Raw genomic sequence first — 42,675 nt, forward strand, 5'->3', positions numbered from 1 at the left:
CGGGGGCCATCCCGTGAGGATGGCCCGTGATGACCATCCGGTTACTCTGCGGCCTCAGCCATCATGTCCACCGAGACGTACTTGCGACCAAGCTTGCCCGAGTGGAAACGCACTTTGCCTTCGGCGAGCGCGAAGAGGGTGTGATCCTTGCCAATGCCGACATTGGCGCCCGGGTACACCTTCGTGCCGCGCTGGCGGATAATGATGTTGCCGCCGATCACGTGCTGATCGCCGAACTTCTTGACGCCGAGGCGGCGGCCTGCCGAATCGCGACCGTTGCGCGAAGAGCCGCCTGCTTTCTTGTGTGCCATTTCAGATTACTCCGAGAATCTTGAGTCGCGGGTTTTGGGAGCCGCGATCAGGCGACGCTGAGGATGCGCAGCAGGGTCATCTGCTGGCGGTGGCCGTTGCGGCGACGATAGTTGTGCCGACGGCGCTTCTTGAACACGATCACCTTCTCGGACTTCGCCTGCGCGATGATCTCGGCCGAAACGGTCACGCCCTTGGCATCCGCGAGCACGCCTTCGTTCCCCGCGAGGAGGACGTCGGTCAGCGTGATCGTGTCACCGGCTTCACCCGCCAGCTTCTCGACCGCGATCTTGTCTCCGGCGGCAACCCGATACTGCTTGCCGCCCGTGCGCACGATTGCGAACATGGTTCCTGCTATCCGTTTCAAGTGTCTGGCCGCCTGATGATCCCGCGAATCGGATACCATCAGACAGCATGGCCGAATCTCCGCAAGGGATGCAGAGGCCCGGAAAGAGTGGCGCGGTTAATCGAACGGTGGCCGCATGTCAACGCCGCAGGGTGGCGAAAAGCTGCGGCTGCATTCGTCATGGGCCGCTTCCCCGGTCCGGCAAAAGCATCTATGGCGCGGGCATGGCTCTTCTGTCCATCCGCATCGGTGCGCCGCTGGCTGCTCTGCTCGCGCTTTCGGCCTGCAATGCGGACCGCTCGCGCTTTCCCTCGCTGTCGATTCGCCCGGCCGAGCGCACCTACACTACCGGCCAGCAGGCTGCGCCCGCACCGACGCCGAGCGAAGTGGCATCTGCCGATCTGGCAGACCGCGTCGCTGCCTTGCGTAAGAAGGTGGTGGCATCCCATGCCCGCTTCACCGCGCAGCATGCCTCGGCCACAACGCTCATCAATGCTGCCAAGGGCACAGCTCCCGGAACGGAAGCCTGGAGCCGCGCTGCGATCGCGCTTGCCGGGCTGACCTCCGCGCGCGGCGAGGGTCTGGTCGCACTGTCAGACCTCGATCACCTGCTGATCGCCGCGACCGAGACAGCCGCGATCGGACCGGATGCCGATCTCAAGGTGGTTGCCCCGGCGCACCGTGCGGCCGCCGATCTGTTGGCGGAGGAAGACCGCACCATTGCCGATCTTGGCGATCGGCTGGGCGGCTAGCGGCTTACCAGCGCGCCCGATCGCGGTGATCGTCGGGCCGCGGCTCGATCCAGCGCCAGCCGGACGCGGTCTTTTCACGTTTCCAGAACCAGCTCTGGCTCTTGAGGTGATCCATCGCGAAATCGGCCGCAGCGAAAGCATCGCGGCGGTGGCGCGCAGCGGCGGCGACCAGCACAATCGGATCGCCCGCACGCATCACGCCGTAGCGGTGGATGATGAGGAGCCCATCGAGCGCCCAGCGCTTGCGCGTCGCGGCGGCCAGTGCCTCCATGCCGGGGAGGGTCATCGCAGCGTAATGCTTGAGCTCCAGCGCCTCTACCGCATGAGCCCCAGGCTCCGCCCGGACCTGCCCGAGAAAGCTTACGATTCCGCCCGCCTCGGGATGCGCGGCGGTGAAGGTGGCCATTTCCTCCGCAGGCGAGAAACCCTCACCGAGCAGGCGCACAGCGGCCCCGGAATCTGGCATCTCAGCCCCCGCTTACGGGCGGCAGGAAGGCGAGTTCGTCCCCCTCCGCCAGCACGACCGCTTCGTTATCACCCAGCAGTGCGCCGTTGAGCGCCATGCGCACGCGTTCGCCAAGGAGTTCCACCGCCAGCGCCGGATCGAGCGCGGCGAGGATATGTTCGAGCGGCCCCGGAGTTACCGCAAGCTCTCCCATGCCGGCGATATCTTCCAGCCGTCCAAGAAACACCAGTTTTGCGAGACCCGATGTGGACAACGTCAGCCGCCCGTCATCGACATGTGGCGGGCGAGCGCAGGCGCGGCACCGGGCCGGTCGATCACGAAGCCGTGCTTCTCCGGCTTCTCGCCCATCGCGCGGGCGAAGGCTTCTTCCAGCGCGGCTTCGGGGCTTTCGGAGCGCAGTGCGGCGCGCAGGTCCACCTTGCCCTCACCGCCGAGGCACATGAAGAGCTGGCCGGTAGCCGTCACCCGCACGCGGTTGCAGCCTTCGCAGAAGTTGCCGGTCAGCGGGGTGATGAAGCCCAGCCGCCCACCCGTCTCGGCGATATCGACATAGCGCGCGGGGCCGCCGGTGCGCGCATCGCTCGCCGTAAGCGTCCAGCGCGATTCCAGATCGCGGCGAACGGCATCGAGCGGGAGGTAGTGATCGAAGCGGTCGCCTTCCACTTCGCCAAGCGGCATGACCTCGATCAGCGTGACCGAATGGCCTTCGCCGTGCGCCCAGGCGATCAGATCGGGCAGTTCGTGCTCGTTGATGCCCTTGAGCGCCACGGCATTCAGCTTGATCCGGATCCCCGCCGCCTTGGCCGCAGCGATGCCTTCGAGCACCTGCGGCAGGCTGTCGCGCCGGGTCAGCTCGGCAAACTTCGTCCGGTCCATCGTATCGAGCGACACGTTGATGCGCTTCACGCCTGCGGCGGCGAGATCATCGGCAAATTCGGCGAGGCGCGTGCCGTTGGTGGTCAGCGTCAGCTCATCAAGGCTGCCGTCTTCGATCTTGCGGCCCAGCGCACGGACCAGCTGCATCATGTCGCGCCGCACCAGCGGCTCGCCGCCCGTCAGCCGAATCTTGCGCACGCCGCGCGCGATGAAAGCGAGCGCGACCTCGTGGAGTTCCTCCAGCGTGAGCACTTCGGCGCGCGGCAGGAAGGTCATGCGCTCGGGCATGCAATAGGCGCAGCGCAGGTCGCAGCGGTCCGTCAGCGAAAGCCGCAGGTAGGTGATGCGGCGCGCGAAGCGGTCAATCAGCGGAGACGGGGTGCAGCTCATGTTTCGAGGTATACGAAGTCCCGAGCGAAAGATTCAAGGTGCGCGCCACCATCAACAAAAATAGTCTGGCCCGTAACGGCGCGCGCCTGTGCCAGAAACACCACAGCATCGGCGATCTCGCCGGGGCTTGCCAGCCGCTCGAGCGGCATCCGCGCGGTCAGGCGAAGCCACTGCTCCTCCGTATAGTCGGGTGTCGGCAGCGTCAGGCCGGGCGCAACGGCATTGACCCGCACCTGCGGGGCAAGGCTGCGCGCGAGGGTGCGAACGGCGGCGTGAAGCGCCTGTTTCGAGAGCGTGTAGCTCAGCTGATCCGGCACCGGGTTGATGACGCGCTGATCGAGGATATGGACCACCGCCGCCTCGCCCGCTGCCAGTTCGGCCAGCGCGCGTGTCAGCAGCACCGGTGCGGTGAGGTTTACCGCCAGATGCTCATCGAGCATCGCGGCGGTCACCGTTTCTGCCGTATCTTCGCGAAACAGCGCCGCACAATTGACGAGCAGGCTGGGCGCGCGCCCGGCCAGCGCCATGGCATCGGAGGGCAGGCGACTCACCGCCGCCGCATCGGAAAGATCCGCCGCCAGCGGATGGACGGCCGCGCCGAGGCTTGTCAGTTCGTCCGCAAAGCTGTGATCGAAGGTTGCCGCGCTGTGCGCATGAAGCGCCAGATCATACCCCGCATTGGCGAGTGCACGCGCGATTGCCGCGCCGATGCGTCGCCATCCCCCGGTAACCAGCGCAAGCGGACGGGCGGACTGCGCTGCCATGCTCAATCGCGCCGATGCCGGGTGAGCGTCATGCCAATCTCCTCGCCGCGCTCGCTGATCGCGAGCTTGACGATCTTCACCGTCACGCGCTCGATCCGCTTGTCCTGCAGGAACAGCGTTTCGCAGATGTGGTCCGCCACCGATTCGATCAGCTGGAAATGTACGCCCTGCGGCAGGCCTTCGGTCGCCGCGTGCTTGAGATCCATGTAGTTCTTGCTCGCCGTCAGCGGGCAATCGGGGGTGTAGCGGTCCTGCGGCTTGAGCGCCGCCGAAATCGAGATGCGCAGCGGCTGCGGGCGCCCGGTCTCCTCGGAATAGATCCCGGTGAGGACGTCGGTCTCGACGTTGGCGACTTCTAGGATGAGGCTGTCGTTCACGGGGCGGGCCTCTGGCACCCCGCTGCGCCTGTGTCCAGTGCGGCGCCCCTTCAGATTTGCTTATGTTCCGGGATTGGACCAGCGCGCGAAGATCGCGGTAGGGAGGAAGCGGCCACTCTCACCGTCTTCCTTGATGGCCAGATCGCCATGCTCGACCGTGCCCGGCAGGCCCGCGAGCGCCTCGGCCAGCAGCCCGCCAATGGCGAGCGAGGACATGCGCACGGCGTAGACGGTGAGGAACAGGAAGCGGCTGTCCGCATCCAGCAGCCGCGCGCAATCAGCGATCAGCGCGGGGAGGTTCTCCTCCAGCCGCCAGACTTCGCCATCAGGCCCGCGACCGAACTTGGGCGGATCGAGGATGATCCCGTCATAGCGCCGCCCGCGCCGCACTTCGCGCGCGGCGAACTTGGCCGCATCGTCGACGATCCAGCGCACCGGGCGGTCTTCCAGCCCCGCGACTGCGGCATTGGCGCGCGCCTGCGCCACCGCCTTCTTCGAGGCATCGACATGGGTCACCGGCCCGAAGCGCGAGAGCGCCATGGTGCCGACGCCGGTGTAGCCGAACATGTTGAGCGTGGACGCGTCAGGCTTGCCGTCCAGCTGCTCGCCCATCCAGTCCCACACCGGGGCCATGTCCGGGAAGAAGCCGAGGTGGCGGAAGGGCGTGCACTGCGCGGTGAAGCCGATGCCCCGCCACGAGAGCGGCCAGCCTTCGCGCGGGACGGGCTTGGCATAAGTCCAGCGGCCGCCGCCGTCCTCGTCCGAACCCGGCACGAATTCGCCGTGCGCATCCCACACGGCCTGCCGCGGCGCCCACATGGCCTGCGGTTCGGGTCGGATGAAGCGGTAATCGCCGTAGCGCTCGAGCTTGCGCCCGTCGCCGCTGTCGATCAGGCCGAACTGGTCCCAGCCCTGCCCGACCATGAGCTTCGCCTGAAGATCGAGCGCCGCCACCTTAGCGAACTCGGGGAGTCGCGCGCTCGGCAATCCACGCAGCGATGGTGTCGTAGTCACCCGGCAGGCGCGTATAGGCCTCCTCGCGCTCGAACAGGTCGCCCACCCGCGAAGGAAGGCCGGGGCGCACGCCCGTTGCGCGCTCCACCGCATCCCCGAACTTGGCGGGATGCGCTGTCGCCAGCGTCACCACCGGTACGTCGGCGGCAAGGCCTTCGGCAACGCGCGCCGCGTGAAGGCCGATCGCGGTGTGTGGATCGAGCACTTCGGCGCAGGATTCGTAAGCCCAGCGCATCGCCTTGGCCATTTCCGCCGCATCCGCACGCGCGCTGGTGAAGAGCGCCGCCGATGCCTCGCGCTGCGCATTGGTGAGCTGCATCGCCTTTGCGCTCTCGAACTGCTTCATCTGAGCAAGGATAGCCGCGCCATCGCGCCCGCCTGCGTCGTAGAGCAGCCGCTCGAAATTCGAGGACACCTGGATATCCATCGACGGCGCCGCGGTCGGCGTCACCGTGCCGGCGGAGTAATCGCCGGTGGAAAGCGCGCGGTGGAGGATGTCGTTGATGTTGGTGGCGACGATCAGACGCTCGATGGGGAGGCCCATCTGCGCCGCGACATAGCCGGCGAACACGTCGCCGAAATTGCCGGTCGGCACGCTGAAAGCCACCCGGCGCTCGGGCGCGCCCAATTGGAGCGCGGCGGCGAAATAATAGACCACCTGCGCCATCAGCCGCGCCCAGTTGATCGAATTGACCGCGGCGATGCCGAAGCGGCTGGTCATCGCGCCATCGTTGAACATGCGCTTCACCATCGCCTGCGCATCATCGAAGCTGCCATCAATGGCGATGTTGTGGACGTTGGGCGCGAGCACCGTGGTCATCTGCCGCCGCTGCACATCGGAGACGCGGCCATGCGGGTGGAGCATGAAGATGTCGACCTTGGCGCGGCCCGCGACGGCATCGATCGCGGCGGAACCGGTATCGCCCGAGGTTGCGCCGACGATGGTCAGGTGATCGTCGCGCTTCGAAAGGAATTCCTCGAACAGCAGGCCGAGCAGTTGCAGCGCCACGTCCTTGAACGCCAGCGTGGGCCCGTGGAACAGTTCGAGCAGCCACTGCCGCTCATCAAGCTGCACCAGCGGGGTAACGGCGGCGTGGGAGAAGCGGCCATAGGCCTCGCGCGTCAGTTCGAGCAGGCGTTCGGGCGCAATGCAGTCGCCCACGAAGGGCTGCATGATCTTTGCCGCCAGTTCGGCATAGGGCAGGCCCGCCATCGCGGCGATTTCGGCTTTGGTGAAGGTCGGCCAGCGCTCGGGCACATAGAGCCCGCCATCCGAGGCGAGGCCGGCGAGGGTCACGCCCTCGAAATCGAGCGAGGGCGCCTGGCCCCGGGTGCTGACGTACTTCATGGGCACGCCGGTTAGCCGCCGGGGGCGCGGGGCGCAAGGATTTGGGGCGAAGTCCGCAGCGGATGCAGATTTGGCATTGCGCGCCCTGCTCATCCTGAAAGGCTCGTCATCCCCGCGAAGGCGGGGATCCAGAGCGGACGCAGCGCTACATGGCCCTGGATCCCCGCCTGCGCGGGGATGACGAAGGTGGGTGGGTTCGCGGGACGGTCTAGCCCCGCTCGCGCATCCGCTTCCTCAGCGCCAGCGCGTAGATCACCAGCGCGACGCCCGCGAAGAGGAACCACTGCACCGCATAGGCGAGGTGGTTGTTGGGGATGTCCTTGGGATCGGGTTTGGCGTTGGCATCGAGGCCGGCAAGCGGCGGATCGGCGACAAGACGCGGCCCCGGCGCGATCCAGCCAGTTACCACGCCGCCCGTCCAGACCGGCGCGGAAGGATCGCGCGACCAGCCGAGCACCACCTGCCGCTCGCCGCCCCCGACATCCTCGCAGGTTGCCACATGCGCAAGCCCAGCCTCGCCCTTCGCGTTGCGTCCGGATAGGGTCGTCTGGCCAGCAGCGGCGCGGCACTCGATCTGTGTGCGGTGGTAGAGCGAGCGCTCGACCGCCGCTGGGCTATCCGGCCAGCGGACTTGCGCGCCCGATGTTTGCGCCGCTTCATAGCGCGCCAGCATGGCCTGCTTTTCGCCCAACCGCTCAAGCTGCCAGAAGCCGAGGCGGATCATCACCCCGACGGCGACCAGCACCAGCAGCGTCGGCACAATCGGAATACGCTTCACGATAAAACTCCCGCTGCGCGCAGCCGCGCAATCAACAGCGCCGCCTTCACCAGCCGCAAGGCGCCCATAATCACACCCGGCACCGCCACCACGATCACGCCCAGCATCAGCCAGAGTGGCGGACGAACCGCATCATCGAGCTTGAGCGCACCGGCAATCAGCAGCGCCGTCAGCGGCAGCAGCACGAAATAGAGGCCCCGCCCGCGCGGTTCGTAGTCGGTAAAAGCGAGCCCGCAGCTCCGGCATTCCGGCGCAAACCCCGCAGGAGCATCCCACAATGAACGCGCGCCGCAGCGGGGGCACAAACCGAAAAGGGCAGCGCGGATAAGTCCGCGCTGCCCTTTCGAAGCTTCATCCGAAGCGTTCACCGGATCACGAGCCAGATCACTCGATCGGTGCGCCCCAGCCGCCCCACACGTAGATGGCGACGAAGAGGAACAGCCACACCACGTCGACGAAGTGCCAGTACCACGCAGCGGCTTCGAAACCGAAGTGCTGGCGCGGGGTGAAGTGGCCCTTGTAGGCGCGCGCCTGGCAAACGGCGAGGAAGATGGTGCCGACGATCACGTGGAAGCCGTGGAACCCGGTCGCCATGTAGAACGCCGAACCGTAGGTGTTCTCGCCGAAGCCGAACGGAGCGTGCATGTACTCGTAGGCCTGGATCGAGCTGAACAGCAGGCCCAGCGCGATGGTCGCCCAAAGACCGGTCTTGAGGCCTTCGCGGTTGCCGTGGATCAGTTCGTGGTGCGCCCATGTCAGCGTCGTGCCCGAGCAGAGCAGGATCAGCGTGTTGAGCAGCGGCAGATCGAACGGGTTCATCACCGCTTCGATGCCCTTGGGGGGCCACTTGCCACCGATCACGTCAACCAACTGGTTGGGGAACAGCGAGAAATCGAAGAAGGCCCAGAACCAGCCGACGAAGAACATCACTTCCGAAGCGATGAACAGGATCATGCCGTAGCGCTGGTGAAGCTGCACGACCGGGGTGTGATCGCCCGCATGCGCTTCCTTGATCACGTTGCCCCACCACGAGAACATGGTGAGCGCCACGCCGAACACGCCGAGCATGAGCGCGATCTTGCCGCCGGGCATGCCGTGCATGGCAAAGACGCCGCCGCTCGTCATCGTGAGCGCCGAAAACGCGCCGACGATCGGCCAGATGTCAGGCGGCAGAATGTGGTAATCGTGGTTCTTGGTGCCGGCCATGTTCGTCTTCTAACCCCCGTCAGCTTGGGACTTGGCGAAACGCACCGCAGGGGCGCGATTCAGCTTGTTTGCAAACGCCTTTATCGAGGCCGCGCGGTGCGGTCCAGAGGCTTTCCTACTTGTTTTTGGGAGTGCTCTGAGTGCTGTCGGCAGCTTCAAGGAAAGTGTAGGAGAGCGTGATCTCGGACACGTCCTTCGCATTGGGATCGGTGAGTATGTCTGGATCGACATAGTAGAGCACCGGCATGCGCACTTCCTCGCCCGGCTTCAACGTCTGATCATTGAAGCAGAAGCACTGAATCTTGTGAAAATAGGCTCCGGTCTGCTCGGGCGTCACATTGTAGACCGCACGGCCAGTGATCGTACGGTTCGAAATGTTCTTTGCGATAAAGAACGCCATCTTGCGCTCGCCGATCAGGCCGGACTGCGTCACCTGCTCGGGGTGGAACTGCCACGGCATGCCATTCACCACGTTGCCATCAAAACGGATCGTAATCGGGCGCATCGTAGCTTTGACAGCAGCGGCCTGCGCCGCAGTCGAACGTTGGGTCGTGCCGTTGAAGCCGGTTGCCTGGCAGAATATGCGGTAGAGCGGGACCGACGCATAGCCGAGGCCAAGCATGGCAAGCGCGCCACCGGCGGCAATAATTCCGACCCTGATGTTTCGGTTAGAGGAGGGCTTGGTTGCAGTGACCATCAGGAGTGCTCCATCCGCTCGGTGCCTTCGGCGGGCGCGTGCTCGGGCTTGGCGGCGATCTTCACGATGGAAATCGCGAAGAACAGGATGACGAGGAAGCCAAGGATCAGCCCCATCACCTTGTTGCGTTCACGCTGGCGGGCGCGCAGCGCATCCGTCTCGGCGGTGGTGAGCGGACTGTTATCGAAGGGCTGGGTCATGCTTGCAGGCCATAGAACGTGGCGAAGCGGTCGACGACCAGCATCGCGAAGAGGATGAACAGGTAGAAGATCGAATAGGCGAACAGGCGCTTCTCCGGCTTCATGCCATCGCCCGGCTGCCCTTCACGAAGACCAACCTTGATCGACAGCCACAGGAACATCCCGCTGAGCAGGAGCGCGGAGAGGCCGTAAACAACCCCGGTGCCGCCGATGAACCAGGGCGTCATCGAAAGCGGCAGGAGGATCGCGGCGTAAGCCAGAATTTGCCGCCGAGTCGAGCGTTCGCCCGCCACCACCGGCATCATCGGGATGCCCGCTTTGGAGTAGTCGATCTGCACGAACAGGGCGAGTGCCCAGAAGTGCGGCGGCGTCCACATGAAGATGATGAGGAACAGGAGCACCGGCATCCACGTTATGTGGCCGGTCACCGCGATCCAGCCGATCAGCGGCGGAAAGGCCCCCGCCCCGCCGCCGATGACGATGTTCTGCGGCGTGCGCGGCTTGAGCCACACGGTGTAGAGATAGGAATAATAGAAGATCGAAAAGGCGAGGATGCCTGCCGCGAGCCAGCTGATCGCCAGCCCCATCGTCATCACCGAAATGCCCGAGAGCGCGACCCCGAAGTCCCGCGCGGACGTGCGGTCCATGCGTCCGCCGGGGATCGGCCGCTGCGCGGTGCGCTTCATCACGGCGTCGATATCGGCTTCCCACCACTGGTTGAGCGCAGCCGCGCCGCCCGCGCCGACCGCGATGCACAGGATCGCGGTGAAGGCGAGCACGGGATGGATGGTGCCGGGCGCCGCCAGCATGCCGCAGACGGCGGTGAAGATGACGAGCCGCATCACGCCCGGCTTGGTCAGCGCGAAGAAATCGCGCCAATCGGCGGGCATGATCAGGGCCTGAGGGTTCGCGGTGGACATGATGCGCGGCCTATAGGCGCGCTTGACGCATAGGGAAAGCGAAACGGCACCGGGATTTGGGGCTATGCGGTGGGGTGTTGTTTGTGGGGCGTTGCGCTTGGCCGCTGCCCACCCCCAGCCCCTCCCGCAAGCGGGGAGGGGAGTTTCCAGCGCCGACCGGCTCCCCTCCCACTTACGGGAGGGGTTGGGGGGCCTACGCGGCATCACGCCAAAGCAAAAGGGCCCCGGGTTGCTCCGGAGCCCCTCTGTGTTTCAGACCGTAGCCCGATCAGTGCGCGTGCGCTTCCTCGATCACGGGGAGCGTTTCGAACTGGTGGAACGGCGGCGGGCTCGACAGCGTCCACTCGAGCGTGGTCGCGCCTTCACCCCAGTAGTTGCCGACAGCCTTCGGGCCAGCGACCAGCGAGTAGGCGATGTTCACGAAGAAGATCACCATCGAGGCCGCCATGACCATGTAGCCGTTGGTGGCAATCGTGTTCCAGAACTCGAACGCCGGTGCATAGTCAGGGTAACGGCGCGGCATGCCCTGAACCCCGAGGAAGTGCATCGGGAAGAAGATCAGGTTCACGCCGACGAAGAACACCCAGAAGTGCAGGTGGCTGAGGAACTCGCTGTGCATGCGGCCGCTCATCTTCGGGAACCAGTAGTAGAACCCGGCGAAGAGCGAGGTCACCGCACCCAGCGACAGCACGTAGTGGAAGTGCGCCACAACGTAGTAGGTGTCCTGGAGGTTGTCGTCGATGCCGCCGTTGGCGAGCACGACGCCGGTGACGCCGCCGACGGTGAAGAGGAAGATGAAGCCAATTGCCCAGACGAGCGGCGACTTGAACTCGAGGCTGCCGCCCCACATCGTCGCGATCCACGAGAAGATCTTGATGCCGGTGGGCACCGCGATGACCATCGTGGCAGCGGTGAAGTACATCTTCGTGTTAACGTCGAGGCCGGTGGTGTACATGTGGTGCGCCCACACGATGAAGCCCACCGCACCGATCGCGACCATGGCGTAGGCCATGCCGAGGTAGCCGAACACCGGCTTCTTCGAGAAGGTCGAGATGATCTGGCTGATGATGCCGAAGCCCGGCAGGATCATGATGTACACTTCGGGGTGACCGAAGAACCAGAACAGGTGCTGGTAGAGAATCGGGTCACCGCCGCCGGCCGGGTTGAAGAAGGTCGTGCCGAAGTTGCGGTCGGTCAGCAGCATGGTGATCGCAGCGGCGAGAACCGGCAGCGACAGCAGCAGCAGGAATGCGGTGACGAGCATCGACCACACGAACAGCGGCATCTTGTGCAGGGTCATGCCCGGCGCGCGCATGTTGAAGATGGTGGTGATGAAGTTGATCGCACCGAGGATCGAACCCGCGCCCGCAAGGTGCAGCGAGAAGATCGCGAAGTCGACCGCGGGACCGACCGACCCGGAAGTCGAAAGCGGAGCATAAACAGTCCAGCCGGTGCCAGCGCCCATGCCGGTACCACCGGGCATGAAGGCCGAGATCATCAGCGAGCAGAAGCCCGAAACGGTCAGCCAGAACGAGATGTTGTTCATGCGTGGGAAGGCCATGTCCGGCGCGCCGATCATGAGAGGCACGAACCAGTTGCCGAAACCGCCGATCAGCGCCGGCATGACCATGAAGAACACCATGATCAGGCCGTGGGCGGTGATCAGGACGTTCCACAGGTGGAGAGTCGCGTTGAAGTCCTGGTCGTTGCCGCCGAGGAAGTGCGTCCACCAGCCGAGGTACTGAATACCCGGATGCGCGAGTTCAGCGCGCATGATGCCCGAAACGCCGCCACCGATGATGCCCGCGATGATCGCGAAGATCAGGTAGAGCGTACCGATGTCCTTGTGGTTGGTCGACATGAACCAGCGCTGGAAAAACGCGGGCTTGTGGTCGTGATCGTGCGCATCGTCGTGATGGGCATCGAAGCCTTCATGGGCTGGAATGCTGGCCATGGTTCTAACCTTGTCCTTCGAAATCTTTTACGCCGCGGGCGTCGGCTTGGCGGGAGCGGCTGCGGCGGTTGCAGTAGCCGGAGCACCGACGGTACCGCCTTGGGCCTTCACCCACTCTTCAAACTTGGCGCGCGGCAGAGCCTCGACCACGATCGGCATGTAGCCGTGACGGGCGCCGCACAGCTCGGAGCACTGGCCGTAGTAAACGCCCGGCTCCTTGATGAAGAGCACCTTCTCGTTGATGCGGCCCGGCACGGCGTCGAGCTTGAACCACAGCGACGGCACGGCGAAGGCGTGGATCACGTCCGAACCAGTGGTCTGCAGGCGGATCGGCTCACCAGCGGGGACAACCATGCGGTTGTCAGCTGCGAGCTGCGGCTGTTCACCGCGCTTGATGGCTTCGGCATCCGGCAGGATGTTCGAAATCACTTCGAAGCCGCCGTTATCCGGATAGGTGTAGCCCCAGTACCACTGGTAGCCGGTCGCCTTGACCGTCAGCGCGCCCTTGGGGGCCGGAGCATACTGGTGCGCCAGCAGGCGGATCGAAGGAACCGCGACGAACACGAGGATCAGCACCGGGACGACCGTCCAGATGATCTCGATCGTGGTGTTGTGGCTGGTCTTGGAAGCGACCGGGTTCGCACTGCGACGGAAGCGGACCATAACCAGCAGCAGCAGCAGGAGCACGAACAGCGTGATGACGGTAATCACCGGCATCAGGATGTAATCATGCATGCGAAGGGCTTCCTGCCCGTTCGGCGAATACTGATCCTGGAACGTCCAGCCCTTGGCGACCGGCTGACCCTTGCCATCGACCGGCTTCATCGGGCTGTAGGAGCCCTTGTCGACCGGAGCCGCGGCTGCGGCATCAGCCGGAGCGGCGCTACCAGCCGGCGCCGGCGTGGCGGCGACAGGCGCTTCGGGCGCCGGTGCGGCGGCCGCTGCAGGAGCCGGAGCGGCGGCTGCCGCCATGGCCTGGGGCGCAAAAGCAAGCGCAGCCGCAAGGCTCATTGTCCGGAACGCGCCCGTCACGGCGCGGGCAACATGGGATAGACTCATGGTATACCGCTCTCGATTTTTTGCTTCTGCGCCGGGCATTTACCCCGACACTCCACACCCCAATTCCCTTAATTCAAGGGCGCCTATACGCGCGCTCGCCTCAAGCCTCAAGCGCCTGCGACTATATTTTTGGGGCAATGGGGTTTGCCCTAAAGCTCTAAGGCGCAATGCGAATAAGGGGAATCAGGCGAGTCTGCCCCTCGTGAAGCCCTTCAGTCCAGCGTAGCGCGGTGCCCGCGCCTTCGCTATGGACCCACGCCTGACATACCGCCCGCGGGCCCGGAAGCCCGCCCATGATGAGAGAGCCATGCTCGAAGACGAGATCCTTTCCGAATTCCGCGCCAGCGAAGCCCTGCTCGAAGGCCACTTCCTGCTTTCCTCGGGCCGCCACAGCGCACACTATCTGCAGTGCGCGCGCGTGCTGATGGATCCGATGCGCGCCTCCCGGCTTGCCTCGGCACTCGCCGCGACTCTGCCGCGCGATCTGCGCCAGCAGATCGGCAAGGTGATCTCCCCCGCCATGGGCGGCGTCATCATCGGCCACGAAATGGGCCGCGCGCTGGGCGTGGAGGCGATGTTCGTCGAACGCCCGGCCGGCACGTTCGAACTGCGCCGCGGTTTCTCGCTGAAGGAAGGCGAAAAGGTGCTGATGGTCGAAGACGTCGTCACCACAGGCCTCTCCAGCCGCGAGGCGATCGCAGCGATCGAGGCGGCAGGCGGGATCGTGGTAGCGGCAGCAGCGCTGGTCGATCGGTCTGCTGGCGCGGTTGACCTCGGCGTACCGTTCTATCCGCTCGTCAGCCTCAGCTTCCCGACTTACGCGCCGGACGAGCTGCCGCCCGCGCTCGCCGCGACTCAGGCGATCAAGCCCGGGAGCCGCGCCGCCTGATGAGCCTTCACACGGCCCACCGCCTACGCCTCGGCGTCAACATCGATCACGTCGCCACGATCCGCAACGCGCGCGGCGGCGATCATCCCGATCCGGTGCGCGCGGCGGAGATCGTTGCCGAAGTCGGCGGCGACGGGATCACGGCGCATTTGCGCGAAGACCGCCGCCACATCCGCGACGAGGACATCGCCCGCATCCAGGCCGCGACCAACCTGCCGCTCAACTTCGAGATGGCCGCGACGGAGGAAATGGTCGCCATCGCGCTGCGGCATCGCCCGCATGCAGCCTGCATCGTGCCCGAGCGGCGCGAGGAGCGCACCACCGAGGGCGGGCTGGACGCTGCCGGGCAGCACAACCGCCTCGCCCCGATCGTCGCCCGCCTCAACGATGCGGGCATCCGCGTCAGCCTGTTCATCGCGCCCGAACCGCGCCAGATCGAAGCTGCGATCAAGCTCGGCGCGCCGGTGGTTGAACTGCATACCGGCGAATATGCCCATGCCGAAGGCGAAGCACGCGCGGTGGAACTGAAGCGCATCGCCGACATGGCCGCGCTTGCTGCGAAGAACGGGATCGAGCCGCATGCGGGGCATGGGCTTACGTATGAGAATGTGAGCGCCATCGCCGCGATACCGCAGCTGGCTGAGCTCAATATCGGGCACTACCTGATCGGCGAGGCGATCTTTACCGGCCTTGCGCCTGCCGTGCTCAAGATGCGCGAGCTCATGGACGCCGCCCGGTGATCATCGGCATGGGCTCCGACCTCTGCAATATCGAGCGCATCCAGTCCTCGCTCGACCGGTTCGGGGAGCGCTTTGTGCAGCGCGTGTTTACGGCCACGGAACAGGCCAAGGCAGCGCGGAGGCCCTATACCAAGGCGGGCACGCTGGCGAAGCGCTTCGCTGCCAAGGAAGCCTTTTCCAAGGCCGTCGGCACCGGGTTCAAGGCGGGCGTGTTCATGAAGGACATCGGCGTGGTCAACGCGCCCTCCGGCGCCCCCACCCTAGCCCTGACCGGCGGCGCCGCCGCGCGCCTTGCCGCGATCACCCCGCCGGGACACGAGGCGGTGGTTCATCTGACGCTCACCGATGATCACCCATGGGCGCAGGCCTTCGTGGTGATCGAGGCACGCCCCCTTTCCGCAGGTGCTGTTTGAACGACGTTCCCGAGACAATGCCGGCTGCCGAGAACGAGCCGGTCGAATCGAAAGCCGCAGAGCCCGAGGGCACCAACTGGCTGGCCGAAATGCGCGGCCTGCTGCTCATGCTGCTGGCGGTGATCGGCTTCCACAGCTTCGTGGCCAAGCCGTTCTACATCCCCTCGATCTCGATGATGCCCAACCTGCTCGTCGGCGATCAGCTTGTCGTTTCGAAGTATCCCTATGGCTGGTCGTGGGTCTCGGCCTCGATGCACTTCCTGCCGCGTTCGAAGACGCGCATCCTGCCAGCGACTCCGGCCTACGGGGATATCGTGATCGTGGTGCCGCCGGACCGCGACGAGGACTACATCAAGCGTGTCGTCGCGCTGCCGGGGGACCGCATCGCTGTGGTGAACGGCCAGATCATCCTCAATGGCAAACCCGTGCCGCAAGTCGCTGAAGCGCCGCTGGAATTGCCGGTCGATCCCAACCAGCCCTGCGATCCGGATGATTTCCCCGGCCTCAGATACCGCGCTGCGGACGGCAAGCAGGTCTGCGAACTGCCGATCTTCCGCGAGACGCTGCCCAATGGCGCGACATACCGGATCATCGACCACCGCAACCAGCCGCTCGACAATTACCCGGAAACCAAGGTGCCCGCCGGCTACGCCTTCCTGATGGGCGACAACCGCGACCACTCCGCCGACAGCCGCGCGCCGATCATCGAGAAGGGCCTTGGCGGGCCGGTTCCACTGGCGGATATCGGGGGCCGTGCGGAATTCATCACTTATTCGCTCAATGGCACCGAAACGTGGAATCCCCTGTCATGGTACGGCGCCTTGCGAGGAAGCCGCGCTTCGCTCAGACTGCGGCCGATGATCCTTCCTCAAGGAACCGCCGCAAAGCCATGAGCGACGAGCCAAATCCTGCCCCGACCCACAGCGCCGGCCCCACCGATATCCGCGACGATCTCGTCCGGCAGGAAATCAAGCGCGCGGCGGTATGGATCGGCATGGCCGGCCTCGCCGCGCTGGCGGTCTATCTCGCGCATCCGCTGCTGGTGATCTTCGGCGGCTTCGTCTTTGCCATGCTGATCGACGGCGGCCAGCGCCTGCTGGGCCGCGTGCTGCCGATCCGGCGGACATGGCGCATTGCAGTCGTGCTGCTGCTGACCGTCGCCTTCCTCGTCTGGGTGGTCGAATTCGCCGGCAGCCAGATCATGACGCAGGCCGCCGAGATGCCGCCACTGGTCACCGCACAGGCCCAGCGCGCGCTCGATTGGGCCAGCGCGCATGGCCTGACGATGGGCCGCAGCGATGTCAGCGGGCTGCTCAAGGAACTGCTCGGCGGCGTGAGCCAGGTCACGCAGGCGCTGGGCGGCCTGTTCGGCGGCGTCACCACGCTGCTCATCATGGTGATCCTCGGCATCTATTTCGTGCTCGAGCCCGACATGTACCAGCGCGGCCTTGCGTGGATGCTGCCTGCGGAAAGCCGCGAATACTTCCACGGCACCACCCACCGCATGGGCCGCACACTGCGCATGCTGCTGGCGGGGCGAATGCTGGGCATGGTGATCGAAGGCGTGTGCACGTGGATCGCGCTCGCGGTCTACGGCGTGCCGATGGCGGCGCTGCTAGGGCTACTCACCGGACTGCTGGTGTTCCTCCCCAATATCGGCGCACCGATTTCGGGCATCCTGATGATCCTCGTCGGCTTCTCCGGCGGCACCGCGATGGGGATCTACTGCATCATCGTCTATGTCGTGGTGCAGACGGTCGACGGCAACGTGATCGTCCCGATGGTGGCCAAGCGCACCGCCGATCTCGCGCCCGCGCTCGTACTGGGCGCGCAGCTCATCTTCGGCGTATTGTTCGGCATCCTCGGTCTCGCGCTCGCCGATCCGCTGGTGGTCATGCTCAAGATCGCGCTTGAACGGCAGGCCGAACACAACACCCGCCGCGACGAAGCCACAGGATAACCATGGCGCGCAAGTTCCTCTATTTCGTCGCGGTTCTGATCGTGCTGGTGATCGCCGCGCTGCTGGCGCTGCGCATCTGGTCGGCCGAGCTGACCCGATTCGCCTTCGTGCCGCGCGGGGTGTTCGAGGCGCAGGCGCCGATGCGCGCAGGCGCCTATGACAATCCGGCGATGTGGGTCTCGCGCCCGGATACCGCCAATGATCCCGCGCAATATCGTCCCGAAGGCGCCTCTGCCGGGCCGAAGGGCAAGGCCTGGGTCTTCTTCATCCACCCGACCAGCTACCTCGCGCGTGACCACTGGAACGGCCCCATCGCCGACAAGGATTCGCGCTACCGCACCTCGCTGTTCGTGCGCGGCATGGCGAGTGCCTTCAACGGCGAGGCGGCGGTGTTCGTGCCCTATTACCGGCAAGCCGCCTTCGGCAGCTTCCTCGTCAACCAGCCCGAGACGCTGAAGGCCCGCGCGGTGGCCTATGGCGATGTGCGCGAGGCCTTCCGCGCCTTTGTTGCCGCCGTTCCTGCCGATGCGCCGATCGTGCTCGCGGGCCACAGCCAGGGCGCGCTCCATCTGATGCACCTGCTGCAGGACGACGTGAAAGGGACGCCGCTCGCCAGCCGGATCGTCGCTGCCTACATGATCGGCTGGCCGGTTTCCCCCGCGCACGATCTGCCGCAGACGGGCCTGCCGGCCTGCACCGCACAAGAGCAGACAGGCTGCGCGCTGAGCTGGATGAGCTTTGCCGATCCGCCCGATGCGACCTTGATGCTCGCCACCTATCGCGCCGAGCCGGGGCTGGACGGCAAGCCCAAGGGCACCGAGCCTGTGCTCTGCACCAATCCGCTGAACGGCGGCGCGGCGGCAGCAGCACCCGGAACCGCCAACCTCGGCACCATGGTCCCCTCGGTCGATCTGACGATGGGCAAGATCACCAAGCTCGGCATCCCCGCGCGGTGCGATGCCAAGACCGGCCTGCTGATGATCGGGGATCCGCCCGATCTCGGCCCCTATGTGCTGCCGGGGAACAACTACCACGTCTATGACGTGCCGCTGTTCTGGTCGAATGTCCGCGCCGATGTGGCGCGCCGTTCCGCGGCGTGGCTGGCGCACCAAAAGACCGCCAAGTGATAACGACAAGTGCCAGCGAACTCCGCGCGGCTCTCCCCGAGGGCGGCGCGCTGATGGGGCTTGATCCTGGCACCAAGACCATCGGAGTCGCGCTGTGCGACCGGGATTGGCGCTTTGCCACCGCCGGGCAGACGATCCGCCGCCGCAAGTTCAGCCAGGACAAGGCCGAACTTGCCGCGCTGGTCGCTTCGCGCAGCGTGAAGGGCCTCGTCATCGGCCTCCCGCTCCACATGGATGGCAGCGAAAGCCCCCGCAGCCAGGCCGCCCGCGCGATGGCGCGCAATCTTGCCGATCTTGGCCTTCCCATCTTGCTGTGGGACGAACGCTGGACCACGCAGGCCGCCGAGCGCGCGATGATCGAGCAGGATTTCAGCCGCGCCCGCCGCGCCGAACGCATCGATTCGCACGCTGCCGCGCTGATCCTGCAGGGCGCGATCGACGCGATGGTCGGCGCGGCGTTCTGACCTTGCCCGACAAATGATGGTTGTCAGCAAGGCGCCGCACCGGCAGGACATCCGCCATGAGCAAGGATGACAAGGCCGCCGGCCTCATGAAGACCATCATGCCCGAAGGCTTCGTGTTCGATCCCGAACGCGGCGCGCGCTGGTTCACGCGCGCGGGCCACACAGGCTTCCTCGGCATGGAATACCACGATCACGGCTCGGACTGGATCGAACTCGCCCTGCCCTGGCGCGAGGATCTCGTCGGCGTCGAGGAAACCGGCGTGCTGGCTTCCGGCCCGATCATCAGCCTGCTCGACAACGCGACCTCGATGTCGGTCTGGACGCGGCAGGGCACATTCAATCCGCAGGTCACGCTCGATCTGCGCATCGACTACGTGCGCGCCGCAACGCCGGGCAAGACGGTGATCGCGCGCGCCGAATGTTATCAGGTGCGCCGTTCGATGGCGTTCGTGCGCGGCATTGCGCATGAAGGCGATCTCACCGATCCGATCGCCCACACCGCCGGCATCTTCATGCTGGTCAGCAGCGAAGGGTGGTCGAAGCCATGAGCGAGTATCACCTGCCGCCCTATGCCCGCACGATGGGCATGGAAATCGACCACGTGGAGGACGGCGCGCCCGTCATCGCGATGGACTATGCCGAACGCGTGCAGGGCCGCCCCGGCTTCCTGCACGGCGGCGCCATCGGCGGCTTGCTCGAAATGGCTGCTCACGCCGCCCTGCGTGCCGAGCTGCAGCGCCAAGGCAGCGATTCCCGCATCAAGCCGGTCAACATCAGCATCGAATACCTGCGCGGCGGCGTGCAGGAACGCACTTTTGCGCGCGGCGAAGTCATTCGCGCTGGCCGCCGTGTGGCAAATGTGCGGGTCGAGGCATGGCAAGGCGATCGCACCAAGTTGGTCGCCAGCAGCTGGATGAACTTCCTGCTGGCCCCGCCGAAGGACTGAGGCAGACGGCCCCCGCCGTCATACAACCGGCGCATTGACGAGGTGGGTCTGGGCCGCAGTGGCCCCCGATTGACCTTGCAATTTTTTTACAATCGTTTATTAGAAAATTGCCTCTCGTCGATTGCGACTGATCTGGCTGCCGCGCTGCCGGCGCCTCTTCCCTCACATGATGCATGGCTTTTTGCCGGTCTTTGCCGGTCTACCAATGCTGCTCTCGTTGAAGTGAGACGGGCATCGACGTTTACTCCCAGGCACGGGAACGCTGTTTCCGCGCCTTCGACTCCTTCGATTTCCTTTCAAGTGACGACCTGACGCACGACCCCGTCGGCATCCGCCGGCGGTCCAACCGTTTCTTGAAAGGAAGCGCACATGACTATCGGAACCGTAAAATTCTTCAACGAAGACAAGGGCTATGGCTTCATCCAGCCGGATGACGGCGGCAAGGACAGCTTCGTCCACATCTCCGCCGTGCAGGCCGCCGGCCTTGCCACGCTGAGCAAGGACCAGCGCGTTTCCTACGAAGTCGAGACCGGCCGCAATGGCAAGGAATCGGCGGTCAATCTCGCCAGCGCGAACTGATCGCGGCGCATCCCGGCGGCCTCGATGGGGCCGCCGGGAGCACCTTTACCCCCTTCTTTTCCTGCGGAGTCGCACCCGATGGCACTTTCCTACGAATTTCTCGTCGAGCGCGCAGAGCAGGCAGCCAAGGAAGCGGCGGGCGCCCTTCTGGACAACGTGCGCGACCGTGCGCTGCGCTCGGAAAAGGCATGGCGGGCGATGGCCGACCAGCTCCGCGAAGTGGCCGAAGGCCGCGAACGCACACGGCTCGAGCGCCTTTCCGCCGCGCTTGATACCGTCTGAATGGCCGAGCTTCCGGATCTCAACCTGCCCCAGCTGTTCGCGGCGCTCGAAGTCTCCGATATTTCTGCGATCAACGGGATCGCCAGCCTTGCCAATATCCTGCGCCGGAACGGTCTCATCAGCGTTCCCGACGTTTCAGCGCTGCTCCAGAGCATGAGCCTGCCGCTCAGCCTGCCGCGCCATGCGGACAATCCCGCCGTGCAGGAAATCCAGCTCCATCTGGATCAGCTTTTCGCCCAGATCATCGCCGCCGATTAGGCGCGCTCGATTACCACAACGATGCCGCCGCCGGGCTCGTCAGTCCCCGGCGCAACCCGTGCTGCATCGGCCCGCACCCGCGCCAGCACGGCTGCCGGCACATCCGGCCCAGCGACGACGGCATCGGCTTGCCCAAGCAGCCGCGCCTCGCGCAAAGTGAGGTCGTCGGGATCGTTCGAGCGCAGCCGGATCACGAACCGGCCAGAGACGCCATCCGCCGCGCCTGCCACCCACGCATCGACATTGCCGCCCTCGCGCAGGGGATCCAGCGCTCCGCCGTCTTCCAGCGCCGCATCAAGCGCGCGCCTGCGTTCGGGTCCCGTCGGCCAGCGGGCCCGCATCGCACTGCGCGCGTTGTAGAGCGCCTCAGCCAGCGTGCCGAGGCTTTGCGGCAAAAGCCGTTCCAGCCGCAGCCGCAGCGCCTTGGCAAGGCCCGCCGAGGCTCCGCCCGTACCGACCGCCACGATGACCGGAGCGCGGTCGATGATCGATGGCGTGGTGAAATCGCACAGCGCCGGCTTGTCGACGACATTGACGAGCAGCCCCGCCCCCCGCGCACGGATCGCATCAGCCTCGCAGGCGCCTTCATCCTCGTGCGCGATGAAGGCAAGACGCGCGCCGATATCGATGCCCTCGGCAAGATCCTCGATCACCTTGCCGCCCGCGCGCAGTACCAGCCGCCGCTTGGCCTCAGCCGCCTCGCCATGGCCCAGCACCACCACCGGGTGCCCGGTGAGGCGGTGGAACAGCGGGAGGCTGGGGAGTGTCATGCGTTTCGCCTATGCCGCGCCGGGCCCTTCGACAAGCTCAGGACGAGCGGACCAAAGGGCAAGCCTCAAAAACCGCTCGTGCTGAGCTTGTCGAAGCACCACGCACGAGATCCGCCTCATTCAAGCCATTCCGGTACGCGCTCGGCGGAAAGGATGGTTGAAGGCTCGATGCGGTCCGCCACGACGGCCCACTTCGCGCCGTCGACCATGACCTCAGGCACCATCGGGCGCGAGTTGTAGGTGTTCGCCATCGTCGCGCCATAAGCGCCCGCGGTGCGGAACACCGCCAGATCGCCGCGCGCAACAACGTCGATCTCGCGGGCCATGGCGAAGGTATCGCTCGATTCGCAGATCGGACCGACGATGTTGGCGGTCATCGTCTCGCCCTTCGGCGTTACCGCGCTGAAATCGTGCCAGGCATCGTACATGGCAGGCCGCGCCAGATCGTTCATCGCCGCATCGACGACGACCCAGGGATGGAGCGCGCCCTGCTTCACGCGGACCACTTCGGTGAGCAGCACGCCTGTGTTGCCGGTAATCAGCCTTCCCGGTTCGAACATCAAGGTAGCATCCCAGCCATCCGTCACGCGGGCGATCATCGCGGCGTATTCGGCGGGCTGCGGGAAAACCTCGCCCGCCTTGTAAGGCACGCCGACCCCGCCGCCGAGGTCCATATGCGTCACGGCAAAGCCCTCGGCACGGATCGCCTGCATCAGCGCACCGGCCTTGATGAAGGCAGCTTCCAGCGGATCGAGCTTCGACAGCTGGCTGCCGATATGGAGCGCAAGGCCGCGCAAGTTCAGCCCCGGCCGGCCGGAGAGCCGCGCATAGATGCCCGCCGCGCGGTCATAGGGAACGCCGAACTTGTTCTCGGCCTTGCCGGTCGAGATCTTGGCATGGGTGCCGGCATCCACATCGGGATTGATGCGCAGCGTGGCGGTCGCGACGAAGCCCATGCTTGCCGCGATTTCGGCCAGCTCCTCGCCCTCTTCCTCGCTCTCGAGGTTGAACTGGCCGCATCCGGCTGCCAGCGCGCTGCGCATTTCCGCCGCCGTCTTGCCGACGCCCGAAAACACCACGTCTGCCGCGGGAATGCCCGCGGCCAGCGCGCGGTCCATCTCGCCCGCCGAGACGACGTCTGCACCGTAGCCTTCGGCGGCGAGCACCTTGAGCACCGCGAGATTGGGGTTCGACTTCACCGCAAAGGCGAGGTGCACGCGCGGCAGCACGGACAGCGCATCGCGGAAGACCCGCGCATGGCGCGTCAGCGTGGCGCGCGAATAGACGTAGACCGGCGTGCCGACTTCGGCCGCAATCAGGGGCAGCGGCACGTCTTCGGCATGAAGCACGCCGCCGCGATATTCAAAATGATCCATGGGGAATTCCTGAAACTGGGCTCCGGTTTCGGGCCGGAGAGAATGCTTATTCCTCGGGGGGGAGGTCGAAGGGATCGTCCTCGCGGTCCTCCGAGCGGCTGCGCAGCTCGATGTTGCGCTGCGGTTTGGCCTGAACGGGAGGGGTCAGCAGCGCGTCCGGCCCGGGTTTATCCCCTCGGCCATAGGGTGCCGGGGGCAAGGAATGGCCTTTCAGCGGCATGAGTTCGCGCCGCGCGCCGCATCCGGCGAGCGTGAGGGCCAGCAGCAGAACAGGCAGCACCTTGCGCATTACGGCTCCAGACCCAGCGCAAGACGCGCATCGGCCACGCGCTTCCTTACCTCGTCCGGCGCGGTTCCGCCATGGCTGGCGCGCGCGGCCACGCTGGCCTCCACCGAAAGCGCGGCGAACACCCGCTCGTCGACGCGCGGATCGATCGCCTTGAGGTCTGCCAGCGCCAGTTGATCGAGCGCCACACCCCGGCTTTCCGCCAGCTTGACAGCCGAGCCGGTGATATGGTGCGCCTCGCGGAAGGGAATGTTGGCCTGCCTCACCAGCCAATCGGCCAGATCGGTTGCCGTGGCGTAGCCGAGCTCCGCCGCGCCGCGCATCCGTGTCGTGCGGAATGCGGCTTCCGCAACCATCCCGGTCATCGCCGCAATGGAGAGCGCGAGCAGCGAAGCCGCCTCGAACACAGGCGGCTTGTCGTCCTGCATGTCCTTCGAATAGGCGAGCGGCAGGCCCTTCATCGTGATCATCAGCGCCGTGAGGCAGCCGACGATCCGCCCGGAATGGCCGCGCACCAGTTCGGCTGCATCGGGGTTCTTCTTCTGCGGCATGATCGAACTGCCGGTGGAAAGGCTGTCCGGCAGGGTGACGAAGCCGAACGGCTGGCTCGCCCAGATCACGAATTCTTCGGCAAGGCGCGAGAGGTGCAGCGAGCACTGCGCCGCTGCCATCAGGAAATCGAGCGCGAAATCGCGGTCGGATACCGAATCGAGGCTGTTCGCGGTGGGGCCATCAAAGCCCAGCGCCGCTGCCGTGGCGTGGCGGTCGATCGGAAAGCCCGTTCCCGCCAGCGCCGCACTGCCCAGCGGGCAGCGGTTCATCCGCACGCGCGCATCGGCAAAGCGCGAGACGTCGCGATCGATCATTTCATAGTAGGCCATCAGGTGATGGCCGAGCGTGACCGGCTGCGCGGTCTGCAGATGGGTGAAGCCGGGCATGATGCTCGCCGCATTTTCGCCCGCACGCGTTACCAGCGCGGCCTGCAGCGCCCGGAGTGCGGTCGCAGTCTGGTCGACCTGATCGCGCACCCACAGGCGGAAATCGGTCGCCACCTGATCATTGCGGCTGCGCGCGGTGTGCAAGCGGCCTGCCGCCGGGCCGATCAACTCGGCCAGCCGGCTTTCGGTCGTCATGTGGATGTCCTCGAGGTCCCAGTCCTCGGGCACGCCGTTTGCCTCGTATTCCGCGGCGACCTGATCGAGTCCGCCGGAAATGAGCGCGGCGTCCTCCGCCGTCACGATTCCCTGCTGGCCCAGCATGGCCACATGGGCCTTTGACGCGGCGATGTCCTGCCGCCACAAGGCCTTGTCGAAGGGAATCGAGGCGTTGATTTCGCGCATGACGGCCGAAGGGCCCGCCGCGAAGCGCCCGCCCCACATCTGGTTGGAGCCTGAATTGCCGCTCATATTGCCGCGTCCGTCCGCCTTTTTGGTCCCGCTCATCGCTGCGGGCCTTCTCGCCGGGTGCGATAAGCAAACCCCGGCGGACAAGCAACCGCAGAGCGCCGCTTCCGCACCCGCTGCTGCGGCAGATGCGTCGAGCCCGTTCAACGGCACGCTCGACATCAGCAACCGCGGTGCCGCCCTGCCTGATTTCACCTTCAGCGATCCTTCGGGCAAGAAAGTCCGCACGCTCGACCTCAAGGGAAAGCCGCTGCTCATCAACCTGTGGGCAACGTGGTGCGGCCCCTGCGTGCTCGAAATGCCCACGCTCGATGCCCTTGCGGCAGCCAAGGCGGGCAAGCTGACGGTGCTGACCGTATCGCAGGACCTGAATCAGGCCGCTGCGGTCGACGCGTTCTTCAAGCAGCGCAAGTTTACACACCTCGCGCCATGGCTCGATCCCGAGAACACGCTCAGCGATCACTTCGGCACCGGCGTTCTGCCAACGACCGTGCTCTATGATGCAGAGGGCAAGGAAGTCTGGCGCATGATCGGCTCGCACGATTGGGCCGGTCCGCGCACCGACGCGATGCTCGCAGATACGGTGCGCTGAACGCCGGCCCGAAAGCGCAGCGGCGGTTCGAGCCGGCCCGGGCAGCCCTTGGTGATCGGGGGATAGAGCTGGGCCGGGTCGGCTCGATGCGGCCAATCAGCAAGGCTGTCGCGGGGGGTAGGGTGACAGCCGGCCGATGCATGCGGTCCGCACGAAGTGGAATAGCCCGGCCAGCGGCGGCAGCCCAATCGGATATGCTGCGCGCAGGCGATAAGCTTTGCCTATGGCCTGTCTGTCAGGGGGCCACGCCTGGATCAGCAGCTCATCGCTTCCGCCATTCATCCCTGTGGCGGGAACACCTCGTCTCGCCAGGTCTGGCCATGCTTCTCCCATACCCGATCAAGGTGCGTCCTGCTGCCCAGCTTGTGCGCGACAATGATCACCGTGGTTTCCGGCAGTTGGCGGCGAATAAGCTCGAAGACGGTCAGTTCCGATTTGGGATCAAGCTGGGCGGTCGCCTCATCCAGCACAAGCAGTTCCGGTTGCGAGAGCATGGCCTTGACGATCGCCAGCCTCTGGCGCTGCCCGCCGGAAAGCTGCCCACCATCCTGCCCGAGGTCTGTTTCCAGCTCGAAATCAAGCCCAAGCGCGCGCATCAGGCTCAGGGCAAGCTCGCGATCGAGTTGGCTTGGCAGGTTCGGAAAGGTGATATTCTCGGCAACGGTGCCTCTCAGAAACCGATTGTCCTGCGGCACGAATGCAAGCTTGGGACCGCGGAGCCGCGTAGCGGGATCTGCAGGTTCGCCATCAAACAACACATGGCCTTCGTCAGGACGCAACAGGCCAAGCAGCAGCGCCACCAGCGTCGACTTGCCCCCGCCTGACGGCCCCTTGATGCGCAGCCATTCCCCCCGCTGCAACTTTAGAGTGGTGCGGGACGAAATGACTTTCCGCCCGTCCGGGTAGGCAAAAGCGATGTCTTGCAAAACGATCTCGCGCTCAAACAGCCGCACTCCGTCAATCGGACGGGATGGCGACCGCGGCATTGTCGCATGCAAAGCCAGATTCGCGACGACCGCCTCCATGATCGGCGTGCTTCGCTGAATGGCGTCGATCATGCTGAGGGTCCGATTACCGGTGGGCAGCAGCCGCACGCCTGCCAGCATGAACATCGCCAGCTCCCGCAGTACATTGGCGGATGTATCACTGTACCATGCGAACCACCCGAACAGGACGGCGACGGATGAGAACAATGACAGTTCGGCGACATAACGCGGCACGATGGTCATCAATGAGAAGCGCGCGGCGATGGTTGCGCCTTCATCGACGAGTGCCGCATGCCGCGCGAGGACAATCGGCTCCTCAGACCGCAACTGGATGGATTGGGTCTGCTGCAGGCTCCACTCGTCGAGTTCCGAAATGGCCCGAAACGCCATCCAACGTCGAACCGTGAGTTCACCGGATGGCCGCGTGACGTACCTCTGCAGCAGTGCGAATACGAGTATCAGCCACAACGAGACCAGGATCGTCGGCACCGGCGCAATCACCAACATCACAGTGATGATGGATACCGAAACGAGAGACTCGCTGAGGAAAAGCAGCACAGGAAGCACGGTTTCCTGGACGAATGCGCGTGAGACCTGCCGCAAGTGTTCCAGCATCTGCGATCGGCTGGTTGAAACCAACTCAAGGTAAGGCACGTGCAGGTATGCGGAAAAGAGCTCTCCCGCCCGCTTGCGCTGCGCTTCCCCAAGCCGCTGTCCAATCCGGAACCATAGCGAGGTCACCGCAATCGTCCGAACGATGAGGACCGCCAGAATGGCGCCGAGCACAAGGGCAATACGACCGGTCTGCTGCAGGGGCGCAACGGCATCGCCTGAGGTGAAAAGCAGCTTCAGGAATAGCCAGGGCACGACCAGCATGGCGCTCTCGAACGCAGCGATGCCGACTATGCATAAAGTGATGTCGAAGCGCCCGGGCCGGTCGATCAGCGAAAAGGCGGATCGGACCGCGGAAAGTAAGCTTTTTGCTCTCATCCCAGATTGATTAATGGATTTCTGACCATCATGGTCCTAAAATGTGGAGTGCACGGCGATTGGCATGGTGCCGATGCCCATGTCGTATTCATTTGGGGCAAATGCCACCGGCGTCAATCGATCATCATTGCCGTTGGCGATCCCTTTACGAGGTACGTCCTTTCACGACATGACATTGCCCCTGCTCTTCCACCCATTCTCCCGCCCGCTCGAACGCCATTCCACGCTGCTCACAGCACTGCTGGCAGAGGCGCCGATTGCCCGTCCAGCGGCGCTGCGGTGGCTCGAGACGGTCGATTTCGATGAGATCGATGTTGGCGAGCAGCGGCTCATGCCGTTTTTGGATAGCCGCCTGCGCGAGCTCGGGATCAATCATGCGTCAAGTGGACGCGTTCGGGGTCTCTATCGCAGGGCCTGGTACGTCGAGCAGCTGATGCACAGCCAGCTTGACGGGGTGCTGAAGATCATCGGTGAAGTCACCACCACGGCTGTCCTTCTCAAAGGCGCAGCGCTTGGACGCCTGGTCTACGACCGCCCGGTGCACCGCCCCTACGATGATTTCGATATCCTCGTTCCGTTTGAAATGCAGTCTGACGTGGTCGAGGCGATGCGGCGTGCTGGCGGCATTGTCGAGGCGCGTTCGTTCCATGCAACCATGCTACGCATGCCCGGCGGTCTTTCAGTCGATATCCATCGCTCGCCCTATCAGATGGCGTTTCAGGCGGAGCATGTCAGGCCGGTTTTCACCCGTCTTCACCGGATTGAACCGGACGAACCGGCCGGGGGCAACAGCACGAGTCGGCCGTCAGCGCCCTGGTTAACTCTCAGTTTCACCGACCATTTCCTGCATACCTTGATGCATGGCATTGGTCTTACATCTCTCCCTCCAATTCGCTGGATTGTTGATGCAGCGCTTTTGATGCGTCGAGAGGATAGCCGCATCAACTGGGACCTTTTGGTCGATGAGATCAACCGGCTGGACTTCGTCGAACCAGCGATACTGGGCTTGCGCGAGGTCCTCGAGTTTGAGCGGAACGAGAATGCCGCTCGCGTTCTTGCCGAGCTTGAACGCCGACCATCTCAGCCAAGCGTGATGCATGCGGGCGTGGATGCCCAACATTTGGGTGTGGTCTGGTTGTGGGAAAGTACGCGGCGCAATGCGGGTGGTCCGGTGGGCCGCATAAGGCTGATTGCCTCTCTTTTCCTCGCGCGGCATGGATTGCGCGGTCTGTTGCGCCGGTTTTCCAGAAAGGTCGTGCCGCTTTCCATCGCTGGCATGAAAGGACTGTTCAAGCGTCGGGATAAAATCACCCGCCGCTCCGACTGACTTCATTCCTTGGACCGGCGCTGCTGCAGGGCAGCACGTACGGTACGCAGCGCACTTGCGGCCCATTCCTCGCGGTTACCCAGGCTCATGTTGCCACCGTGGATTCGGCGGCGTTTCACGACATCGTCGATGCGCTTGATATCCGCGCCGTTCTTTTCGGCATTGGCGCACCAAGCCATATCCGCGCCAACTCCGCTTTCTTCATCGAGCAAGCCGAACGTCTGGAACGCGGACCGACGGATCAGCGTTGTGCCTGACAAGTGCCCGCTCTGCGGCAAGGCTGGTACGCTGTAGCGGCTGGCCACTTCCGGCGGCAAATCCGGGCTGATGAAGTTGGCGAACTTGCCAACAACCATGTCGTGCCCCCCTGCCATCCAGCCCATCAGAATGGAGATTGCGCCCGGCTTGAGAACGTCATCTGCATCGAGGTGGAGCAGCATCTCCCCGCGCGACAGGCGAATACCCCGATTGCGCGTGGCGGCCAGGCCGCGATGCTCCCCCGGATCGACTCGCACGCGCTCGCCAGCGCTCCTAGCCACCTTGATCGAATGGTCTGATGACCCGTCATCGCAAACCAGGATCTCGATCGCCGGCCAGTCCTGAAGAAGCACGCTATCGAGCGTCTCGCCAAGGTACCTTGCGGCATTGAAGGTGGGAATGATGACACTGACGAGCGCCGCATCGTGCCCGTCCATCACGCGGGCTCCTGCGGGCCGCTGCGCTCGTCCTGCGAGGCGAGGCTGGCAAGCGATTGCGCCGCAGAACCGCCCCGCCGCCGCCGATCGAGGGACCGCTTGAGCATGAGGGCGGTATAGCGGCGGGACGCTTCCTGATCGCGCGTCATGTTGCCATCGTGGAGACGCCGCCACATGATCTGGTTGGGATGAAACAGGATCGGCACTTGCGCCTCACGCGCCCGCATGAACCAATCCCAGTCGTCACAGTACCGCATCGCCTCGTCGAACCGGCCTACCTTGTCGAACACGTGCCTGCGCACAAGGCTGACGCTCATCGACATGATGTAATCGTCCGTCACCTCGAGCGGGGTGAACGAAATCTCATCGCCAGAGCTGCTGACCATGGTCTCGTTGACATAGCGCCCAACGACCATATCCTTTTCCGGATTGGCGCCGAGTTTCTCCAGTTGCAGTTGCAGGCAACCGGGCATGAACACATCGTCTGCATCGCAAAAGCCGATCAGATCGCCGCTGGCTGCAGCAAGGCCGCTATTGCGCGCGCCGGGCAAGCCGCGATTGGGCTGGGAGATGCATCGCACCGGCGATCCATAGCGATTGGCGATGGCGGCCGTGCGGTCGGTGGAGCCGTCATCGATCACCACGATCTCGATCGGTTCTACACCCTGTGCAAGAATGCTCTCGATCGCCTCGGCAATGAACCGTTCTGCATTCAAAGCAGGGATGATGATGCTGACAAGGGGCTGGGTCGTCATGCCATTCTCGCTGAAGCACTGATGATCTCGCGAATGGGTTCGCGCGCGGCGGTGGGATCTGGACCGATCGAAAGCCTCCAGCACGGCACGTTGCGCGCAAGCTCGGCCATCTTGGCCAGCGCGTTGATGCGTCCGCCTGCCAGCTGGAAAACCGTGCTCGGGGCCAGCGCTTTCAAGGCATCGCCTGCGCCGATCCGCTGGAACGAGCAGTCGCTGCCCTTGCCAACTTGCGGCACGATGATCGCGCGAATGGGGGCTGACATGCGCTGCGAACCGGCAAACCTCTCGTTCGCCTGAATGATCCCCTTGCCCTTGGGATCAAGCGGGGCACCGGCAAAGGCTGGCGCAAGGTGCGGCATGAGCGCGATGGCGCGCGCGTCGATCTTGTTGCTACCGAAGAGGCTATGCACGTGCGCTGGCGTACCGGGCCGATAGAGGCAGTAATCGTCGCTGACGATCTGGAGCGATGAGCCGATGCAGGCAAGGACGGTCGTTGATTTGCCCGAGCCACCGCGGCCGACAAGCAGGGCAGCGCCGTTATCATCGGCGACGGCCCCTGCATGAAGCAGCAGCCATCCGTGATCGATCGCCCACCAGTGCAGCAGGGTGCGCAGCGGCGCGGCGGCGTAACCCGGGTCCAGCGCGTCGATATCGGGCACAAAGAGCAGGCCAAGGCCGCTTGCGCTATCGTAGGCTTCGATGCGTCCCGTCTCGAGATCGACAATGCACTTGGCCGCGCCGGTGAAGAAGGCAGCGCCCGTGTTGCCTTCGGGCAGCGCAAGCTGCGGTGCCGGCCTGCCGGATCCTGCCGGATCCCATACGCGAACAAGCAGATCGGGCTCTCCCGGACCTGCGGCGTCAAGGTGGCGGAACGTTGCGCCGAACACTTGCGCTGCGCGTTCATTTGCGAACTGCAAGGTGACCTTGCGATCCGCAATGCGAATGCTCAACGAAGGAAACTCTTGCCCGCCGCCCGCCGCGAAGATGTGGTCAGACAGGTCGAACAGAGAGCGTACGCTCATGAGCCTTGGGTGTCGCGAAGCGGCCAGCCAGCTTCGGCAACCTCATGGATCGGATCGACCAGCAAGAGTTCCTGCATGTCGGTAAACTTTTCCGCGACCGGCGCCGAAAAGCCATCTGCTGCGGCAATCTCGCTGACGTCATGGCGAACCACGTCGTCAGAAACCAGAACAATGCCTTCAGCACATAGATAATCGAGAAACGCCGTGACCTGCGCCTCGACGCTGGCTGGATCGGAGGCCACGGGCATGAAATGCGCCGCAATCTCCGCAGCAGAGTAGCCGGCAAGGATCAGCGGCCATACCGCCGCCGCACTGCCACCCAAGCTGTAATAGCAGCCCGTGACGAGATTGATGATGATGACCTCACCATCGATCTCTTCGCTGCAAACGTCACCGTGGTTCAGGGCAAATCGCATTGTAACAGTCCCTCAAAAGTAGTTCTCAATGGCGCACATCTCTGATGTCACGCAGTTTTGTCAGATCGGCCGATAGCGCGGCAGCAGGCCGGATGGGCGCCGAAGGAGGGCACTCGCATCGGCTCAAAGTACGCTCTTCAGCATGTCGCGAAGCCTCCCCGATTTTGCGCCTTGCGGCAGGTGGCGATAGATCATCGACGCTGTCCGATAGGGCAGCGACCGCTTCGGCCGGGGCCGCGCAAACCCCTCACGCATAGCAAGGAACGTCAGCTTCCTCATGATCTCGGGATCAATCGAGGTGACGATTTCCTCCACGCTCCACGGATCGGTTCGGTGCGCCTCGCATGGCGGAGCCTCTTCGCCAACGCCAAGATCCACCCCGTAGCGGCTGTGCAACTCGTGCGCATCACGGGCGTGGCTGGCGCGTATGAGGGCTGCCATCTCGCGCTTCAGAACAGGTCTTGTTTGCGGCAGGGCATCGATCGATTGCACGAGAAACCGCGCCAGGAGCGCCGCGTCGGCGGTGAGGGTCCGGCTTGAGTCTGGCGAGACCGCATTCCGATAGAGTTGCATGATATGCATACCTTCGGTGGACAGCGACGGGTTCTTCCGAACCGGAATGTGCGGGATCGCGATGCCGAACGTGTCTTTTAGAACCATGTTGAAATCGTCGAACACTTCGGCGCCGGACGCTGCGGGATACTTGCGCACCATCAGGTCACCGGGAAAGGCCGCCTCCCAGACGTCGGCCATCTCCAGAAAAGCATACTTGAAGCTTGCCGGATCCTCGACGAGCGGCGTCGCCGTGGTCATGCGCAGGTTCTGGTTCGTGATCGAAAGGTAGTAGTCGGCCGGATCGCGGACGTAGAGAACGATCTTGAACTTGCGGAAACCGGCGCCTTCAAGGTCGCGCCGCAGCGCCAGCGCCATGTCGGCGGAGAAGAGGTGCGCGAAGGTCTCCGCAGAAATTATCGCACCGCTTGCACGCCGCAATTGCGCAAACACAAACTTGCGATAGGCCCGCAGCATCTGCTGAAAGCGCCCCTCGTCTGCGGGGTAGCGCTCGCGCAGCGAAGGGAGCTTGTCCCATAAGCGCTCGGAGCCGTAGAGCGTTGCCAGGCGTGCCTGGTGCAAATCCCCCCGCCATCGCGGATAGGCGACGGTGCCCAGAATCCCGTTTGCCTTCGCCATGGCGAGGCCATGATGAAGGGAGGTATTCCCCGTCTTCATGGTGCCGATATGGAGTAAGGCGGTTTTCAATCTAATCTTTCAATATCCAGGAGTATAACGAATTGCAGTTGTCCGAGGGAGGAGAATTGCACCAGAAAGGGTCGAGTCAAGGCGATTCCACGCGATAGCTTCATGCCGCCATTCCGCTGGAACCGGCATAAAGCGAGCGGAGGGCAAGCTTGTCGGTCTTGCCGGTAACCTGCCGCGGCAACTCGTCCACGAATACGACTTGGCGCGGGCATTTATACGCTGCGATGCGGGTACGGACGAAAGCGACCAGTTCCTCTTCCGTCAGGTTCGTCCCCGGATTGCGCACGACAGCGGCCAGGACGATTTCCCCCCAGTAGGGGTCCGGTTTTCCGATCACCGCCGATTCCCTCACATCGGAATGAAGGTCGATCGCCTCTTCCACTTCCCGCGAATAGACGTTTTCTCCGCCAGTGATCACCATGTCCTTCTTGCGGTCGACAAGGAAGATGTAGCCCTGCTCGTCCATGTAGCCGAGATCGCCCGTGCGGAACGCATTGCCGTGGAAGGCCTCGATCGTCGCGATGTCGTTGTTCCAGTAGCGGTCGAACAGGTAGCAATTGTAGATGCAGACCTCGCCCACGACGCCAACCGCACAGGGATTGCCCGCCTCGTCGAGGATGATACCGTCGGTTTCCGCCTCGAAGTGACCGACCGAGGACAGCCGATGCAATGCAGCTTCATCACCGTCGAGGCTGACTTCATTGAGCGGAAGGATGCTGATCGCGCCAGCTTCTGTCGAACCGTAGCCGAGATAGAAGATCTCACCCACCCGGGCGATGGCGCGCTTGAGCAGCGATGTTGAAATGCGCGCGCCGCCGAGCATGATCATGCGCAGCGAAGAGAGGTCGTACTCATCGATCCGGGGGTGGTCGAGCAGCTGGATCAGCATGGTCGGCACCAGAAAGATCGATACGATCCGTTCCGATTGAACCGCATCCAGCAAGGCCGTCGGATCGAACGAACTGTTGAGGACAGTCTTGCCGCCGCGCCAGTAGCACCCGAGCGAGGGCGTGCGTCCCGCAGAGTGGAAGGCGGGTGAGATCTGCAACATCGAGGTGTGCCAGTGGTTGCTTGATGTGGAGGCGCAGATCGTCATCGCGCGGTGCGACCAGGGCACGCCCTTCGGCTTTCCGGTCGTGCCGCTGGTGTAATAGAGATAGGCCACATCGCCCGCTTCGGACCGGCTGACGGGGCCCTCCTCGTCTCCGCTGGCGAGGAACGTCTCGAAGTCTTCCGCCCAGTCCGGCGCTTCGCCGCCTACGCAGACGAAATGCCGCACGGTCTTTACCGACTGACGAACACTGTCCGCCAGATGCTCTAGGGTCTTTTCGAAGAAGAGGATCGACGTGCCGGAATCGACGACCAGATATTCCAGTTCCGGCGGGGCGGCGCGAAAGCTCAAGGGCACTGCAATAAAGCCGGCGATGTCCGCGGCAGCGAAGAACTCGAAGTGCTCGATGCTGTTGGTCGAGACCATCCCGATGCGATCCTGCCGCACCACGCCGCGCTTCTCGAGGGCAGACGCCAGCCGAGCGCCGCGCAGGTAGAGGTCACGGTAGGTACGGCGCTGGTCGCCAAGCACGAATGCGTCTCGCTCGGGCCACCAGTTAGCATTGCGCAGCAGAATTTCACCGATCGTGCGCATACCGAAATTGCGGCAGGGATGCGGGTGTATCGAGCGTGTTTGCGGCATCAAGTCAGGTCCTGAAGATCATGAGCAAAAGTGGAACAGGTCACTTGCGGCGAGCCGTGGAAGTGAGCTTTTCCTGTGCGTGCCTGAGTGACGATAGAGTCACCGATTGCAGCTTGGACAAGGCCCCCTTGTAGTCCTTGAAGGCACCGAAAACGGCCCGCAGCAAGGCCTTGCGCCGCAAGGTTTTGCGCAATGATTGGCTCACCCTGAATGAGCTGTCGCGCAATTGCAGCGCAAGTTCATAGGCTTCGGGTGAGGGAATGCGGACGATGGGCGGCAACACGCCTGCTTCAAGCCCGGATGGGCCGGGGCTCCGTTTCGCGAACTCTTCCAGAAGGCATCGGGCATACTGCAAGTTCACTATGGTGGGCTTGCGGCCCCAAACCCTGTCGCAGAACAGCCTTGCCTCCTCGAGGGAGCCGTGGACAAAAACAAGAAAAAGCAGCGAACACATGATTTCAAATGCATGCTTTTCAACATCATCAGCAAGCAATGCGCGCAATGCTTCAAGATCGGGCTGCCTAACGCAGCTGAGCATCGACCAGACCTTGCCGCCAACCAGTTCGCGCGCATCGACGAGCGTGCCTTCGGGCAGCTGGATCGTTCCGTCGGTGACATAGGCTTGCAGAAACGGGGCGAGCTTTGTGAGCACCTCGTACTGCACAACATCGCTGTGATTGAGCGTAGCCACATGCACGGTGAAGCACTGTCCGTCTGCCGCGTCCCATCCACGCGCCATCAGGACATTGTTGGCGAACGGGACCGGCCGGGCGCGCCGTATATCGACCATCGACATCGGCAACGGCGGAAGACTGCGCAGCAGGTCAAGCAGGCCCGGAACCCGCGACCGCGCGGTATAGTGAAGAGGGAACGTATCCAGCGTGATGAGCGACCGAGGCCTGTCCGGCAAGGTCGCCAGCATCCGGGCAACCAGCCAGGCAACGTAGCCGCCCACGGAGAAACCGATCAGGACCGTGGGGCGCGGCGCGCCCCCCTGTTGGATCTGTACCGCGATGACCCGAGCAACGCGGGGCCAGAAGTGATCGTCCCACGCCGAATCCTGGGCAATATCTGCATCGCAGGCCCACAGATCGTGCCCCGGCAGCAACTTCGCCTTGGCATAGGCCCCCACCACCGCTGGCCCTCGCAAATTGGGCATGCAGAGCGCCAAACCTTCGCGAGGACCTTCTGCCTCACGCACCAGCCGAAACTTGACGCTGATGTCCGGTATATCTGCTTCGGTCGACTTGCCGTTTGTCATCCGCAGTCTCTGCAAAAACCGGTTTTCACTGCCGCAAGAAAGGCACTGCGCAAACGGGCATTCGGCCTCTACATCTTGAAGCCGATTGTCCCCCCGATGCTGCGGGGGTCCGACCATGCCGTGTAAGTCCCATAGGTGCTGTTGTTGGCATTGAGCAGGTATTGCTTATCGGTGAGGTTGGCCCCCCACACGCGAACAAAATAACGCCCGTCCGGGGTGGTGTAGGTCACCGAAGCATTGATCTGAACATAGCCGTTCTGAACGAAGCGCTGCTCGCGCTGGCGGGCAAGCGGAACACCAACGGCGCTGCCCCAGACCGACGGGTTGTTGGGAACGTACTTCGTGGTGAAGCGCAGGTTCGTGGCAAAATCCCAGCCGCCGCGATCCTGCGGAACGCGATACTCAAGCCCGAAGTTGCCGGAGAAATTGGGAGCCCGGCTCAGCATCAGGCCGGACAGGTCCTGCGTCTGGCTCTGATTGGCATAAGTGCGCAGCGGGTCCGAATTGGTGTTGATGCCAACCACGGCAGGGTTCACCCCGGTGCCGGGGAACGTGAAACCGTCGCCGTAACGGGCGTGGAGCCAGGTGCCACCAGCCGTGACGGTGAGGTTGGCGACCGGCTGCGCCGAGACGCTGGCTTCCACGCCGTAGATCTCCGCTTTGGGCGCGTTGGTGAGGTCGATCAAAACAGTGCCGTTAACCTGCTTGACGTTCGCAATCTGCATTTGCCTGTAGTCGGAGTAGAAGCCAGCCGCATCGAACCGGAAGGTGGGACGCGCTATCTTGAAACCGACTTCATAGGCATCGACCACCTCCTGCAACGCAGGGGTAAAGCAGGCGCCATTGGTTGTATTCACGCAGCTGGGCGTGGTGCTATTGTAGTTCCCGGCGCGAAAACCTTGCGAGTAGCTGGCATACACACTCGTGCGAGGGGAAAACTCGTAGCGGAGCGATGCCCGCGGCGTGAACTTCTCGAAGGTCTGCCCAGTCGACAACGCAATGCGCTGCAGCGAGGCAAGCGTGGAGTCAGTCCGGCGCGTCGCTGATAGGCGTTCCGAGCTATAGCGCCCCCCGACGTTCAGATAGAGGTGGTCGACCAGATTCCACGTCGCATCGATGTAACCTGCCTTGGCTGAACGGTGGTCACGCCAATAGGCTGTCTGCAGCAAGGCATAGTCACGCGTCAGCGAGAGGGGGGATGAGCCCGAGTTCGCGATGCTCCCCACAAACGTCTGGCCAAAGCCATCCAGAATGCCGTCGACATACTGGAAGCCGACCAGCAATTGCACCCGGTCTATCGCGTCGATGTTGTAGTCGATCGATTGCTGGAAGGTTTTGTTCTTGACCGGATCGTTCGCCACGAATGTGCCCGGCGCATAAGTGCCGTCGAAGTCCAAGCGGCCACGCGAGACGGTATCGGCATAACCGGTGATCGAATGGATCGTCCCGATGCCGGTGCTGAGCTGCATCTTGAGGGCCACCTCGGTCTGCGCAGTGGCGCCGACATTCTGGGGGTCGAAGGCATAGACGCCGGGCTTTGTCGGGGTGGTGAGGTAGGCCGCGTTCGTCGTCAAGCTGGGCAAGACGTTCTCGATCGGCGTGTACACGTTGGTGCGGGTGTCGCTGACATAGACCCGCGACGCGATCAGCGTCGCCGAAAAGGTCTCGCTCGGCGCGAACTTGAGCTTCCCGCGGATGGCTTCCTGCCGGATCGGCGCGGCATTGCCGGCAGTGGCGCCGGGCACGGTGCGGCTGGCGAGCTTGTAGTAGCCGTCGCTGTGACGCACGTTGCCTGCGATGCTCACGCTGACGCGGTCACCCAGCGGCCCCGAAACATAGGCGCTCACGCGCTTGTCGTCGAAGCGCGCGTAAGTGAGTTCTGCCCGCGCCTCGAGGTGGTCGGTCGGGTCGAACGTGTTGATCAGAACAGCGCCGCCAGTGGCGTTGCGGCCATACAGCGTCCCTTGCGGCCCCTTGAGCACTTCGACATTGGCGACATTGGGCAGGTCGATGTTGAGGATCATCGGCGCGACCTGATAGAGCCCATCAACGTAGACCGCGACGTTGGTTTCAAAGAAATTGGCAACCGTGGCGCTGACGCCGCGGATCGTGGGCTGCGGATAGATACCGCTGGCGGCCAGTTGAAACCCCGGCACGATCATGACGAGATCTCGCAAGCTGGTCGCACCGGAGGACTGGATCTGCTGGTTGGACACCGTGCTGATCGACATCGGAACGTCTTCAAGCCGTTCGGCGCGGCGCTCTGCCGTGACGACAACTTCGCCGGCCTGGTTTACTCTGGCGGCGCCCGCAAGCCTGCCCGGGCCATCAGTATTTTCCGCAGTTGCCGCCTGCGAGGGACCTGAACTGTCGAGCGCGCTCTCGGCGCTCGCCGTTGCGGGTAGCCCGGCGGCCATGACCGCGATTGCCAGAACAGAATACGATCGGCCTGCTGCGCCTCGTTCCACGAAAATCATGTCCCCCCAACCCCTTGGTACGCACGCGAAGGCAATGGTCACGTACAAATCCAGGATTGCCCGCTATGACAATCCGATCATTGATCCTGCTCAAAGGTATCCGCAATGGCAGGCACCATCGTTAGGTGACGGGTGCGCGTCAATCACGAAAACGGACTAGGAAGCGTGTCGGATACGTCCGTGCTTCCAGCGCATCCGGTTACGGCAAACGCCGCGGCTCGGCCCGTGCATACCATCACCGGAACCACTCTGATCGGGTCCAGCCTGTCCGCCGACGAGCCATGGCGCAAGAATTGAATCTGCCCTAGAAATCGGGATCCGTAAGCGGTGGGGCTCGTCGCTGGCGAACACCGGCGCCTGTCGAAGCGCCGTTCAGGCGGTCCTGCAGGTCGGCCTGCAGAAGCTTATCAATTCGTGGGGCAGCGATGAAACTTGTAATGCATCTTGGCACTCACAAGACCGGAACGACGACCTTTCAAAGGATCCTGAGCAACAATCACTACAAGCTCATGGAAAGTGGGCTCTGGTGGGAACTCGAATACCCGGTCCATCATCATGCTGCGTGGGAAATCATGTCTGGCGGGCATGGGACACTCGACACCATGATTGAAAATGCCGGACGACACGGCTGCGACACCGTCATCGTCTCGTCCGAGGAGTTTGAGGGGGCGCTCAGATTTCATGGAATGCTGGATGCCGTGGAGAAATCGGTCCGGAAAAATGAAATTTCATCTATTGAATGGCATGTTTCAATCCGCGATCCCGGGGAATATTTCGCCAGTCTGTACTACGAGCTTCAGAAGCATTTTCACCAAAACCTGCGCCAGATGTACTATGACATCTGCCAAAAGGGCTATCTGTATCTCGAGCATCCCTTCCCCGATCTGCCAGCGCCCTTCTGCTGCTTTGTTTTTGATTATTCGAAGTACCTGGGCGAATTTCAGACGCAGCTTGACGCTCGGAATCTCGGCAAGCTCTTCGTGCACGATTACGCAGAGGCAGGCCCATTTCCCGGTTGGCGCATTCTGGAGAAATTGAACGTCATAGACCTGCTGGACTACGACATACCCCCACTCAATGTTCGCGACTCAAATGAGCAGATCATTGAAAAATCAGCCAGAAATCTTGAAAAACTCTTCCCGAAATCAGGAATGAATGACAGGGTCAGGAAGGATTTTGAGGATAGCTTCAAGATCGATCTGGAGAATTTGCCGCTCTATTCGGAAAGCATCGCCGAGGTTTTCGGAGCGAGCTACGCGCAGGCCTTGCGCATGGCCTCTGGCCATCAAAGCACAGCCGGAACTCGCACTGAAGATCATGACTGGCGCTTCAGGAGCCGCAGGTCGAGGCGGCAAAGATTGGTCCTTGCCCTGCGGTTCGTCTATCATGCCTTCAGGTAGATGGGCATCTCGGGCGCACAAAATGGCGCGGGGAGTGCTCTGCTTACCGGCGGGGTGCTGATAGTGTCGCTGCACGGGCAAAGCTGCATCTTGCCCTAATAAGGCCGAGGAAGGTTCCATGAAGGTTTTCGTGACAGGGGCGGGCGGCTTCGTCGGCAAAGCAGTGGTGGCCGCAGCGGTTGCGTCTGGCCATTCTGTCATGGCCATGTGCCGCCCGATATCGCGCAATCCCACGCCCGATTTTCCTGATGGCGTGCAAACGGTGATCGGCGACCTTTGCCAAACTGGTGAATGGCAAGAGGCGCTTCAGGAGGCTGACGCGATCATTCACTGCGCAGTTAGGTTCAACAGTCTGGCTGACTCGGTGCTGGCGACGGAAAATCTGCTTGCCGCAGCCCCTGCCGGGTTGACCCGCTTCGTCCACGTCAGTTCGTTTGCGGTCTACGACTACACTGCACCGCGCTGGCTCGCGACGATGGATGAACACAGCCCCGTGGAGAGAGAACCCGAGCGGCGCGATGTCTACACGCAGCTCAAACTCCGGCAAGAACAATTGATTGGCGATCATTGCCGCGAACACGCCATACCGCTTGTCATGACAAGGCCGGTTGCAATCTATGGCACCAGTCGAAACTGGCTATTCGGTTGCGCCAGAAAGCTCGGTCCCCTCGATCTGATCTTCGGACCGCTCTCGAAGCTGCGCTTGATCCATGTTGAGGACTGCGCCTCGGCACTGGTCGCCGCACTCACAGCGAGGCTGGACGGGCGGGATGCCGTGGTGATCAACCTGATCGCTACCGAACTATGCGGGCACTGGTCCTTCCATCGGCAAGCCCGAAAGTTTGGTGCCAAAACCGGATTCGGCATTCCGGTGCCCTATGTCCTCCTGCGCACGCTTGGCTGGACTGCTGTCGCTATCAACAAGCTGTTCTTTTCTGGACGCAAAACCTTGCCTAAAACTCTGGAACCCGTCCTCCAGGAGGTCTCATGGCGACCGTTTCGATACAGCAACAAGGCCGCAAGAACCCTGCTCAACTGGGAACCGCGCGTGTCTCTTCGATCAGGGATCAGAGAAATAGTAGAATTTAAAAATTTCAAGAAGACATCAGGATGATATTTTCTAGGATTTTTGAAATTGGACGGTTCGAAAAACTCCGGCGCTTGGGCGCAAAAATCACGTCTGCATACTGAAAGACATGGTGGGCGGTGAGGGGCTCGAACCCCCGACCCTCTCGGTGTAAACGAGATGCTCTACCAACTGAGCTAACCGCCCGGCATGCCGGAACCCGCGCATTTACGGCATTTCCAGACCCCGTCAACCTGCTCTCTTGCGGAACATAACAGAGCCAATCAGAACAGATTGGCACCCAAAGTCCCGACATAGTCCCGACCAGTTTCGAGAGAGATCCTGGTGAACCGGTGCTCCTTGGAGTCCTGCGCCTAGGCGGGCCAGACTTTCCAAAGGTACAGGGGGGCATCGGGAACGTCCTCACATTCCTCATATTGGCGGATTTCTGCGGGTTTGAAGCCTCACAAATCGCCTCACATCTTCATCACCATGTGAGGTTTATTGATCATCACATGTGAGGAAGAAGAAAGCGCAGAAATCCGCCATTTCAGAAAAAGGTGATGACGGATATGAGGCTAGGTGATGACCTATACCTCACCTGAGAAACGGCAGATTTCTGCGGTTCTTAAAGCGTGAATGCGGCCATGTGAGGAATATGAGGCGTTTCCCGACCACCCCCTAGTCCCCAGAGCAATCCGCAGTGTCATCGCGCTGGCTACAACGTGCGTTGATCCGCGCATTGCCGACCTGCTTCCTATGGCAGAGATATGGCCGCGTCTAAGCGCCTAGGAGTGCGTAATTTGCGCACCTGAAGCGCGGGGGCGGGGCGTGGGGGCAAGCGCGGCGCGCGGGCTTGAGGTGGGGCCTCGCGCGTCCTCCGGCGCCCATTCGCGCCCCTGCGCGCCCGTGGGGCTGACACCCAGCCCCGCCGCCCCCATATCGCCCCCATGGACGACACCTCGCTGCACGACCGCCTGAACGGCCTCTACGACCAGCTCCGCGACTTTCCCGAAGGCGGGCGGTGCGAGCACGGCACCTACCTCAAGCCCCGCGCCTATGTCGCGTTCCTCGATCTGCGCCAGCTCATCGAACGCGAGGTGCTACCCGCGCTCCACCGCATGGACAGCGACAAGCGCCGCTGAGGCAGCGACATGGCCCGGCGCCGGTGCTAGACCCGCCCCATGCTCTTCCTCGCCCTCTCGCTTGCCGCCGCGCCCGTCTGCATCGCCCGCGTGCATGATGGCGACACCATCCGCCTCTGCAGCGGAGAGCGCATCCGCATCGAGGATATCGACGCGCCCGAACTGTTCGGCTCAGAGCGCTGCAGCGCTGCCGCCGCGCGCCGCCTCGAGGGCAGCCGCAACCCGCCCTGGTGCGATTACACGAAGGGCGAGCGTGCCCGAGACGCACTCGCCCTGTTCCTGTCCAATGGCCCGGTAAAGCTGCAGCGCACCGGCACCGATCAATATGGCCGCACCCTCGCGCGCCTTTCGGTCAACGGCATCGATGCCGGGCGCTACCTCATTAGCATCGGTCTCGCACATCGCTGGCGATAGGCCCTTACCCTCTGGACATCCCACCCAAGCTTTCGCTCAGGATGCGAATGCCTGAATATGGGACATTGCTGATGATCCCAAGTCGCTCATTAAACGGCAGGTCCATCGCCGATACCTGATGCTCAGCGCAGGATCCGCTCCGAAAAGATCCGGACCGCAACTGCGCCGTTCCCTGCCTTTCCGGTTCTGAATGCAAAGATGGATCAAGCAGCCGTTCGCTTGCGCCG

The 42,675-nt window shown here is 63.5% G+C and carries 49 protein-coding genes, 1 tRNA gene and 1 pseudogene; 19 read left to right on the top strand and 32 right to left on the bottom strand.

Annotation, left to right across the window (positions count from 1 at the left end; all coding sequences use genetic code 11):
• Window positions 1–41: 41 nt before the first annotated feature.
• Together rpmA and rplU are read right to left on the bottom strand one after the other, a co-directional pair.
• Window positions 42–311, bottom strand: coding sequence for a 50S ribosomal protein L27 (gene rpmA, locus NSE01_RS05940; protein WP_147158731.1), 270 nt, complete (start codon window positions 309–311; stop codon window positions 42–44).
• A gap of 53 nt (window positions 312–364) precedes the next feature.
• Window positions 365–655 (bottom strand): annotated as a pseudogene (gene rplU, locus NSE01_RS05945) (50S ribosomal protein L21); the annotation flags it as partial.
• 224 nt (window positions 656–879) lie between these two features.
• Here rplU and NSE01_RS05950 point away from each other — a divergent pair.
• The gene (locus NSE01_RS05950) at window positions 880–1,407 is read left to right on the top strand and encodes a hypothetical protein (protein WP_147158733.1); all 528 of its coding nucleotides are present in this window, start codon (window positions 880–882) and stop codon (window positions 1,405–1,407) included.
• Window positions 1,408–1,411: 4 nt separating this feature from the next.
• On the opposite strand, the gene NSE01_RS05955 is transcribed toward NSE01_RS05950, so the two are convergent.
• From NSE01_RS05955 to coxB, 15 genes are all read right to left on the bottom strand, one after another.
• Window positions 1,412–1,873: a molybdenum cofactor biosynthesis protein MoaE gene (locus NSE01_RS05955; RefSeq protein ID WP_147158734.1), complete on the bottom strand. Its 462-nt coding sequence runs from the start codon at window positions 1,871–1,873 to the stop codon at window positions 1,412–1,414.
• A 1-nt stretch (window position 1,874) separates the two neighbouring features.
• Window positions 1,875–2,126: a MoaD/ThiS family protein gene (locus tag NSE01_RS05960; protein WP_246135052.1), complete on the bottom strand. Its 252-nt coding sequence runs from the start codon at window positions 2,124–2,126 to the stop codon at window positions 1,875–1,877.
• Window positions 2,127–2,128: 2 nt separating this feature from the next.
• Window positions 2,129–3,139, bottom strand: a complete 1,011-nt coding sequence (gene moaA, locus NSE01_RS05965) for a GTP 3',8-cyclase MoaA (RefSeq protein ID WP_147158735.1) — start codon at window positions 3,137–3,139, stop codon at window positions 2,129–2,131.
• A complete protein-coding gene (locus NSE01_RS05970; RefSeq protein WP_147158736.1) occupies window positions 3,136–3,903 on the bottom strand; it encodes an SDR family oxidoreductase in 768 nt (255 codons plus the stop codon). Before NSE01_RS05970 ends, moaA begins: the two co-directional genes overlap by 4 nt.
• Before the next feature lie 2 nt (window positions 3,904–3,905).
• Window positions 3,906–4,280 (bottom strand): dihydroneopterin aldolase, encoded by a 375-nt coding sequence (locus NSE01_RS05975; protein ID WP_147158737.1) that lies wholly within the window; start codon window positions 4,278–4,280, stop codon window positions 3,906–3,908.
• A 60-nt stretch (window positions 4,281–4,340) separates the two neighbouring features.
• Window positions 4,341–5,204 carry an RsmD family RNA methyltransferase gene (locus NSE01_RS05980; protein ID WP_147158776.1) on the bottom strand — a complete coding sequence of 288 codons (864 nt, stop codon included), beginning with the start codon at window positions 5,202–5,204 and terminating at the stop codon, window positions 4,341–4,343.
• Between the two features lie 31 nt (window positions 5,205–5,235).
• A complete protein-coding gene (gene thrC / locus NSE01_RS05985; protein WP_147158738.1) occupies window positions 5,236–6,642 on the bottom strand; it encodes a threonine synthase in 1,407 nt (468 codons plus the stop codon).
• 208 nt (window positions 6,643–6,850) lie between these two features.
• On the bottom strand, window positions 6,851–7,420 hold the full coding sequence (locus NSE01_RS05990; protein WP_147158739.1) for an SURF1 family protein: 570 nt from the start codon (window positions 7,418–7,420) through the stop codon (window positions 6,851–6,853).
• Window positions 7,417–7,698: a DUF983 domain-containing protein gene (locus NSE01_RS05995; protein WP_246135053.1), complete on the bottom strand. Its 282-nt coding sequence runs from the start codon at window positions 7,696–7,698 to the stop codon at window positions 7,417–7,419. Before NSE01_RS05995 ends, NSE01_RS05990 begins: the two co-directional genes overlap by 4 nt.
• A 106-nt stretch (window positions 7,699–7,804) precedes the next feature.
• A complete protein-coding gene (locus NSE01_RS06000) occupies window positions 7,805–8,626 on the bottom strand; it encodes a cytochrome c oxidase subunit 3 (protein ID WP_147158741.1) in 822 nt (273 codons plus the stop codon).
• Between the two features lie 115 nt (window positions 8,627–8,741).
• Window positions 8,742–9,323: a cytochrome c oxidase assembly protein gene (locus tag NSE01_RS06005; protein ID WP_147158742.1), complete on the bottom strand. Its 582-nt coding sequence runs from the start codon at window positions 9,321–9,323 to the stop codon at window positions 8,742–8,744.
• On the bottom strand, window positions 9,323–9,523 hold the full coding sequence (locus NSE01_RS06010) for a cytochrome c oxidase system small membrane protein (protein WP_147158743.1): 201 nt from the start codon (window positions 9,521–9,523) through the stop codon (window positions 9,323–9,325). The genes NSE01_RS06005 and NSE01_RS06010 overlap by 1 nt, the downstream gene beginning before the upstream one ends.
• The gene (locus NSE01_RS06015; RefSeq protein WP_147158744.1) at window positions 9,520–10,443 is read right to left on the bottom strand and encodes a heme o synthase; all 924 of its coding nucleotides are present in this window, start codon (window positions 10,441–10,443) and stop codon (window positions 9,520–9,522) included. Before NSE01_RS06015 ends, NSE01_RS06010 begins: the two co-directional genes overlap by 4 nt.
• 268 nt (window positions 10,444–10,711) lie before the next feature.
• On the bottom strand, window positions 10,712–12,397 hold the full coding sequence (ctaD, locus tag NSE01_RS06020; RefSeq protein ID WP_147158745.1) for a cytochrome c oxidase subunit I: 1,686 nt from the start codon (window positions 12,395–12,397) through the stop codon (window positions 10,712–10,714).
• A 27-nt stretch (window positions 12,398–12,424) separates the two neighbouring features.
• A complete protein-coding gene (gene coxB, locus NSE01_RS06025; protein ID WP_147158746.1) occupies window positions 12,425–13,456 on the bottom strand; it encodes a cytochrome c oxidase subunit II in 1,032 nt (343 codons plus the stop codon).
• A 307-nt stretch (window positions 13,457–13,763) separates the two neighbouring features.
• On the opposite strand from coxB, the gene pyrE reads away from it, so the two are divergent.
• From pyrE to NSE01_RS06085, 12 genes are all read left to right on the top strand, one after another.
• On the top strand, window positions 13,764–14,345 hold the full coding sequence (gene pyrE, locus NSE01_RS06030; protein WP_147158747.1) for an orotate phosphoribosyltransferase: 582 nt from the start codon (window positions 13,764–13,766) through the stop codon (window positions 14,343–14,345).
• The gene (locus NSE01_RS06035; RefSeq protein ID WP_147158748.1) at window positions 14,345–15,085 is read left to right on the top strand and encodes a pyridoxine 5'-phosphate synthase; all 741 of its coding nucleotides are present in this window, start codon (window positions 14,345–14,347) and stop codon (window positions 15,083–15,085) included. Before pyrE ends, NSE01_RS06035 begins: the two co-directional genes overlap by 1 nt.
• Window positions 15,082–15,498 carry a holo-ACP synthase gene (gene acpS, locus NSE01_RS06040; protein ID WP_147158749.1) on the top strand — a complete coding sequence of 139 codons (417 nt, stop codon included), beginning with the start codon at window positions 15,082–15,084 and terminating at the stop codon, window positions 15,496–15,498. Before NSE01_RS06035 ends, acpS begins: the two co-directional genes overlap by 4 nt.
• On the top strand, window positions 15,495–16,391 hold the full coding sequence (lepB, locus tag NSE01_RS06045) for a signal peptidase I (RefSeq protein WP_371863202.1): 897 nt from the start codon (window positions 15,495–15,497) through the stop codon (window positions 16,389–16,391). Before acpS ends, lepB begins: the two co-directional genes overlap by 4 nt.
• Window positions 16,388–17,458, top strand: a complete 1,071-nt coding sequence (locus NSE01_RS06050) for an AI-2E family transporter (RefSeq protein ID WP_147158750.1) — start codon at window positions 16,388–16,390, stop codon at window positions 17,456–17,458. Before lepB ends, NSE01_RS06050 begins: the two co-directional genes overlap by 4 nt.
• A 2-nt stretch (window positions 17,459–17,460) precedes the next feature.
• On the top strand, window positions 17,461–18,585 hold the full coding sequence (locus NSE01_RS06055; protein WP_147158751.1) for a DUF3089 domain-containing protein: 1,125 nt from the start codon (window positions 17,461–17,463) through the stop codon (window positions 18,583–18,585).
• Window positions 18,582–19,049 (top strand): Holliday junction resolvase RuvX, encoded by a 468-nt coding sequence (gene ruvX, locus NSE01_RS06060; RefSeq protein WP_147158752.1) that lies wholly within the window; start codon window positions 18,582–18,584, stop codon window positions 19,047–19,049. Before NSE01_RS06055 ends, ruvX begins: the two co-directional genes overlap by 4 nt.
• Window positions 19,050–19,105: 56 nt before the next feature.
• Window positions 19,106–19,597 carry a PaaI family thioesterase gene (locus NSE01_RS06065; RefSeq protein WP_147158753.1) on the top strand — a complete coding sequence of 164 codons (492 nt, stop codon included), beginning with the start codon at window positions 19,106–19,108 and terminating at the stop codon, window positions 19,595–19,597.
• Window positions 19,594–19,995, top strand: a complete 402-nt coding sequence (locus NSE01_RS06070; protein ID WP_147158754.1) for a PaaI family thioesterase — start codon at window positions 19,594–19,596, stop codon at window positions 19,993–19,995. The genes NSE01_RS06065 and NSE01_RS06070 overlap by 4 nt, the downstream gene beginning before the upstream one ends.
• A 369-nt stretch (window positions 19,996–20,364) precedes the next feature.
• Window positions 20,365–20,574 carry a cold-shock protein gene (locus tag NSE01_RS06075; protein ID WP_147158755.1) on the top strand — a complete coding sequence of 70 codons (210 nt, stop codon included), beginning with the start codon at window positions 20,365–20,367 and terminating at the stop codon, window positions 20,572–20,574.
• A 78-nt stretch (window positions 20,575–20,652) separates the two neighbouring features.
• Window positions 20,653–20,856 carry a hypothetical protein gene (locus NSE01_RS06080; protein ID WP_147158756.1) on the top strand — a complete coding sequence of 68 codons (204 nt, stop codon included), beginning with the start codon at window positions 20,653–20,655 and terminating at the stop codon, window positions 20,854–20,856.
• Entirely contained in the window at window positions 20,857–21,114 is a 258-nt protein-coding gene (locus tag NSE01_RS06085; RefSeq protein ID WP_147158757.1) for a hypothetical protein, read from the top strand.
• Here NSE01_RS06085 and NSE01_RS06090 read toward each other — a convergent pair.
• The 4 genes from NSE01_RS06090 to argH form a co-directional block, all read right to left on the bottom strand.
• Window positions 21,111–21,884, bottom strand: a complete 774-nt coding sequence (locus NSE01_RS06090) for a precorrin-2 dehydrogenase/sirohydrochlorin ferrochelatase family protein (RefSeq protein ID WP_147158758.1) — start codon at window positions 21,882–21,884, stop codon at window positions 21,111–21,113. The genes NSE01_RS06085 and NSE01_RS06090 overlap by 4 nt on opposite strands.
• Before the next feature lie 116 nt (window positions 21,885–22,000).
• A complete protein-coding gene (gene lysA / locus NSE01_RS06095; protein WP_147158759.1) occupies window positions 22,001–23,260 on the bottom strand; it encodes a diaminopimelate decarboxylase in 1,260 nt (419 codons plus the stop codon).
• Between the two features lie 46 nt (window positions 23,261–23,306).
• Entirely contained in the window at window positions 23,307–23,549 is a 243-nt protein-coding gene (locus NSE01_RS06100) for a hypothetical protein (RefSeq protein ID WP_147158760.1), read from the bottom strand.
• Window positions 23,549–24,925, bottom strand: a complete 1,377-nt coding sequence (gene argH / locus NSE01_RS06105) for an argininosuccinate lyase (RefSeq protein WP_147158779.1) — start codon at window positions 24,923–24,925, stop codon at window positions 23,549–23,551. The genes NSE01_RS06100 and argH overlap by 1 nt, the downstream gene beginning before the upstream one ends.
• A gap of 16 nt (window positions 24,926–24,941) precedes the next feature.
• Here argH and NSE01_RS06110 point away from each other — a divergent pair, with 16 nt between their 5' ends.
• Window positions 24,942–25,541, top strand: coding sequence for a TlpA family protein disulfide reductase (locus NSE01_RS06110; RefSeq protein ID WP_246135054.1), 600 nt, complete (start codon window positions 24,942–24,944; stop codon window positions 25,539–25,541).
• 278 nt (window positions 25,542–25,819) lie between these two features.
• On the opposite strand, the gene NSE01_RS06115 is transcribed toward NSE01_RS06110, so the two are convergent.
• Entirely contained in the window at window positions 25,820–27,517 is a 1,698-nt protein-coding gene (locus tag NSE01_RS06115) for an ATP-binding cassette domain-containing protein (protein ID WP_147158761.1), read from the bottom strand.
• A gap of 64 nt (window positions 27,518–27,581) precedes the next feature.
• Here NSE01_RS06115 and NSE01_RS06120 point away from each other — a divergent pair, with 64 nt between their 5' ends.
• Window positions 27,582–28,844 carry a nucleotidyltransferase family protein gene (locus NSE01_RS06120; RefSeq protein ID WP_147158762.1) on the top strand — a complete coding sequence of 421 codons (1,263 nt, stop codon included), beginning with the start codon at window positions 27,582–27,584 and terminating at the stop codon, window positions 28,842–28,844.
• Window positions 28,845–28,846: 2 nt separating this feature from the next.
• On the opposite strand, the gene NSE01_RS06125 is transcribed toward NSE01_RS06120, so the two are convergent.
• From NSE01_RS06125 to NSE01_RS06160, 8 genes are all read right to left on the bottom strand, one after another.
• The gene (locus NSE01_RS06125; protein WP_147158763.1) at window positions 28,847–29,539 is read right to left on the bottom strand and encodes a glycosyltransferase family 2 protein; all 693 of its coding nucleotides are present in this window, start codon (window positions 29,537–29,539) and stop codon (window positions 28,847–28,849) included.
• The gene (locus tag NSE01_RS06130; protein ID WP_147158764.1) at window positions 29,539–30,294 is read right to left on the bottom strand and encodes a glycosyltransferase; all 756 of its coding nucleotides are present in this window, start codon (window positions 30,292–30,294) and stop codon (window positions 29,539–29,541) included. The genes NSE01_RS06125 and NSE01_RS06130 overlap by 1 nt, the downstream gene beginning before the upstream one ends.
• Window positions 30,291–31,316 (bottom strand): hypothetical protein, encoded by a 1,026-nt coding sequence (locus NSE01_RS06135; protein ID WP_147158765.1) that lies wholly within the window; start codon window positions 31,314–31,316, stop codon window positions 30,291–30,293. Before NSE01_RS06135 ends, NSE01_RS06130 begins: the two co-directional genes overlap by 4 nt.
• Window positions 31,313–31,732, bottom strand: a complete 420-nt coding sequence (locus tag NSE01_RS06140; protein ID WP_147158766.1) for a PqqD family protein — start codon at window positions 31,730–31,732, stop codon at window positions 31,313–31,315. Before NSE01_RS06140 ends, NSE01_RS06135 begins: the two co-directional genes overlap by 4 nt.
• 123 nt (window positions 31,733–31,855) lie before the next feature.
• Window positions 31,856–32,923 carry a hypothetical protein gene (locus tag NSE01_RS06145; RefSeq protein WP_147158767.1) on the bottom strand — a complete coding sequence of 356 codons (1,068 nt, stop codon included), beginning with the start codon at window positions 32,921–32,923 and terminating at the stop codon, window positions 31,856–31,858.
• A gap of 169 nt (window positions 32,924–33,092) precedes the next feature.
• Window positions 33,093–34,685, bottom strand: coding sequence for a class I adenylate-forming enzyme family protein (locus tag NSE01_RS06150; RefSeq protein ID WP_147158768.1), 1,593 nt, complete (start codon window positions 34,683–34,685; stop codon window positions 33,093–33,095).
• Window positions 34,686–34,725: 40 nt separating this feature from the next.
• Complete coding sequence (locus NSE01_RS06155; protein ID WP_147158769.1) at window positions 34,726–35,946, bottom strand: alpha/beta hydrolase family protein; 1,221 nt, start codon at window positions 35,944–35,946, stop codon at window positions 34,726–34,728.
• 68 nt (window positions 35,947–36,014) lie between these two features.
• Window positions 36,015–38,363, bottom strand: coding sequence for a TonB-dependent receptor (locus NSE01_RS06160; RefSeq protein ID WP_170233773.1), 2,349 nt, complete (start codon window positions 38,361–38,363; stop codon window positions 36,015–36,017).
• A 497-nt stretch (window positions 38,364–38,860) separates the two neighbouring features.
• On the opposite strand from NSE01_RS06160, the gene NSE01_RS06165 reads away from it, so the two are divergent.
• Both NSE01_RS06165 and NSE01_RS06170 read left to right on the top strand, forming a co-directional pair.
• Window positions 38,861–39,823 (top strand): hypothetical protein, encoded by a 963-nt coding sequence (locus NSE01_RS06165; protein WP_147158771.1) that lies wholly within the window; start codon window positions 38,861–38,863, stop codon window positions 39,821–39,823.
• A gap of 118 nt (window positions 39,824–39,941) precedes the next feature.
• On the top strand, window positions 39,942–40,937 hold the full coding sequence (locus NSE01_RS06170; protein WP_147158772.1) for an NAD-dependent epimerase/dehydratase family protein: 996 nt from the start codon (window positions 39,942–39,944) through the stop codon (window positions 40,935–40,937).
• Window positions 40,938–41,020: 83 nt separating this feature from the next.
• Here the strand turns inward: NSE01_RS06170 and NSE01_RS06175 are convergent.
• Window positions 41,021–41,096: transfer RNA gene (locus NSE01_RS06175), tRNA-Val, on the bottom strand.
• Window positions 41,097–41,839: 743 nt separating this feature from the next.
• Here NSE01_RS06175 and NSE01_RS06180 point away from each other — a divergent pair.
• Window positions 41,840–42,034: a hypothetical protein gene (locus NSE01_RS06180; protein WP_147158773.1), complete on the top strand. Its 195-nt coding sequence runs from the start codon at window positions 41,840–41,842 to the stop codon at window positions 42,032–42,034.
• Window positions 42,035–42,073: 39 nt separating this feature from the next.
• The gene (locus NSE01_RS06185) at window positions 42,074–42,448 is read left to right on the top strand and encodes a thermonuclease family protein (RefSeq protein WP_147158774.1); all 375 of its coding nucleotides are present in this window, start codon (window positions 42,074–42,076) and stop codon (window positions 42,446–42,448) included.
• A 4-nt stretch (window positions 42,449–42,452) separates the two neighbouring features.
• Here NSE01_RS06185 and NSE01_RS21490 read toward each other — a convergent pair.
• Window positions 42,453–42,675, bottom strand: a 223-nt coding sequence (locus NSE01_RS21490) for a hypothetical protein (RefSeq protein ID WP_218033250.1), incomplete at its 5' end; no start/stop codon positions are given.

The sequence above is a fragment of the Novosphingobium sediminis genome, from assembly GCF_007991615.1.
In the GTDB taxonomy this organism is placed as follows: Bacteria; Pseudomonadota; Alphaproteobacteria; order Sphingomonadales; family Sphingomonadaceae; genus Novosphingobium; species Novosphingobium sediminis.

Excerpts from the sequence above, each read along its gene's own strand:
- NSE01_RS06080 (WP_147158756.1), top strand. The coding sequence starts at position 20,653 with ATGGCACTTTCCTACGAATTTCTCGTCGAGCGCGCAGAGCAGGCAGCC.
- NSE01_RS06180 (WP_147158773.1), top strand. The coding sequence starts at position 41,840 with ATGGACGACACCTCGCTGCACGACCGCCTGAACGGCCTCTACGACCAG.
- NSE01_RS06090 (WP_147158758.1), bottom strand. The coding sequence starts at position 21,884 with ATGACACTCCCCAGCCTCCCGCTGTTCCACCGCCTCACCGGGCACCCG.
- NSE01_RS06150 (WP_147158768.1), bottom strand. The coding sequence starts at position 34,685 with ATGCCGCAAACACGCTCGATACACCCGCATCCCTGCCGCAATTTCGGT.
- argH (WP_147158779.1), bottom strand. The coding sequence starts at position 24,925 with ATGTGGGGCGGGCGCTTCGCGGCGGGCCCTTCGGCCGTCATGCGCGAA.
- NSE01_RS06165 (WP_147158771.1), top strand. The coding sequence starts at position 38,861 with ATGCATCTTGGCACTCACAAGACCGGAACGACGACCTTTCAAAGGATC.
- rpmA (WP_147158731.1), bottom strand. The coding sequence starts at position 311 with ATGGCACACAAGAAAGCAGGCGGCTCTTCGCGCAACGGTCGCGATTCG.
- NSE01_RS06070 (WP_147158754.1), top strand. The coding sequence starts at position 19,594 with ATGAGCGAGTATCACCTGCCGCCCTATGCCCGCACGATGGGCATGGAA.
- coxB (WP_147158746.1), bottom strand. The coding sequence starts at position 13,456 with ATGAGTCTATCCCATGTTGCCCGCGCCGTGACGGGCGCGTTCCGGACA.
- NSE01_RS06050 (WP_147158750.1), top strand. The coding sequence starts at position 16,388 with ATGAGCGACGAGCCAAATCCTGCCCCGACCCACAGCGCCGGCCCCACC.
- NSE01_RS06115 (WP_147158761.1), bottom strand. The coding sequence starts at position 27,517 with ATGAGAGCAAAAAGCTTACTTTCCGCGGTCCGATCCGCCTTTTCGCTG.
- NSE01_RS06140 (WP_147158766.1), bottom strand. The coding sequence starts at position 31,732 with ATGCGATTTGCCCTGAACCACGGTGACGTTTGCAGCGAAGAGATCGAT.
- NSE01_RS06135 (WP_147158765.1), bottom strand. The coding sequence starts at position 31,316 with ATGAGCGTACGCTCTCTGTTCGACCTGTCTGACCACATCTTCGCGGCG.
- NSE01_RS06120 (WP_147158762.1), top strand. The coding sequence starts at position 27,582 with ATGGTGCCGATGCCCATGTCGTATTCATTTGGGGCAAATGCCACCGGC.
- ctaD (WP_147158745.1), bottom strand. The coding sequence starts at position 12,397 with ATGGCCAGCATTCCAGCCCATGAAGGCTTCGATGCCCATCACGACGAT.
- moaA (WP_147158735.1), bottom strand. The coding sequence starts at position 3,139 with ATGAGCTGCACCCCGTCTCCGCTGATTGACCGCTTCGCGCGCCGCATC.
- NSE01_RS06015 (WP_147158744.1), bottom strand. The coding sequence starts at position 10,443 with ATGTCCACCGCGAACCCTCAGGCCCTGATCATGCCCGCCGATTGGCGC.
- NSE01_RS06185 (WP_147158774.1), top strand. The coding sequence starts at position 42,074 with ATGCTCTTCCTCGCCCTCTCGCTTGCCGCCGCGCCCGTCTGCATCGCC.
- NSE01_RS06035 (WP_147158748.1), top strand. The coding sequence starts at position 14,345 with ATGAGCCTTCACACGGCCCACCGCCTACGCCTCGGCGTCAACATCGAT.
- NSE01_RS06125 (WP_147158763.1), bottom strand. The coding sequence starts at position 29,539 with ATGGACGGGCACGATGCGGCGCTCGTCAGTGTCATCATTCCCACCTTC.
- NSE01_RS06155 (WP_147158769.1), bottom strand. The coding sequence starts at position 35,946 with ATGACAAACGGCAAGTCGACCGAAGCAGATATACCGGACATCAGCGTC.
- NSE01_RS06160 (WP_170233773.1), bottom strand. The coding sequence starts at position 38,363 with ATGGCCGCCGGGCTACCCGCAACGGCGAGCGCCGAGAGCGCGCTCGAC.
- NSE01_RS06005 (WP_147158742.1), bottom strand. The coding sequence starts at position 9,323 with ATGGTCACTGCAACCAAGCCCTCCTCTAACCGAAACATCAGGGTCGGA.
- NSE01_RS06075 (WP_147158755.1), top strand. The coding sequence starts at position 20,365 with ATGACTATCGGAACCGTAAAATTCTTCAACGAAGACAAGGGCTATGGC.
- NSE01_RS05970 (WP_147158736.1), bottom strand. The coding sequence starts at position 3,903 with ATGGCAGCGCAGTCCGCCCGTCCGCTTGCGCTGGTTACCGGGGGATGG.
- NSE01_RS06000 (WP_147158741.1), bottom strand. The coding sequence starts at position 8,626 with ATGGCCGGCACCAAGAACCACGATTACCACATTCTGCCGCCTGACATC.
- NSE01_RS06010 (WP_147158743.1), bottom strand. The coding sequence starts at position 9,523 with ATGACCCAGCCCTTCGATAACAGTCCGCTCACCACCGCCGAGACGGAT.
- NSE01_RS06130 (WP_147158764.1), bottom strand. The coding sequence starts at position 30,294 with ATGACGACCCAGCCCCTTGTCAGCATCATCATCCCTGCTTTGAATGCA.
- NSE01_RS06085 (WP_147158757.1), top strand. The coding sequence starts at position 20,857 with ATGGCCGAGCTTCCGGATCTCAACCTGCCCCAGCTGTTCGCGGCGCTC.
- NSE01_RS06170 (WP_147158772.1), top strand. The coding sequence starts at position 39,942 with ATGAAGGTTTTCGTGACAGGGGCGGGCGGCTTCGTCGGCAAAGCAGTG.
- NSE01_RS05980 (WP_147158776.1), bottom strand. The coding sequence starts at position 5,204 with ATGGTCGGGCAGGGCTGGGACCAGTTCGGCCTGATCGACAGCGGCGAC.
- NSE01_RS06145 (WP_147158767.1), bottom strand. The coding sequence starts at position 32,923 with ATGGCGAAGGCAAACGGGATTCTGGGCACCGTCGCCTATCCGCGATGG.
- NSE01_RS06065 (WP_147158753.1), top strand. The coding sequence starts at position 19,106 with ATGAGCAAGGATGACAAGGCCGCCGGCCTCATGAAGACCATCATGCCC.
- NSE01_RS06100 (WP_147158760.1), bottom strand. The coding sequence starts at position 23,549 with ATGCGCAAGGTGCTGCCTGTTCTGCTGCTGGCCCTCACGCTCGCCGGA.
- thrC (WP_147158738.1), bottom strand. The coding sequence starts at position 6,642 with ATGAAGTACGTCAGCACCCGGGGCCAGGCGCCCTCGCTCGATTTCGAG.
- NSE01_RS05955 (WP_147158734.1), bottom strand. The coding sequence starts at position 1,873 with ATGCCAGATTCCGGGGCCGCTGTGCGCCTGCTCGGTGAGGGTTTCTCG.
- pyrE (WP_147158747.1), top strand. The coding sequence starts at position 13,764 with ATGCTCGAAGACGAGATCCTTTCCGAATTCCGCGCCAGCGAAGCCCTG.
- NSE01_RS05950 (WP_147158733.1), top strand. The coding sequence starts at position 880 with ATGGCTCTTCTGTCCATCCGCATCGGTGCGCCGCTGGCTGCTCTGCTC.
- lysA (WP_147158759.1), bottom strand. The coding sequence starts at position 23,260 with ATGGATCATTTTGAATATCGCGGCGGCGTGCTTCATGCCGAAGACGTG.
- NSE01_RS06055 (WP_147158751.1), top strand. The coding sequence starts at position 17,461 with ATGGCGCGCAAGTTCCTCTATTTCGTCGCGGTTCTGATCGTGCTGGTG.